The 54542-nt window shown below is 67.4% G+C and carries 58 protein-coding genes, 1 tRNA gene and 1 rRNA gene (1 of these 60 running past the window's edge); 14 read left to right on the top strand and 46 right to left on the bottom strand.

Features of this window, described 5'->3' with window-relative positions; genetic code table 11:
* The 9 genes from AC1DKV_RS14795 to AC1DKV_RS14755 form a co-directional block, all read right to left on the bottom strand.
* Positions 1–215 carry the 5' portion of a terminase gene (locus AC1DKV_RS14795; RefSeq protein ID WP_441613383.1) on the bottom strand. It extends 211 nt beyond the left edge of the window, so 215 of the gene's 426 nt are visible here — the first part of the coding sequence; it begins with the start codon at positions 213–215; its stop codon lies off the left edge, out of view.
* On the bottom strand, positions 212–418 hold the full coding sequence (locus AC1DKV_RS14790) for a LiaI-LiaF-like domain-containing protein (protein WP_441613382.1): 207 nt from the start codon (positions 416–418) through the stop codon (positions 212–214). The genes AC1DKV_RS14795 and AC1DKV_RS14790 overlap by 4 nt, the downstream gene beginning before the upstream one ends.
* A 284-nt stretch (positions 419–702) precedes the next feature.
* Positions 703–1650, bottom strand: a complete 948-nt coding sequence (locus AC1DKV_RS14785; RefSeq protein WP_441613381.1) for a CysB family HTH-type transcriptional regulator — start codon at positions 1648–1650, stop codon at positions 703–705.
* Positions 1647–2771, bottom strand: a complete 1125-nt coding sequence (locus AC1DKV_RS14780) for a sulfate/molybdate ABC transporter ATP-binding protein (protein ID WP_441613380.1) — start codon at positions 2769–2771, stop codon at positions 1647–1649. The genes AC1DKV_RS14785 and AC1DKV_RS14780 overlap by 4 nt, the downstream gene beginning before the upstream one ends.
* Positions 2768–3706 carry a sulfate ABC transporter permease subunit CysW gene (gene cysW, locus AC1DKV_RS14775; RefSeq protein WP_441613379.1) on the bottom strand — a complete coding sequence of 313 codons (939 nt, stop codon included), beginning with the start codon at positions 3704–3706 and terminating at the stop codon, positions 2768–2770. Before cysW ends, AC1DKV_RS14780 begins: the two co-directional genes overlap by 4 nt.
* Position 3707: 1 nt before the next feature.
* Positions 3708–4652, bottom strand: a complete 945-nt coding sequence (gene cysT / locus AC1DKV_RS14770) for a sulfate ABC transporter permease subunit CysT (RefSeq protein WP_441613378.1) — start codon at positions 4650–4652, stop codon at positions 3708–3710.
* A 217-nt stretch (positions 4653–4869) separates the two neighbouring features.
* Positions 4870–5556, bottom strand: coding sequence for an RBBP9/YdeN family alpha/beta hydrolase (locus AC1DKV_RS14765; RefSeq protein ID WP_441613377.1), 687 nt, complete (start codon positions 5554–5556; stop codon positions 4870–4872).
* Positions 5553–6479, bottom strand: a complete 927-nt coding sequence (locus tag AC1DKV_RS14760) for an EAL domain-containing protein (RefSeq protein WP_441613376.1) — start codon at positions 6477–6479, stop codon at positions 5553–5555. Before AC1DKV_RS14760 ends, AC1DKV_RS14765 begins: the two co-directional genes overlap by 4 nt.
* 54 nt (positions 6480–6533) lie before the next feature.
* The gene (locus AC1DKV_RS14755) at positions 6534–6749 is read right to left on the bottom strand and encodes a TOBE domain-containing protein (RefSeq protein WP_006161487.1); all 216 of its coding nucleotides are present in this window, start codon (positions 6747–6749) and stop codon (positions 6534–6536) included.
* 105 nt (positions 6750–6854) lie between these two features.
* On the opposite strand from AC1DKV_RS14755, the gene AC1DKV_RS14750 reads away from it, so the two are divergent.
* Entirely contained in the window at positions 6855–7010 is a 156-nt protein-coding gene (locus tag AC1DKV_RS14750; RefSeq protein WP_441613375.1) for a hypothetical protein, read from the top strand.
* On the opposite strand, the gene AC1DKV_RS14745 is transcribed toward AC1DKV_RS14750, so the two are convergent.
* The 10 genes from AC1DKV_RS14745 to AC1DKV_RS14700 form a co-directional block, all read right to left on the bottom strand.
* Positions 7007–7888: an ATP-binding cassette domain-containing protein gene (locus tag AC1DKV_RS14745; RefSeq protein ID WP_441613374.1), complete on the bottom strand. Its 882-nt coding sequence runs from the start codon at positions 7886–7888 to the stop codon at positions 7007–7009. The genes AC1DKV_RS14750 and AC1DKV_RS14745 overlap by 4 nt on opposite strands.
* 26 nt (positions 7889–7914) lie before the next feature.
* Positions 7915–8724: an aliphatic sulfonate ABC transporter permease SsuC gene (gene ssuC, locus AC1DKV_RS14740; RefSeq protein ID WP_441613373.1), complete on the bottom strand. Its 810-nt coding sequence runs from the start codon at positions 8722–8724 to the stop codon at positions 7915–7917.
* Between the two features lie 11 nt (positions 8725–8735).
* Positions 8736–9899, bottom strand: coding sequence for an FMNH2-dependent alkanesulfonate monooxygenase (ssuD, locus tag AC1DKV_RS14735; protein WP_441613372.1), 1164 nt, complete (start codon positions 9897–9899; stop codon positions 8736–8738).
* A 147-nt stretch (positions 9900–10046) separates the two neighbouring features.
* The gene (locus AC1DKV_RS14730; RefSeq protein ID WP_441613371.1) at positions 10047–11081 is read right to left on the bottom strand and encodes a sulfonate ABC transporter substrate-binding protein; all 1035 of its coding nucleotides are present in this window, start codon (positions 11079–11081) and stop codon (positions 10047–10049) included.
* A gap of 131 nt (positions 11082–11212) precedes the next feature.
* Positions 11213–11854 (bottom strand): NADPH-dependent FMN reductase, encoded by a 642-nt coding sequence (gene ssuE / locus AC1DKV_RS14725; RefSeq protein ID WP_441613370.1) that lies wholly within the window; start codon positions 11852–11854, stop codon positions 11213–11215.
* Between the two features lie 62 nt (positions 11855–11916).
* Positions 11917–12924 carry a sulfate ABC transporter substrate-binding protein gene (locus AC1DKV_RS14720; RefSeq protein WP_441613369.1) on the bottom strand — a complete coding sequence of 336 codons (1008 nt, stop codon included), beginning with the start codon at positions 12922–12924 and terminating at the stop codon, positions 11917–11919.
* A 686-nt stretch (positions 12925–13610) separates the two neighbouring features.
* Positions 13611–14513: a lysophospholipid acyltransferase family protein gene (locus AC1DKV_RS14715; RefSeq protein WP_441613368.1), complete on the bottom strand. Its 903-nt coding sequence runs from the start codon at positions 14511–14513 to the stop codon at positions 13611–13613.
* A 90-nt stretch (positions 14514–14603) separates the two neighbouring features.
* The gene (locus tag AC1DKV_RS14710) at positions 14604–14984 is read right to left on the bottom strand and encodes a DUF427 domain-containing protein (RefSeq protein ID WP_441613367.1); all 381 of its coding nucleotides are present in this window, start codon (positions 14982–14984) and stop codon (positions 14604–14606) included.
* Between the two features lie 147 nt (positions 14985–15131).
* Positions 15132–15902, bottom strand: coding sequence for a trans-aconitate 2-methyltransferase (tam, locus tag AC1DKV_RS14705; protein ID WP_441613366.1), 771 nt, complete (start codon positions 15900–15902; stop codon positions 15132–15134).
* A gap of 73 nt (positions 15903–15975) precedes the next feature.
* The gene (locus AC1DKV_RS14700; RefSeq protein WP_441613365.1) at positions 15976–16305 is read right to left on the bottom strand and encodes a hypothetical protein; all 330 of its coding nucleotides are present in this window, start codon (positions 16303–16305) and stop codon (positions 15976–15978) included.
* 104 nt (positions 16306–16409) lie between these two features.
* On the opposite strand from AC1DKV_RS14700, the gene AC1DKV_RS14695 reads away from it, so the two are divergent.
* The 3 genes from AC1DKV_RS14695 to AC1DKV_RS14685 all read left to right on the top strand — a co-directional run bounded on the left by AC1DKV_RS14695 (position 16410) and on the right by AC1DKV_RS14685 (position 18660).
* On the top strand, positions 16410–17369 hold the full coding sequence (locus tag AC1DKV_RS14695; protein ID WP_441613364.1) for a LysR family transcriptional regulator: 960 nt from the start codon (positions 16410–16412) through the stop codon (positions 17367–17369).
* 98 nt (positions 17370–17467) lie between these two features.
* Positions 17468–18118 (top strand): hypothetical protein, encoded by a 651-nt coding sequence (locus AC1DKV_RS14690; RefSeq protein ID WP_441613363.1) that lies wholly within the window; start codon positions 17468–17470, stop codon positions 18116–18118.
* Between the two features lie 143 nt (positions 18119–18261).
* Entirely contained in the window at positions 18262–18660 is a 399-nt protein-coding gene (locus tag AC1DKV_RS14685; RefSeq protein ID WP_441613362.1) for a hypothetical protein, read from the top strand.
* A gap of 185 nt (positions 18661–18845) precedes the next feature.
* On the opposite strand, the gene clpB is transcribed toward AC1DKV_RS14685, so the two are convergent.
* From clpB to AC1DKV_RS14630, 11 genes are all read right to left on the bottom strand, one after another.
* Positions 18846–21437, bottom strand: coding sequence for an ATP-dependent chaperone ClpB (gene clpB / locus AC1DKV_RS14680; RefSeq protein WP_441613361.1), 2592 nt, complete (start codon positions 21435–21437; stop codon positions 18846–18848).
* 208 nt (positions 21438–21645) lie between these two features.
* Positions 21646–22557: a MaoC/PaaZ C-terminal domain-containing protein gene (locus tag AC1DKV_RS14675; protein WP_441613360.1), complete on the bottom strand. Its 912-nt coding sequence runs from the start codon at positions 22555–22557 to the stop codon at positions 21646–21648.
* On the bottom strand, positions 22557–24713 hold the full coding sequence (locus AC1DKV_RS14670) for a D-(-)-3-hydroxybutyrate oligomer hydrolase (protein ID WP_441613570.1): 2157 nt from the start codon (positions 24711–24713) through the stop codon (positions 22557–22559). Before AC1DKV_RS14670 ends, AC1DKV_RS14675 begins: the two co-directional genes overlap by 1 nt.
* A 121-nt stretch (positions 24714–24834) precedes the next feature.
* Positions 24835–26394, bottom strand: coding sequence for an acyl-CoA synthetase (locus AC1DKV_RS14665; RefSeq protein WP_441613359.1), 1560 nt, complete (start codon positions 26392–26394; stop codon positions 24835–24837).
* Between the two features lie 44 nt (positions 26395–26438).
* Positions 26439–27515: a branched-chain amino acid ABC transporter permease gene (locus AC1DKV_RS14660; protein ID WP_441613358.1), complete on the bottom strand. Its 1077-nt coding sequence runs from the start codon at positions 27513–27515 to the stop codon at positions 26439–26441.
* A gap of 17 nt (positions 27516–27532) precedes the next feature.
* The gene (locus tag AC1DKV_RS14655; protein WP_441613357.1) at positions 27533–28564 is read right to left on the bottom strand and encodes a branched-chain amino acid ABC transporter permease; all 1032 of its coding nucleotides are present in this window, start codon (positions 28562–28564) and stop codon (positions 27533–27535) included.
* 155 nt (positions 28565–28719) lie between these two features.
* Positions 28720–29457 (bottom strand): ABC transporter ATP-binding protein, encoded by a 738-nt coding sequence (locus AC1DKV_RS14650; protein ID WP_441613356.1) that lies wholly within the window; start codon positions 29455–29457, stop codon positions 28720–28722.
* Positions 29450–30289, bottom strand: a complete 840-nt coding sequence (locus AC1DKV_RS14645) for an ABC transporter ATP-binding protein (RefSeq protein ID WP_441613569.1) — start codon at positions 30287–30289, stop codon at positions 29450–29452. Before AC1DKV_RS14645 ends, AC1DKV_RS14650 begins: the two co-directional genes overlap by 8 nt.
* A 14-nt stretch (positions 30290–30303) precedes the next feature.
* Entirely contained in the window at positions 30304–31488 is a 1185-nt protein-coding gene (locus AC1DKV_RS14640) for a substrate-binding domain-containing protein (protein WP_441613355.1), read from the bottom strand.
* A 167-nt stretch (positions 31489–31655) separates the two neighbouring features.
* Positions 31656–32435 carry an enoyl-CoA hydratase/isomerase family protein gene (locus tag AC1DKV_RS14635; protein ID WP_441613353.1) on the bottom strand — a complete coding sequence of 260 codons (780 nt, stop codon included), beginning with the start codon at positions 32433–32435 and terminating at the stop codon, positions 31656–31658.
* Positions 32432–33037 (bottom strand): TetR/AcrR family transcriptional regulator, encoded by a 606-nt coding sequence (locus tag AC1DKV_RS14630; protein ID WP_441613352.1) that lies wholly within the window; start codon positions 33035–33037, stop codon positions 32432–32434. Before AC1DKV_RS14630 ends, AC1DKV_RS14635 begins: the two co-directional genes overlap by 4 nt.
* Positions 33038–33188: 151 nt before the next feature.
* Between AC1DKV_RS14630 and AC1DKV_RS14625 the strand changes: the two genes are divergently transcribed.
* Positions 33189–34085, top strand: coding sequence for an alpha/beta fold hydrolase (locus AC1DKV_RS14625; RefSeq protein WP_441613351.1), 897 nt, complete (start codon positions 33189–33191; stop codon positions 34083–34085).
* A gap of 19 nt (positions 34086–34104) precedes the next feature.
* Here AC1DKV_RS14625 and crcB read toward each other — a convergent pair whose 3' ends face one another.
* The 7 genes from crcB to AC1DKV_RS14590 all read right to left on the bottom strand — a co-directional run bounded on the left by crcB (position 34105) and on the right by AC1DKV_RS14590 (position 40744).
* Positions 34105–34485 (bottom strand): fluoride efflux transporter CrcB, encoded by a 381-nt coding sequence (crcB, locus tag AC1DKV_RS14620; RefSeq protein ID WP_441613350.1) that lies wholly within the window; start codon positions 34483–34485, stop codon positions 34105–34107.
* The gene (gene moaE / locus AC1DKV_RS14615; RefSeq protein ID WP_441613349.1) at positions 34485–35012 is read right to left on the bottom strand and encodes a molybdopterin synthase catalytic subunit MoaE; all 528 of its coding nucleotides are present in this window, start codon (positions 35010–35012) and stop codon (positions 34485–34487) included. The genes crcB and moaE overlap by 1 nt, the downstream gene beginning before the upstream one ends.
* Position 35013: 1 nt before the next feature.
* A complete protein-coding gene (moaD, locus tag AC1DKV_RS14610) occupies positions 35014–35271 on the bottom strand; it encodes a molybdopterin converting factor subunit 1 (RefSeq protein WP_441613348.1) in 258 nt (85 codons plus the stop codon).
* Positions 35272–35285: 14 nt separating this feature from the next.
* A complete protein-coding gene (locus AC1DKV_RS14605; protein WP_441613347.1) occupies positions 35286–36527 on the bottom strand; it encodes a molybdopterin molybdotransferase MoeA in 1242 nt (413 codons plus the stop codon).
* A gap of 170 nt (positions 36528–36697) precedes the next feature.
* Positions 36698–38143, bottom strand: a complete 1446-nt coding sequence (thrC, locus tag AC1DKV_RS14600) for a threonine synthase (protein ID WP_441613346.1) — start codon at positions 38141–38143, stop codon at positions 36698–36700.
* Positions 38144–38150: 7 nt separating this feature from the next.
* Entirely contained in the window at positions 38151–39461 is a 1311-nt protein-coding gene (locus AC1DKV_RS14595; RefSeq protein WP_441613345.1) for a homoserine dehydrogenase, read from the bottom strand.
* Between the two features lie 50 nt (positions 39462–39511).
* On the bottom strand, positions 39512–40744 hold the full coding sequence (locus AC1DKV_RS14590; RefSeq protein WP_441613344.1) for a pyridoxal phosphate-dependent aminotransferase: 1233 nt from the start codon (positions 40742–40744) through the stop codon (positions 39512–39514).
* A 337-nt stretch (positions 40745–41081) separates the two neighbouring features.
* Between AC1DKV_RS14590 and AC1DKV_RS14585 the strand changes: the two genes are divergently transcribed.
* The 5 genes from AC1DKV_RS14585 to AC1DKV_RS14565 all read left to right on the top strand — a co-directional run bounded on the left by AC1DKV_RS14585 (position 41082) and on the right by AC1DKV_RS14565 (position 45547).
* Positions 41082–41462: an Mth938-like domain-containing protein gene (locus AC1DKV_RS14585; protein WP_441613343.1), complete on the top strand. Its 381-nt coding sequence runs from the start codon at positions 41082–41084 to the stop codon at positions 41460–41462.
* Between the two features lie 153 nt (positions 41463–41615).
* On the top strand, positions 41616–42077 hold the full coding sequence (locus tag AC1DKV_RS14580; protein WP_441613342.1) for a peroxiredoxin: 462 nt from the start codon (positions 41616–41618) through the stop codon (positions 42075–42077).
* Between the two features lie 352 nt (positions 42078–42429).
* Positions 42430–44151: a PhoH family protein gene (locus AC1DKV_RS14575; protein WP_441643512.1), complete on the top strand. Its 1722-nt coding sequence runs from the start codon at positions 42430–42432 to the stop codon at positions 44149–44151.
* A gap of 174 nt (positions 44152–44325) precedes the next feature.
* Complete coding sequence (locus AC1DKV_RS14570; protein WP_441613340.1) at positions 44326–44769, top strand: hypothetical protein; 444 nt, start codon at positions 44326–44328, stop codon at positions 44767–44769.
* Between the two features lie 88 nt (positions 44770–44857).
* Positions 44858–45547 (top strand): C40 family peptidase, encoded by a 690-nt coding sequence (locus AC1DKV_RS14565; RefSeq protein ID WP_441613339.1) that lies wholly within the window; start codon positions 44858–44860, stop codon positions 45545–45547.
* 88 nt (positions 45548–45635) lie between these two features.
* Here AC1DKV_RS14565 and AC1DKV_RS14560 read toward each other — a convergent pair whose 3' ends face one another.
* The 8 genes from AC1DKV_RS14560 to AC1DKV_RS14525 all read right to left on the bottom strand — a co-directional run bounded on the left by AC1DKV_RS14560 (position 45636) and on the right by AC1DKV_RS14525 (position 51756).
* Positions 45636–46646, bottom strand: coding sequence for an inorganic phosphate transporter (locus AC1DKV_RS14560; RefSeq protein WP_441613338.1), 1011 nt, complete (start codon positions 46644–46646; stop codon positions 45636–45638).
* Positions 46647–46659: 13 nt separating this feature from the next.
* On the bottom strand, positions 46660–47286 hold the full coding sequence (locus AC1DKV_RS14555; protein WP_441613336.1) for a DUF47 domain-containing protein: 627 nt from the start codon (positions 47284–47286) through the stop codon (positions 46660–46662).
* A 223-nt stretch (positions 47287–47509) separates the two neighbouring features.
* Positions 47510–48901, bottom strand: a complete 1392-nt coding sequence (locus AC1DKV_RS14550; RefSeq protein ID WP_441613335.1) for a replicative DNA helicase — start codon at positions 48899–48901, stop codon at positions 47510–47512.
* A gap of 219 nt (positions 48902–49120) precedes the next feature.
* On the bottom strand, positions 49121–49573 hold the full coding sequence (gene rplI, locus AC1DKV_RS14545; protein WP_441613334.1) for a 50S ribosomal protein L9: 453 nt from the start codon (positions 49571–49573) through the stop codon (positions 49121–49123).
* 31 nt (positions 49574–49604) lie between these two features.
* Positions 49605–49883 carry a 30S ribosomal protein S18 gene (gene rpsR / locus AC1DKV_RS14540; RefSeq protein ID WP_006163606.1) on the bottom strand — a complete coding sequence of 93 codons (279 nt, stop codon included), beginning with the start codon at positions 49881–49883 and terminating at the stop codon, positions 49605–49607.
* Positions 49884–49886: 3 nt separating this feature from the next.
* A complete protein-coding gene (priB, locus tag AC1DKV_RS14535) occupies positions 49887–50186 on the bottom strand; it encodes a primosomal replication protein N (protein ID WP_441613333.1) in 300 nt (99 codons plus the stop codon).
* A gap of 95 nt (positions 50187–50281) precedes the next feature.
* On the bottom strand, positions 50282–50656 hold the full coding sequence (gene rpsF, locus AC1DKV_RS14530) for a 30S ribosomal protein S6 (protein WP_441613332.1): 375 nt from the start codon (positions 50654–50656) through the stop codon (positions 50282–50284).
* Between the two features lie 101 nt (positions 50657–50757).
* Entirely contained in the window at positions 50758–51756 is a 999-nt protein-coding gene (locus AC1DKV_RS14525; protein ID WP_441613331.1) for an asparaginase, read from the bottom strand.
* A gap of 230 nt (positions 51757–51986) precedes the next feature.
* Here AC1DKV_RS14525 and lexA point away from each other — a divergent pair, with 230 nt between their 5' ends.
* From lexA to AC1DKV_RS14505, 4 genes are all read left to right on the top strand, one after another.
* Entirely contained in the window at positions 51987–52643 is a 657-nt protein-coding gene (gene lexA / locus AC1DKV_RS14520; RefSeq protein ID WP_441613330.1) for a transcriptional repressor LexA, read from the top strand.
* A 117-nt stretch (positions 52644–52760) separates the two neighbouring features.
* Positions 52761–52931 carry a hypothetical protein gene (locus AC1DKV_RS14515; RefSeq protein ID WP_441613328.1) on the top strand — a complete coding sequence of 57 codons (171 nt, stop codon included), beginning with the start codon at positions 52761–52763 and terminating at the stop codon, positions 52929–52931.
* A 136-nt stretch (positions 52932–53067) separates the two neighbouring features.
* Positions 53068–53143 (top strand) — tRNA-His (locus tag AC1DKV_RS14510).
* A 245-nt stretch (positions 53144–53388) separates the two neighbouring features.
* On the top strand, positions 53389–54315 hold the full coding sequence (locus tag AC1DKV_RS14505) for a DUF808 domain-containing protein (RefSeq protein WP_441613327.1): 927 nt from the start codon (positions 53389–53391) through the stop codon (positions 54313–54315).
* A 104-nt stretch (positions 54316–54419) separates the two neighbouring features.
* Here AC1DKV_RS14505 and rrf read toward each other — a convergent pair.
* A 5S ribosomal RNA gene (gene rrf, locus AC1DKV_RS14500) occupies positions 54420–54533 on the bottom strand.
* Between the last annotated feature and the right edge of the window lie 9 nt (positions 54534–54542).

The following is a 54542-nucleotide window of genomic DNA, read 5'->3' as shown; positions in this document are numbered from 1 at the left end:
CCCCGGCCCTGCAGCATCATCGATACGCCCATGCAGAGCACGCCCAGCCCCACCGCCGGCACGGACAGCGTCAGCACGCCGTAGACCAGCAGCACATTGCCTGCCATGAATATCGGCACGGCCACGATATGCAGCAGCAGGCTGCGCGGGTCGGTGTGATTGCGGGCGTAGCCGCGCCATTGCCAGGCCAGCAGGCCATCAGGGCGCGGGCTCATGGCCGCGGCCCCCGCTGCGTCGCACGGCGGATCGCCAGTCGGCGCACCAGCAGCACGGCGCCGAGCGCGATCAGGATGAGAGGCCAGCCCTCGCGGGTGATATACGCGGGCAGGACGCCGGCGTTGTGCGCCAGGAACAACCCGCCCAGCGCAATAAGGATGATCGGGGCCAGGAGCCCCCTGCCGCTACGGCCTTGTTTCATGTTGCGCTCTCCTCGCAGCCTTGTCGCTCCGCTCGCCATCGCCGGCACGCCGTCTGATGCGGCGCATCACGCCATGTGACGGCACCGAGGTGATCCGCCACGTACTGGACGAACTTTACGCCTGCCCCGCGCGAGACGGAAGCAGCGTGCGACGAACGGGGAGTGAGCGGCGCGAAACGCGAGGATGCGGTGCCACCGGCACCGCCGCATGGCAGCCCGCCGCCGGAATCCCGGCGGCGAATGTGCCCGGAAGAGCATGCCAGCTTGCGCTGGAACAGCGCAAATCAGGCCTCGACCACCTGCCCGCCGGCCGGCTCGGACAAGGCACTGCTGACGGTGTCGCGCGACAAATGCGGCGCGAACATATTGATGAAGGCATGCGCATAGCCGCGCAGGTAGGCACCGCGGCGCACGGCCACGCTGGTGGTATTGGCCTCGAACAGATGGTCGGCCGAGATCCTGACCAGGCCGGCATCCTTGCGCTCGTCATAGGCCATCGAGGCGATGATGCCCACGCCCAGATCCAGTTCCGCGTAGGTCTTGATCACGTCGGCGTCCATGGCGGTCAGCACGATCTCCGGCTGCAGCCCGGCGGCGGCGAACGCGCCGTCGATCTTGCGGCGGCCGGTAAAGCCCGCGTCGTAGGTGATGATCGGAAAGCCGGCGATGTCTTCCAGCGTCGGCTCGGGCAGGCGGGTCAGCGGGTGCTCCGGCGAGACCACCAGCACGTGTTGCCAGCTATAGGCCTCGAACGAAGTCAGCCCGGCCTCGCTGGCCACGGCCTCGGTGGCGATGCCGATATCCGCCTGCCCGGTCAGCAGCAGTTCCACGATATGCGCCGGCGACGCTTCCTGCAGCGCCAGCGTCACATGCGGATAGGCGCGGCGGAAGCTCTGCACTACCTTGGGCAGCGCGTAGCGTGCCTGGGTATGGGTGGTCGCCACGGTCAGGCGGCCGGTATGCCGCCCGGCGAATTCGTCACCGGCCTGGCGCAGGTTCTCGGCCTCGAGCAGCAGGCGCTCCACGATCCGCACGATCTCGCGGCCGGGCTCGGTGAGGCCCGTGAGGCGCTTGCCATAGCGCTCGAAGATCTCGACGCCAAGCTCCTCTTCGAGCTCGCGGATCTGGCGCGATACGCCGGGCTGCGAAGTGTAGAGCGCGTTGGCGACCTCGGTCAGGTTGAACTGGCGGCGCACCGCCTCGCGGATCGAACGCAGTTGCTGGAAGTTCATTGTGCGGCTCCTGCCGGCGCCGCCTTGGGCTGGGCGCGGGCTGATGAATTGGGTTGGACGAAGACGCGCAACTGACGCGGCCGCACGGCGAGCAGTTCGCCCTCGCGGAAGCCCTGGTGGCGGAAGCGCTCCAGCGGCAACGCCACCTCGATCACCTCCTGGTTGTCCTCGCGCTCGAGTTCGAGCTGGGCCACGGGACCGAGCGTGAGCGCACGGCGCAGCGTAACGGCGATGCCGTCGGCGCCCGGCGCATAGCGTTCGAGATCGAGGTCGTGCGGGCGCACGTAGGCCACCGCATCGCCGGCCGTCTCGTGGCCGTTGCCGACCACCGGCAGTATCGCCTCGCCGGTATGCAGCAGGCCGCCGAGCTCGCCGACCTCGAGCCGGCCGTGGAACAGGTTGACGTTGCCAAGAAAGCCGAACACGAACGGCGTAGCCGGATGGTTGTAGACCGCTTCCGGCGTGCCGGCTTGTTCGACGTGGCCGCGGTTCATCAGCACCACCTGGTCGGCCACTTCCAGCGCCTCTTCCTGGTCGTGCGTGACGAACACGCTGGTGACGTGCAGTTCGTCGTGCAGGCGGCGCAGCCAGCGGCGCAGCTCCTTGCGCACCTTGGCGTCGAGCGCGCCGAACGGTTCGTCGAGCAGCAGCACGCGCGGCTCCACCGCCAGCGCGCGGGCCAGCGCGATACGCTGGCGCTGCCCGCCCGAGAGCTGCGGCGGATAACGGTCGGCCAGCCAGTCGAGTTGCACCAGTTCCAGCAGCGAGCGCACCTTCTCGCGGATCTGCGCCTCGCTCGGGCGCTCCGCGCGCGGCTTCACGCGCAGGCCGAAGGCCACGTTCTCGAACACCGTCATGTGCTTGAACAGCGCATAGTGCTGGAACACGAAGCCCACCTGGCGCTGGCGCACATGCTGGTTGGACGCGTCACGGCCCTCGAGCAGGACCTGGCCCGCGTCCGCGCGCTCCAGCCCCGCGATGATGCGCAGCAGCGTGGTCTTGCCGCAGCCCGACGGCCCCAGCAGCGCCGTCAGCTGGCCTTCATCGAAATCGAGCGAGACGTCGTCGAGCGCGACGAAATTCCCGAAGCGCTTCTGCACATTCCTGACCTGGATGCTCATGATGCCTGTCCTTGCAATTTGCCTGCGCCCGGATTCTCCGGCGCAAAGTTCTCGTCGTCGGCGTGCTCGCGGCGCGCCCGGTGTTCCACCAGCGTCTTGATGCCGAGCGTCACCAGGGCCAGCAGCGTCAGCAGCGAGGCCACCGCGAAGGCCGCCGCGAAGTTGTATTCGTTGTAGAGAATCTCCACGTGCAGCGGCATGGTGTTGGTCAGCCCGCGGATATGGCCCGACACCACCGAGACCGCGCCGAACTCGCCCATGGCCCGCGCATTGCACAGGATCACGCCGTACAGCAGGCCCCAGCGGATATTGGGCAGCGTGATGCGACGGAAGGTCTGCCAGCCGGACGCGCCCAGCACGATGGCGGCTTCCTCTTCCTCGCTGCCCTGTGCCTGCATCAGCGGGATCAGCTCGCGCGCGACGAACGGAAAGGTGACGAAGATGGTGGCCAGCACGATGCCCGGCACGGCGAACATGATCTTGATGTCGTGCGCCTCGAGCCATGGTCCCAGCCAGCCCTGCGCGCCGAACAGCAGCACGTAGACCAGGCCCGAGATCACCGGCGACACCGAGAACGGCAGGTCGATCAGCGTGGTCAGCACGCTCTTGCCACGGAACTCGAACTTGGCGATGGCCCAGGCCGCCGACACGCCGAACACCACGTTGAGCGGCACCGCGATGGCGGCCACCAGCAGTGTGAGCTCGATCGCGGCCACGGCATCGGGCTCGACCAGCGAAGCGAAATATGTCTGCACGCCCTTGCGCAGCGCCTCGTAGAAAACCGAAGCCAGCGGCACGAACAGGAACAGCGCGAGGAACAGGACCGCGACCGCGATCAGCGTGTAGCGCACCCACGGCGCTTCCCCGGTGGCATCCGCGAAGCGCGCCGCGGGAGCGGCGCGGCCACCCAGGCCCTTGGTAACGATACCGGCCATCTCAGCTCTCCTTGTCCTGCGCCACGGCGGCGCGCCCTGCCGTGTGGTGGCGGCGCGTCCATGCCTGCAGCAGGTTGATCAACAGCAGCAGCGCGAAGGAGATCACCAGCATCACCACGGCCATTGCGGTGGCGCCGGCGTAATCGTATTGCTCCAGCTTCGAATAAATCATCAGCGGCGCGATCTCGGAGACCATCGGCATATTGCCGGAGATGAACACCACCGAGCCGTATTCGCCGGTGGCCCGCGCGAACGACAGCGCGAAGCCGGTCAGCAGCGCCGGCAGGATGGTCGGCAGGATCACGCGGGCAAAGGTCTGCAGGCGCGTGGCGCCCAGGCTGGCGGCGGCCTCTTCCAGTTCCTGCTCCGCATCTTCCAGCACCGGCTGCACCGTGCGCACCACGAACGGCAAGCCGATGAAGGTCAGCGCCACCACCACGCCCAGCGGCGTGAAGGCGACCTTGATGCCCATCGGCTCCAGGTAGCGGCCGAGCCAGCCATTGCCGGCGTACAACGCGGTCAGCGCGATGCCGGCCACCGCGGTGGGCAAGGCAAACGGCAGGTCCACCAGCGCATCGATCAGGCGCTTGCCGGGAAAGCGGTAGCGCACCAGCACCCACGCCACCACCAGGCCGAACACGGTATTGATGATGGCGGCGATCAGCGAGGCGCCGAAGCTCAGTTGCAGCGAGGCCACCACGCGCGGCGCGCTCACCGCACCCCAGAACGCTTCCCAGCTCATGGTGAAGGTCTTGAGGAAGGTGGCCGACAGCGGGATCAGGACGACCAGCGTCAGGTAGAACAGCGTGAAGCCCAGCGACAGGCCGAAGCCGGGGAGCACGGTAAAGCGCTGCTGGCTGGCCTTGCCTGACGCGCTTTCGCGTGCCTGGGGGGCATCCGGTCTGGCCGGGGGCGGGTTGTCCGCCAGGGAAATCGAGGGTGGCATATCGTCTCGTCAGTGCCGTCTGTGCCGCACCCGCCACCCACGCACAGAGTCCGGAAGACTGGCGGATACGGCGGCCAGGCATCCGGCTAGCGGAATCGGGGGACTACGGGGAGGGCTCTCTTTATGACGCCGGCGCATAACGCACCGGCCTACGAGACAAATTCTGCAGATACGCCCTTATAAACAGAACGAATCTTTACGCATTTTCTTAGACGTTTTAGATATAAGGGAACGTCGAGGACACTTCCACCTCGGCATCCCACGGCCCGGCACGGTCTCCAGCCAGGCCGGCACTGCCGTCGGCCTCGATGCGCTGGATCAGCGTATCGAGCAGGGCGAGGCCTGCCGGCCACTGATCCAGGCCCGAATCGGCGTTGATGTGCCCTAGCATGCCCGCGTCGTGCAGCTCGCTGCCCCACAGCGTGCCCCAGCTGAATGCCGTGCGCTGCTGCATCCAGGGATCGTTGCGGCTGGCCACGAGGATGGTCGGAAACGGCAGCCGGTGCGCGGGAAGCAATCCGGCCACGCCGAATTTGTCCGGATCGGCCGGCGCCACCAGCAAGGCACCGGCAATGCCCTCGGCATCCAGCGCGGCCTGGCGCAGCGTGGCCAGGCAGCCGAAGCTGTGCGCCACCAGGATGGCGCCGCGCGGCGCCACTCGCTGCGCCCGCATGATGCTCTCCGAGACACGCTCGGCCCACAGCGGCAGGCTCGGGCGCGACCAGTCGTGCTGCTCCACGCGCTGCCAGTCCGGGAAACGCTGCTCCCAGCGGCTCTGCCAGTGACCGGGACCGCTGCCGTGCAGGCCGGGTACCGTGAGGATCTGCAAACCCTTCGGCACTTTCAGCCACACCTCGGCGGCGGCTGGTGCGGCCATGCCCGCCGGCCTCTTCGTCCGCGTCATATCGGCTCCTTGCTGAATTCCAGCGGCGCGCGGCCCGGACCGGAACGCGCCACCCCGCCGCCATCCCGCGCGGCATCGCCGGGCGCCGCCCGGTGGTCCGGTTGCACTTCGTGCAGCCGGCGCGCGCTCACCGCCTCGCCGGTAAACACCCCCTGCCCCAGCACGATCCCGGCCGCCTGCAGCCGCTCGGCGTGCTCGGCGTTCTGCAGGCGGCGCCCGATCAGGGTCACGCCGGCGCTGTCGGCACTGGCCTGCAGGCCGGCGAGCTGGCGGTCCGTCCAGCTGCGGCGCATATCGAGCTTGAGCCAGTTGGGCAGTGCGTGCGCCATCAGCGCGCCCGCCTCTGCCGGATCCGATGCCTGCAGGCTCACCGCGAAGCCGTTGCGCCGGTAATTGCCCACCACATGGAGCAGCAGCGGCAGGTCGTCGTTGGCGCTGGCCGGCACCTGGATCACGAAACGATCGATCGGCAGGCCGAGCGATTGCAGCGCGCGCCGGAATGCCGCGCCGTGATCGTCCGCGACCGCCGCCAGCAGCCGGTTGTGCACGTTGAGCACCAGCTTGCGGTCGCCATCCGCCGCGAAATAGTTGATGGCATGCACCAGGCGCGAGAGGCGATCCAGCGATACCAGCGAGGCATCGTCGGCCGCCATCGCGAACAGCTTCCACGCCGCCAGCCCCACGCCGCCACCAGCATAGGTGCGCAGCGTGCCTTCATGCGCCACCACGTCGCGGCTCGACAGGGTGATGAGCGGCTCGAAGGCACTGGTCAGCGAACAGTTGAAGAACTGGCCCTGCACCTGGCCATGCTCGTCACGCCACAACTGGCGATCGCTGCCGGGTTGCCGCGGCAGTCCGTCCAGGTAATGCGCGAGGGCTGCCAGCCCCGCGCCTGCCCCGCCTGTTTCATGCGCGCTTGCCATGGCGAATTCCTTTGCGGACTCCTCTACGTTGTGCCTGCCGTTCCGGACCATGCATCAAAGCTTGGCCAGCGAAACCTCGGTCGCCTTCACCAGCGCAACCACTTCGCTGCCGATGGTGAGGCCGAGATCCTTGACCGAGCGGGTGGTGATGACCGAGGTGACGATGCCGGCCGGCGTCTCGACGTCGACCTCCGAGACCACCGGGCCTTCGATGATGGCGGCGACCTTGCCGCGGAACTGGTTGCGTACGTTGATGGCTTGAATGCTCATGATAGAAGCTCCCTTGCGTGAGTGAAAATGAAGATTGCGTAAAAGATGGTGAGTGGCGCTCGCGGCGGTTTGCTGCCTTCCGCGCACGCCTGGCACGGGTGTTTGATGCACGCCATGCCCTTTGCCTCGATGCCTGCCTTCGTTATTGCCTTTTGTGCTGCCTTTGTGTTGCCTTCGGTGCTGCCTTTTGTGCTGCCCTTTGCGTTGCCTTCGGTGCTGCCTTTCGTGTTCTTCGCTGCCTTGTCTGCTACATGGCGCTAGATCGCCCAGCGCACCGAGTCGGCGGTCCGCGCCACCGACCAGTCGACGGCGGGGCCGGCTTCGTGCTGGCCCTGCGCCTGCCCGTCATCCTGCGCATCGCCTGCGCGCTGCATCACCCGGCGCAGCACCGCGTCCTCCAGATGCGCGAAGGCCGCCGAGCCGCGCTGGCGCGGCCGCGGCAGCGCCACACGCTGGTCCAGCGCGATGCGCCCGTCCTCGATGAGCACCACGCGGTCGGCCAGCGCCACCGCTTCGGACACATCGTGGGTCACCAGCAGCGCGGTGAAGCCATGGCGCTGCCACAGTCCTTCGATCAGGCCTTGCATCTCGATGCGCGTCAGCGCGTCGAGCGCGCCCAGCGGCTCGTCCAGCAACAGCAGGCGCGGGTGATGGACCAGCGCGCGCGCCAGGGCCACGCGCTGGCGCTGCCCGCCCGACAACCGTGCCGGCCATTCGCCGGCGCGTTCGGCCAGGCCAACCTGCCCCAGCACACGAGCCGCATCGGCACGGCGCGCGCGCGGCAAGCCCAGCGCCACGTTGTCCAGTACCTTCTTCCAGGGCAGCAGGCGCGCGTCCTGGAACATCACCCGCACCGCGTCCTGCTGCGCGCGGCCCGGCGTGTCGCCGAGCCTCACCGCGCCGCCGTCGCTGTCCTCCAGGCCGGCAACCAGCCGCAGCAAGGTGCTCTTGCCGCAGCCGCTGCGGCCAACGATGGCCAGGAACTCGCCCGGCGCGGCGTGCAGGTCGATGCCGTGCAGCACCTCGCGCCCGCCGTAGCGCTTGACTACCTGCTGCACATGCAGCGCCAGGCCCTTGCCAGGCTCGCCGGCAGGTGGCACCTCCGCCAGCGCCGCCTGTTCGATCGGATTGCTTTGCATATCGTGTTCTCCTTGGCCGGTGGCGCTCAGTGCGCCTGGTAGCCGGGATGCCAGCGCAGCCAGAAACGCTCCAGCCCGCGCGACAGCAGGTCCGCCAGCTTGCCCAGCAAGGCGTAGAGCAGGATGCCCACCAGCACCACGTCGGTCTGCAGGAATTCGCGCGCGTTCATCGTCATGTAGCCGATGCCCGATTGCGCGGAGATGGTCTCCGCCACGATCAGGATCACCCACATCAGGCCGAGCGAGAAACGCACGCCCACCAGGATGTTGGGCAAGGCGCCCGGCAGGATCACCTCGCGGTACAGCCGCCAGCCCGACAATCCATAGCTGCGCGCCATCTCGATCAGCCCCGGGTCCACCGCGCGGATGCCGTGGTAGGTGTTGAGGTAGATCGGGAAGAACACACCCAGCGAGACCAGGAACAGCTTGGCGGTCTCGTCGATGCCGAACCACAGGATCACCAGCGGAATCAGCGCCAGCGTCGGAATGTTGCGCACCATCTGCAAGGTGCTGTCGAGCAGCGTCGCGGCCGGGCGGAAGGTGCCCGTGAGCAGGCCCAGCGCCAGCCCGAAGCCGCCGCCGATGGCAAAGCCGAGCACGGCGCGCCAGCTGCTGACCCACACATGGCGCCACAGCTCGCCCGTCACCGCCAGGCCCCACGCGGCCTTCAGCACGTCGAGCGGCGCCGGCAGGATGCGGCTCGACAGCCAGCCGCCCTGCGAGGCGATCTGCCATGCCAGCACCAGCAGCACCGGCACCACCCAGGGCGCGGCCGAGCCGGCGGCCTGGTTCAGCCACGCGGCGCGGCGCGGCGGGAGAGTCAAGGGAGCGGTCATGGCATGCCCCCTCAGCTCTGCGACGCACGCGGCACGATGCCGGTCGCCATCACTTCGCCGAACGGGCCGGACAACACCTTGCCCGGCAGCTTGTCGCGCACCGAGCGCGGCAGCAGCGGGAAGACCAGTTCGGCGAAGCGGTACGCCTCTTCCAGGTGCGGGTAGCCGGACAGCACGAAGGTGTCGATGCCCAGCTCGGCGTACTCCTGCATGCGCGCCGCCACGGTCTGCGGGTCGCCCACCAGCGCCGTGCCGGCGCCGCCGCGCACCAGTCCCACGCCAGCCCACAGGTTGGGGCTGATCTCCAGTTCCGCGCGCGAGCGCTTGCCGCCGCCGGCATGCAGCGCGGCCATGCGGCGCTGCCCTTCCGAATCCATCCGGGCGAAGTCCGCCTGCGCGCGCGCCACGGTGTCGTCGTCGAGGTGGCTGATCAGTTCGTCGGCCGCGGCCCAGGCCGCGGCGTCGGTCTCGCGCACGATCACGTGCAGGCGGATGCCGAACTTCACGGTGCGTCCGTGGCGCGCCGCGCGCTCGCGCACGTCGGCCAGCTTCTGCGCCACGTCCTGTGGCGGTTCGCCCCAGGTCAGGTAGGTGTCTACCTGCTCGCCGGCGAGCTCGTGCGCCGCGGCCGACGAGCCGCCGAAGTACACCGGCGGATGCGGCCGCTGCAGCGGCGGATACAGAACCTTGGCCCCCTTGACCTTGAGGTGCTTGCCCTCGAAATCCAGCTCGGCGCTTTCATGGCTGGCGGCCAGCACCTCGCGCCAGATGCGGATGAACTCGGCCGAGGCTTCATAACGTTCGGCATGATCGAGGAACAGGCCATCGCCTTCCAGTTCCGACGCATTGCCGCCGGTCACCAGATTCACCAGCAGCCGTCCGCCGGACAGGCGGTCGAACGTGGCCGCCATGCGCGCGGCCAGCGTCGGTGCCATCAGGCCGGGACGCACCGCCACCAGGAAGCGCAGCCTGCGCGTGACCGCGGCCAGCATGGCAGCCGCCACCCACGGGTCCTCGCACGAGCGGCCGGTAGGAATCAGCACGCCCTCGTAGCCGAGGTTGTCGGCAGCGGTGGCGATCTGCTTCAGGTAGTCGAAATTGACCTCGCGCGCCCCTTCCGAGGTTCCGAGATAGCGGCTGTCGCCGTGCGTGGGGATAAACCAGAAAACCTGCATGTCTTCACCTCTTGTGCTTGTCGTGCTTGTCGTGCTTGTCGCGCTTGTCGTGTCGCTTCTTGTCGCTTCCCGGCGGTGCTTCGCGACCAGCCGTTCGCAGCGACCGCCTCGCGGAGTCGCGTGTGCGGGCGGCGGCCGCGTTCGCGCTCAGTGCTGAGCCTGCCAGGCAGCGTCCGCTACCTTGACCGGCCTGGGAATCAGCTTGAGCGTGTAGAACACGTCGGCAATGCGCTGCTGCTCGCCCAGCACCGCCGGCGTCACGGCGCGGGCGCCGTACGAGAAGCGGGACACCGCAAGCGCCACCACGGCCGGGTCCAGACCGAGCTGCGGACCCAGCACGGCCACCGCCTCCTTCTGGTTCTTCTCGGCCCAGGCGCCCAGCGCGGCCAGTTCATCGAGGACGAGCTTGACCACGTCAGGCCTGCTTTGCGCGTACTGGCGCGACGCCAGGTAGAACTGGTGGTTGCTGACCACATCCTTGCCGTCGGCACCGCGGCCATCGGCCAGCACGCGCGCGTCGAGCTGCTTCTCGGCGGCAGCCAGGAACGGGTCCCAGATCACCCACGCATCGACCGCGCCGCGCTCGAAGGCCGCGCGCGCGTCGGCCGGGGCCAGGTAGACGGGCTGGATCTCGCTGTATTGCACCCCTGCCTTCTCCAGCAGGCGCACCAGCAGGTAGTGCACGTTCGAGCCCTTGTTCAGCGCCACGCGCTTGCCGCGCAGGTCGGCCACCGACTTGAGCGCGGAGCCCTTCGGCACCACGATGGCCTCGGCCGTCGGCGCCGGCGGCTCGTTGCCGATATAGGCCAGTTGCGCGCCGGCCGCCTGCGCGAAGATCGGCGGGGCTTCGCCCACGGTGCCGAAATCGATCGCGCCCACGTTCAGGCCTTCGAGCAGCTGCGGCCCGGCCGGGAACTCGGTCCACTTGACCGTGATGCCCTGCGGCGCGAGGCGCTTCTCCAGCGTGCCGCGCGCCTTGAGCAGGGTCAGCGTGCCGTACTTTTGGTAGCCGATGCGCAACACCTTGCTGGCGTTGTCCTGCGCCTGCGCACGGCCGGGCAGCAGCGCGTAGGCAAGCCCGGTGGCGGCGACCAGCGCGGCCAGCAGCAGGCGGCGCTTGAGCGCGGTGCCGGCAGCCGGCGTCTGGTGTTTATCGGAAAGCGTGGAGACTGGTGCGGTCATGTCGATCTTCCTGAGTGACGTTGTGTTCTGGCGTGGCGGACGTGTGCCCGCCTGCCGGCCCGTCGGCGGGCGGCATCGCGATCACGAAGCGGGCAAGTGTGCGGGGCGGCGGCGGCGCCGCCCGCTTCAACTCAGGCGGAACATCGCTCGGCCAGTGCGGGGCGCGGGGCCGGGCGCGAGAATGCCGCTGGCGCGACGGCAGCCGCGGCAGCACCGGGCAACAGGTCCAGCGGCACTTCGATGCGTGCATGGGCCAGCGCCTCGCGCAGGCGCAGCACGCCCTCGGCCAGGCGCGCCTCCAGGGCGGGATCGAGGCTCAGGCCGTGCGTCTCGGAGAAAACGATCTGCTGGTCCACGGCGAAGATGCCGGGCAGGATATGGCGCGCTCCAAGCGCGGACAGCACCGGGCGCAGCGCGTAGTCGATGGCCAGCGTATGGGCCAGGCTGCCGCCGGTGGCAATCGGCAGCACCACCTTGTCGCGCAGCCCGGATTGCGGCAGCAGGTCCAGGAAGGTCTTGAGCAAGCCACTGTAGGCAGCCTTGTAGACCGGCGTGGCGAGAATCACCACCTGGGCGTCCGCCACCGCGCGGGTAGCCGCGGCAATGTCGGGATCGTCCACCCTGGCCGCCAGCAGCGCGGCGGGCGGAAGCTCCCGCAGGGCCAGGTGGCTGGTGCGCTCGCCAGCGGCTTCGAGCACGCCGCGCAGATGCGTCAGCAGGCGTGCGGAACGCGACGGGGCGGACGGGCTGCCGGACAGGGTCAGGATGGACATCGGGCTTCCTTCTTGGCTGGTTGGCGCGGCGGACGCGGCTCGCGCCACGCCCGCGCCGCTGTTTATTTCTTGCCGGGCTGGTAGACCTGGTCGAACGAGCCACCGTCGGCGAAGTGCGCCTTCTGCGCCTTCTGCCAGCCGCCGAACGCTTCGTCGATGGTGAACAGCTTGACCTTGGGGAAGTTGGCCGCGTACTTCGCCGCAACCTTCTCGGAGATCGGGCGATAGTAGTTCTTGGCCGCGATTTCCTGGCCTTCGTCGGTGTACAGGAACTGCAGGTAAGCCTCGGCCACCTTGCGCGTGCCCTTCTTGTCCACCACCTTGTCGACCACCGCGACCGGCGGCTCGGCCAGGATCGAGACGGAGGGAGCGACGATGTCGAACTTGTCCGGCCCCAGTTCCTTGATGGCCAGGATCGCCTCGTTCTCCCACGCGATCAGCACGTCGCCCAGGCCGCGCTCGACGAAGGTCGTGGTGGCGCCGCGCGCGCCGGAATCGAGCACCGGCACGTTCTTGAGCAGCGCGCCCACGAATTCCTTCGCCTTCTGTTCATTGCCGCCCGGCTGGCGCAGCGCGTAGCCCCATGCGGCCAGGTAGTTCCAGCGCGCGCCGCCCGAGGTCTTCGGGTTGGGCGTGATCACCTGCACGCCGGGCTTGACCAGGTCGTTCCAGTCCTTGATGCCCTTGGGGTTGCCCTTGCGCACCAGGAACACGATGGTGGAGGTATAGGGCGAGGCATTGTGCGGCAGGCGTTTTTGCCAGTCCGGCTTGAGCAGGCCCTTCTCGGCGATGGCGTCGATGTCATAGCCCAGCGCCAGCGTCACCACGTCGGCATCCAGGCCGTCGATCACGGAGCGCGCCTGCTTGCCCGAGCCGCCATGCGACTGGCGGATGGTCAGCGCATCGCCACCCTTGGCCTTCCAGGCCTTGGCGAAGGCGGCATTGACGTCCACGTACAGTTCCCGCGTGGGGTCGTACGAGACATTGAGCAGATTGGTGTTGGCCCAGGCGGTCTGGGTGGAACCGATCACGGCGAGTGCCGCGAATCCGATGGCCAGCTTGCGAATCATGTGTCTTGCTCCCGTCATCTGTCGTGAAATGGCGCGCTTGCGCCTCGTTTCATGGCCCTCCTTGTGTGGGAAGGCTTGTGTCAGGGAAGAAGACTACCGACCGGTCTATCTGAAAGGAACGAATGGTTTCGCCGATCCTTGCACGTTTTCCGCATAAGATTTGGCGGAAATATGGACATGCACGGCAGGCCATGCGCGCGCTGCGATGAGCCGGGGTTGAGCGTGACGCGATGCGTGCCGCTGTCGCGCATTTCACCGAACACGGCCAGCAAGCCGCGCCGCACGGAGCGATAACCGAGGGAAACTTGCCGCCGCACGACTGGACATCGCAACAGTCCTGCGCGACATCCTGTGGCGCGCGAACGGAATCCGGGGAACCGGCGGGCCAGGCACCGGCACCACCGGAACATCCGCGGCCGGGCCCTGGATCCTTGGGCAACGCCTTCTGTCTGCGCGTCGGCGCACAGAAAAAAGCCCGCCCCACTTGCGTGGCGCGGGCCAAGTTTCCGTATTTGGAAACGGGTAGACAAGTCATGAAGAGCGCCCCCGCATCTCCATGACAGAAACCATCTTAGCGGGCCCGCATGCCGCGGCACTTGACCCATGTCAAACGCGCGACAGGAGCAGAAAATTCTGTCGTGACGGCGCCCCCGGTGCGACCGCCGCGATGGCAGCGGCGACAGCCCCTACAGCGCCTCTGGCACGCCCGGCTCGGCCTCGAGCGGCGCGGGCGGCGCACCGGGCGGTGCCTTGTAGCGGTTGTAGCTCCACAGGTATTGCTGCGGGAAGCGCCGGATCAATGCTTCCATCGCCGCATTCAGCAAGGCCGCCTGCGCCGGCGCATCGGGCGGCAGCGGTTCGGGCAGCCGCACATAGTGCATGCGCCAGCCGCGCCCGTTCGGCAGCCGCTCACCCGCCGCAAGAACGATCGGCACGCCGGTCTGCGCGGCCAGCTTGCCCGGCAGCGTCATGGTATAGGCCATGCGGCCGAAGAACGGCACCCACACCCCGTCGCCGAAGCTCGGCGCCTGGTCCGGCAGCAGCCCGACCGCATTGCCCTGGCGCAGCGCCCGCACGAAGGCGCGCACGCCCTGCGAGGTCGCCGGCACCACCTGCAGGCCCGACATGCCGCGCGCCGCGTCGAGCAGCGGCGCGAGGATGTCCTTGCGCGGCGGGCGGAACATGACGGTGAGGGGCAGCCGCTGCGCGGTATAGCGCGCGGTAATCTCGAAGCAGCCCAGGTGCGGTGTCAGGAAGAAAATGCCACGGCCGTCATCGATGGCGCCCTGCACCACGTGCCAGTCGTCCGTGACCACCTGCGCCACGCTTTGCCGGGTGCGAAACCAGACCCGCGGCAACTCCATGATCATGGCGCCCGATTCGCCGGCGGCGCGGCGCGCAAATGCGGCATCCGGGTAGCCCGCGATCGCGGCGTTGGCGCGCAGGCGCTCGCGGTACTGGCCCGGGACGGCGTAGGCAAGCCGCCCCAGCACGCGGCCGGTGCCTTGCAGCAGCGGCAGCGGCAATGCGGCAATCAGCCGGAACAAGACGGGCAGCGCACCTGCCCCATGCCGAAAATGGTCATCCATCTTTGTATCAGTTCATCGGTGCGTGGCCTGGCGCCACGCGCATTCATGCTTTGCTGCGTTGGTTCGGTTCGGGAAAACGTGCCGCGCCGCTCAGGGCGCCACGATTTCGATGCTGTCGACCCGCGCCGGATCGAACGCCATGTAGCCCGCGATCTGCGCCATGGCCGCGTAGGGGTGCTCGTAAGTCCACACAGCATTGATGCCGCGCTGGCCGGCCGCGGGAATGCTGTAGTAGCTGCATTCGCCCTTGTACGGGCAGTACGTGGCATGGTCGCTGCGCTGCAGGCGGGACAGGTCGACATCCGTGCGCGACACGTACTGCACCGCGGCGTAGGCGGCCTCGCGCAGCGTCAGCGCCGCGAGCGTATCGGCCACCACCACGCCGCCGGCCTTGACGACGACGCGCCGGGGATTTGGCTCGATCGTGATCGGGTGATCGGGGCCGGGAATCTTGATTGGCTTGGTGTTCATCCTGGCGGTCTCCGGTGTGTGGCTGGCGCAATGCCCGCAATGTTACTTCGATGCCGGAAACGGCGCAGGCCGAGGGCGCCCGGCCAGCCTCCCGGACCACGCCAGGAAACATATTCGCCACTTTTGCGGCGAGCCGGGCGCCTTGCCTCAGCGCGTCGCCACGATGAAGAAGCGCGGGAACGGCAGCAGCACGGAGCCGTCGGCCAGCGCCGGATAGGCGCGCGCCACCTCGGCCGTGTAGCGCTCGAGATAGGCGCCGCGCTCGGCCTCGTCGAGCGGGTCGATGAACGGGCGCAGCCCGGTGCCCTTGAACCATTCCACAATGGCCGCCGGGCCGCCTTCCAGCGCGTGGTGGTAAGTGGTCTGCCACACGTCGACCGTGCTGCAGTGTGCGCGCAGCAAGGCGTAGTACCAGGCCGGACGAGCCAGCGTCGTGCGTGCCTGCGCGGCGGCGGCGAGCTTGCCAGCCCACGGGCCGTCCGCGGCGACCTCGCGCATCAGCCGGTGGGCGGGGGTGTCTAGGGTATCGGGCACCTGGATCGCCAGGCTGCCGCCGGGCGCGAGCTTGGCGGCCAGCGCGGGCAGCAGGCGGTCGTGCTCGGGCAGCCACTGCAGCACGGCGTTGGCGAGGATCAGGTCGTACGGGCCCGGGTTATCCCAGGACTCGATGCCGGCGACTTCGAACTCCAGGTCCGGCAGGCGCTTGCGCGCGGCCTCGATCATGTCGGGCGAGCTGTCGAGGCCGGCCACGCTGGCGCCCGGGAAGCAGGCTGCCAGGACCTCGGTCGAATTGCCGGGGCCGCAGCCGATGTCCACCGCGCGGCGCGGCTCGCGCCCCGGCACGGCGGCCAGCAGGTCGCGTACCGGGCGGGTGCGTTCATTCTCGAATTTCACGTATTGCTTGGCTGACCAGGTCATTGCTGCTCCTTTGCAGGATCGGGGCCAGTGTCCGGTTCTGGTGTCCGGCTCTGGCGTTTTGGTGTTCGGTTGTTCAGTCCGGGCGGTCCGGGCGGTCCGGCGGGTTCGCGGCCGGCCCGCACGCCGAGGCCGGCAGGCGCGGCTCGCGCAAGGCCGCCCTGCCCCTGGCGGTCAGGTGCACGATGGCCTGCGCGCGCGGCAGGCCCGGGCGCAGGTCGAGCCCCACCAGGCCGGCCGCGGTGGCGTCTTCCCACGCGCTCAGCCGCGGACAGGATGTGCGCCAGGCGTCCATGGTGTCCTCGAAGGTGCGGGGGCCGGCCTCCACCCACGCGAGGAATTCCAGCAGATTGCCGGACCAGGCTGGCGCGACGACGCTTTCGCCCGGGTTGCTGTCTTGTTCCATCGCTGCGCTCCGCCGTCTCGCCTGACACGCCGACAGCATAGGCGCGAACTGCTATGATTTCCAATGCATCTTTAGTACAAACCCCATACCTTGAGAGTATTGCAATGATCGAACTGCGCCGGCTGCGGGCCTTCGTCGTCCTTGCCGAGGAAGGGCATGTCACCCGGGCCGCCGAGCGCCTGGGCATGCAGCAGCCGCCGCTGACACGCCTGCTGCGCGGGCTGGAGGAGGAACTGGGCGTGGTGCTGATGCGCCGCCTGCCGCGCGGCGTGCGGCCCACCGAGGCCGGGCTGGCGCTGCTGGAGGAAGCGCGCGCGGTGCTGGCACGCGCCGCGGGCGTGGCGGACGCGGTGCGCCGCGCGGCGGCCGGCGAACAGGGCCGGCTGGCGGTCGGCTTCACCAGCTCGGCCGCCCTGCATCCCTTCGTGCCCGCCGCGCTGCGCCGCTTCCGGGAGGCCGTGCCAGGCGTGGCCGTGACGCTGGAAGAAGCCGGCACCAGCGAACTGGTCGACGCGCTCCTGCATGAGCGGCTCGACGCGGCTTTCGTGCGCTCGCCGGTCGGCAGTACCGCCGGCCTGCTGCTCGACGCGGTGCTGGAGGAGCCGATGCTGGCCGCACTGCCCGCGGCGCATCCGCTCGCGGCGGATGCCACGCCGCTCCCGCTTGCGGCCCTCGCGCACGAGCCTTTCATCCTCTATCGCCGTCCGGCCGGACCCGGCTTGTACGACGCCATCCTGGGCGCATGCCGCGAAGCCGGCTTCAGCCCGCTGGTAGCGCAGGAAGCGCCGCGCCTGCCGGCCACGCTGAGCCTGGTCGCGGCGGGCCTCGGCGTGTCGGTGGTGCCGGCGTCGATGCGGCGGCTGGGCGGCGAGGACATTGTCTATCGCGCGCTGGCGGATCACCCGCCGCTGAGCGCGCCCCTGCACCTGGCCATGCGTGACGACGGCCTCTGCGCCGCGGCCGCGCGATTCCGCGCACTGGTGCGCGACATCGCCGGCGCGCAATGCGGCGACGACCCCAGGCCGCTCCCCCGCGCGGCGCCCAAACCCGGCATAATCGGCTGAAACTCCAGCGCGGGCCGACGCGATCATGAACCACCGGGTCATTCTCATCTGCGTCATCGGCGCGGCCGCCGCGGCCGCCCTGGTTGCCAGCGCCGCTCGTGCCGCGGATCCGCCCGCACCTGCCGGCACAATCGCCACTGCGCCCGGCTGACACGCCGGCGAGCGGGCCGCGCAGGCCTGAAGCGGAACAGCCGGCCCTGGTCATCGAGCAGCGCCCGCTGCCGCCGCAGCAACTGTTCCCGCCCACCTACGAAGAAGCCATGACCGCGCTCGTGCGCGCGCTCGACATCGATGCGCTGCTGGCTTCCGGGCTGAAACTGGCCTTTGCAAAGCTCCCCGCGAAGATCGGCCCGATACCGAAGGAGCGCTACGTGGAATGCACGCGCACCAAGCTTTCCGCGCAGATCATCGAGACCGCCGTCAGGCCCGCGCTCGATGCGGAGATCGGCGATGCCGACCTGGCGACCAGCCTGGCACGCCTGCTCAACTCGCCGGTCGGGCAGAAGACCAGGCAGGCCGCACTGGCGGGCCTGGCACTGCGCGACGCGGGCATCACGGGTGCGGACGCGCTCGAATTCAATCGGTATATGGAGAACGCCGCCCTGAAAGCCTTCCTGGAAAACGGCGGGCTGCGCCGCGTGAAGAATGCCGTTTCCCGGACGCTGGATGCGGAGGGCAAGCGCGCGGCCAACGCTTGCGCCAGGGAACTGGTGCCCTTGTACCGGCTGCGCAACGAGCGCTCGGCGTGAATGGTCGCGGCGGCCGAATGTCGCGGCGGGCAGAGGCACGCGCCGGCGGGCGGCCTCGTGAAATACCGTTACAGTTGTATCCCCCCCTGGGCTCGCGGCAGGACTAAAGTCAGGTCACGGCTATTGCATGACGAGGACAAAAAATGAAGCAAGGTTTCTGCTACGCGCTGGGTATCGGAGCGCTGGCCTGGGCGGTCTCCCAGCCTGCGCTGGCACGTGTCGATGTCGACCTGAACATCGGCGTGCCCGCGCCGGTGGTCGTGGCGCCGGCACCGGTCTATGTCCCGGCGCCGGTCTATGCGCCGCCCCCGGCCCCGGTCTACGGGCCGCCTCCGGGCTACGGGCCGCCGCCCGGCTATGGTCCGCCTCCGGCCGTGGCCTACCCGGCGCCGCCGGTGGTCTATGGACCGGCACCCGTGGTGGTCGCGCCGGGGCCCGCGATCGTGATCGGCTGGCACGGCGACAGGTACTGGGACGGTGGCCGCTGGTGGGCGCGCCGCGACTGGTACGCGTATCACCATCAGCACGGGTACCATCGCTGAGCGGGCCGCGCTGCTGTTGCGCTGTTGCGCTGTCACGACATCGGCACCTGGCCCAGGCAGCAAATCGTTAGTTCTTATTACAAAGAAAAACCGCCCCATGCAGGGCGGTTTTTCTGTTTGGGCAACACCTTGCCTCAAGGGATGCGGCCGCCAGGCGGCCGGCACCCTTGCCGGCATCCCGGACCTCACTCCACCTTGGCGGCGCCGAGGGTGAACTCACCATCGCGGTAGTCCACCGGCACCACGTCCTTGGCGGCAAACCGGCCTTCCAGGATGGCGCGCGCCACCGGATTCTCGATCTGCTGCTGGATCGCGCGCTTGAGCGGACGCGCGCCGAACACCGGGTCGTAGCCTGCGCTGGCGATCTTGGCGACCGCCGCCTCGCTGACTTCGAGCGCCATGTCCATGCGTGCCAGCCGTGCCCGCAGCCGTTCGAGCTGGATGCGTGCGATCGACTCGATATGCTGCTGGTCGAGCGAGTGGAACACCACCACCTCGTCGATCCGGTTGAGGAACTCGGGGCGGAAATGGGTCTTCACTTCCTGCCATACCGCGCCCTTGACCGCCTCGTGCGGCTCGCCGGACATCGCCTGGATGATCTGCGAACCGAGGTTCGAGGTCATCACGATCACGGTGTTCTTGAAGTCCACCGTGCGGCCCTGCCCGTCGGTCAGGCGGCCGTCGTCCAGCACCTGCAGCAGCACGTTGAAGACGTCCGGGTGGGCCTTCTCGACTTCGTCGAGCAGCACCACGCTGTACGGCTTGCGGCGCACCGCCTCGGTCAGGTAGCCGCCCTCTTCGTAGCCCACGTATCCCGGCGGCGCGCCGATCAGCCGGCTCACGCTGTGCTTCTCCATGAATTCGCTCATGTCGATGCGGATCAGGTGGTCCTGCGAATCGAACAGGAACTCCGCCAGCGCCTTGCACAGCTCGGTCTTGCCCACGCCGGTGGGGCCGAGGAACAGGAACGAGCCATAGGGCTTGTTCTCGTCGGCCAGGCCGGCACGCGAGCGGCGGATGGCGTCGGACACCAGGCGCACGGCCTCGTCCTGCCCCACCACGCGGCGGTGCAGGTAGTCCTCCATCTTGATCAGCTTCTCGCGCTCGCCCTGCATCATGCGCGAGACCGGGATGCCGGTCGCGCGGCTGACCACCTCGGCGATTTCCTCGGCGCCGACCTGCGTGCGCAGCAGCTTGTTGGGCTGCTTCTGCTCGCTGGCTTCGGCCACCGTGGCGGCCTTGAGCTTGCCTTCGAGCTCGGGCAGCTTGCCGTACTGCAGCTCGGCCACCTTGTCGAGCTTGCCTTCGCGCTGCAGGCGCGTGATCTCCAGGCGGATCTTGTCGATCTCTTCCTTGAGCGCGGCCGCGCCCTGGGCGGCACCCTTCTCGGCCTTCCAGATTTCCTCGAGATCGGCGTACTCCTTCTCCAGGCGCGTGATTTCCTGCTCGATCAGCTCGAGCCGCTTCTTCGAGGCCTCGTCGGTCTCCCGCTTGACGGCCTCGCGCTCGATCTTGAGCTGGATGGTGCGGCGCTCGAGCTTGTCCATCACCTCGGGCTTGGAGTCGATCTCCATCTTGATGCGCGCGCCGGCCTCGTCGATCAGGTCGATGGCCTTGTCCGGCAGGAAGCGGTCGGTGATGTAGCGGTGCGACAGCTCCGCCGCGGCGACGATGGCCGGGTCGGTGATCTCCACGCCGTGGTGCAGTTCGTACTTCTCCTGCAGCCCGCGCAGGATGGCGATGGTGGCCTCCACGCTCGGCTCGTCGACCAGCACCTTCTGGAAGCGGCGCTCCAGCGCGGCGTCCTTTTCGATGTACTTGCGATACTCGTCCAGCGTGGTGGCGCCGATGCAGTGCAGCTCGCCGCGCGCCAGCGCGGGCTTGAGCATATTGCCGGCGTCGATGGCGCCCTCGGCCTTGCCCGCGCCCACCATGGTATGGATCTCATCGATGAAGACGATGGTCTGGCCTTCGTCCTTGGCGATGTCCGACAGCACGGCCTTGAGGCGTTCCTCGAACTCGCCGCGGTACTTGGCGCCGGCCAGCAGGCCGGCCATGTCGAGCACCAGCACGCGCTTGTTCTTCAGGCTCTCGGGCACTTCGCCGTTGACGATGCGCTGGGCCAGGCCTTCCACGATGGCGGTCTTGCCCACGCCCGGCTCGCCGATCAGCACGGGATTGTTCTTGGTGCGGCGCTGCAGGATCTGGATGGCGCGGCGGATCTCGTCGTCGCGGCCGATGACCGGGTCGAGCTTGCCGATGCGGGCACGCTCGGTGAGGTCCACGGTGTACTTCTTGAGCGCTTCGCGCTGGGTTTCCGCATCGGCGCTGTTGACGGCATCGCCGCCGCGCACGGTCTCGATGGCGGATTCCAGCGACTTGCGCGACAGGCCGTTCTCGCGCGCGACGCGGCCGGCCTCGCCCTTGTCGTCGGCCACGGCGAGCAGGAACAGTTCGCTGGCGATGAACTGGTCGCCGCGCTTGATGGCTTCCTTCTCGGTCGCATTGAACAGCGCGTTGAGTTCGCGCCCAACCTGGACTTCGCTGTTGCCCTGGATCTGCGGCAGGCGCTTGATGGCGGCGTCGAGCGCGGTGGTCAGGCCATTCACGTTGACCCCGGCGCGCGCCAGCAGGCCGCGCGCGGCACCGTCATTCTGCGCCAGCAGGGCGCGCAAGACGTGCAGCGGATCGATGTATTGGTTGTCGTTGCCGATGGCCAGGCTTTGCGCATCTGCCAGCGCTTCCTGGAATCGGGTAGTCAGTTTGTCTAGTCGCATTTAGGATGCCCTCTTTCTCGGATGCGTGTCCTGATGCGGGAGGCGGGGCGGATGCGCCCCGGCCTGCCGATCCCCCTGGGGTCCGGACACTGGATGTCTTTCCGAAAGATAAGGCTCAGCGCCGACTTTTCAAGGGCCGGCGGCCCGTTTTTGGGGCACCGGGGTGTGGCGCGGGAGATACTCCGTCGCGCGTGCCCGGAGGGCCTCCTCAGGCTGCGACCGGCGCCCGCTTGTCCTCCAGGTTGCGCACCAGCACCAGCGCTTCGCCGGCCAGCACCACGCGACCGTCGTCGCCCGAGATCACAGTGGCCAGGTTGACCAGATCCTTGTCGCCGCGCAGGCGCACGATGCGCACCGAGGCGGTCAGCTGCTCGCCCAGCCGCGCCGGCGAGCGCAGCCGCAGCGACTGCTTCATCCAGCCGGTGCCCCGGCCCGGCAGGCGGGTGCCAAGCAGGTCGGAGAACATCCCGGCCAGCAATGGCAGCGGCACGATGGCGCCGCCGAAGCCCCGGCTGCGGGCAAACACCGGATCGGTGTAGAAGCGATTGCCGTCGTCGGTCAGGGATACGTACTCGTCGATATCCGCGGCACTGAAGGTACGTATCGCCGACGCCTCCTGGCCCATGCTGAGATGGTAGAGCGTGCCGTCGCCGGCGACGGCGGACTGTACGGCATCGTCCCCATCATGGCGCTGGGCCTCGGCCAGCGCGGCGGCCGTGGCGTCGACCAGCAGGACGGCGTCGCCCTGTGCCGTAACCTGCTCATCGGACTCGGGCGTGCGCGCACGCCCGCGCTGCACGCAGCGGATCTCGGTATCCAGGGCAATCCGGTCGCGCCCCGGCGTGTCGTCGAGCACCAGCACGGCCGCCACGCCGTCGCCGACGAAGGTGGGCCGCGGGAACATCAGCGTCTGCCCGATCGGCAGCACGGGACGCGGGTTGCTGCGCCGCATCTGGGCGCACAGCAACGAGAACAGCAGCATGCCGTGCGCCACCGTGGCGCCGAAATGCGTGGTGCTGGCGAACGCCGGGTCGCAGTGGATGGGATTGTCGTCGCGCGAGAGCCGGGCGAAGCGATCGAAGTCCTCCTGCGTCAGGATGCGCGGGCTGGATGCCTTCATCAGTTGGGTACCTCTACGGTGCCGCCGGTGACCGTGATCCGGTCGGCATTGGCCGGGACGGCGGCGAACGGCGGCAGATTGGTGGGCAGGATGGTGGGCGCGGGAGAGAGGGTGCCGCCACGCGCGACGGTGCGCACGACCTGCGACGGCGGCAGCGCAGTGCCGGCGGTGAGGTTGGCGTACACCGCATCCAGCGCACGGTTCAGGTAGACGTGCAGCGGGATGAAGCGGTTGTCATAGCCGGCCACCGCGCCGATGAAGCTATCGAAGTGCTGGCCGTTGGTCACCTCGATATAGGACAGCTTGCTGGCGCCGCCCTCCTGCAGGTTGTTGTAGCCAAGGTAGGGCCGCGAGGTGTGGTTGACCGGCAGCAAGGCGTCACTGCGGCCATGCACGATGATGGCCGGCTTGCCGTGCAGGTTGCCCGAGCGCAGCGTCTGCGCCAGGCCCGCCTGCAGCGCCTGGGACTGGGCATCGGCGCCGCTGAGCAGCCCGCGCAGGCAGCGCGCGCCGTCGAGGTTGGCGTCGGCCACGCCGTTGCCGGGCGACTTGGAATAGATGTCGCGCAGCGGGCCGCCCGGGTTGTTGTCGTTGATCAGTTGCACGCCGGCCGCGGGTGGCACGCCGTTGCCGGTCGCGTACAGGATATTGAGCACCTCGGGCGCGATGACCGCCGGCGTCAGCACCGCCGTGCCGGTGGCGGCGAAGCTCAAGCCGCACAGGCGGTCCGTCACGCTGGCCCGCGCAAGCGCATTGGCGAAGGTCACCGAAACCGCATTGGCCACTTCGAACAGGGCCAGCGAGGGATGGAGCACGTCCGACTCGGCCTCCCAGCCCGCGTCGTGCAGCGCCTGCAGCGCGTTGGCGGCCTGGGTGGCGGTGTCGGGGCCGGTGATGATGCCTGCGCTGACCAGCGACTGGCAGCGGTTGAGCGCCGGCTGGGCCAGCGCCACGGCAGGCAGGCCGTACAGGCTCACGGCCGGCGCGTTCACCAGTGCCACCGCCTGCGACGTGCACAGCTGCAGCAGGTTGGCCGTGGTGGTGTAGTCGTAGAGCGTGCGGCCCGACGCAAGGACCGGCGCGCCGCCGCGCGTGACGGTCACGCCAGTGACGGCGGGCAGGTTGAGGTTGGGCTCGCCCACGGCCACGCCGTCGATCAGGCCCTGGGTGTCCTGCTCGGCCGCCGCAATGGCTGCGCCGCCGCCGTTGGAGACGCTCGACGCGATCACCACCACCGTCTCAGGGGCGAACGAGCGCTCGCGCGTGCCGTCGGAGGCCACCGTGCCGAAGCGGTCGTTGAGCGCCCACAGGGCAAACTGCGCGGCCTGCAACGTGAAGGCGCCCCAGTCCTTTTCGGGATTGCGCTGCGAATGCGCATGCTTGAACGCCAGGCGGTGCGGCGCGAGCGCGTTGAACGCGGCCAGGGTGGTGGTCGGGAACGGCGCGGCGAACTGCGCATTGGCGCCGGCGGTGCTGCGCGGTGCGCGCGTGCCGTCGATCAGCGGCACGGTATCGGTATCCAGGTCGTGCGGTGCAGCACCGGTGCCTTTGTCGGTGTAGGCCACCGCGCAACCGCGCTTGAGCGCCCATTCGCCGGTGGAGATGGCGCCATAGACGCCGCGCGAGCCGGACGAGGTGGCGGTGATCAGGCAGGGCTTGGCGACGTTGAAGCTGTCGGGGATCTGCACCAGCATCGTGACGTTCTGCTTGCCGCTGCCGTCGTCCGAGAACGCCAGGTACTCGCGCCCCGCCACCTTGCCCTGGCTGGCGGTGACGTTGCCCTGGGCGTCCACGTTGGGGCCGTACAGCGAGCCGAAGCCGCCGCCCGTGGTGGTATCCACCAGCGCGCGGTAGTTGGTGTAGATGGCATAGCGGCGCAGTTCGACCGCAGTGGGCGCCGCCGGGTTCAGCGGCAACGGCGCGGTGGCCGATGCCAGGCCGTCCTTGCCGAGGCCGGCGGTCAGCAGGTCGTCGGTGTTGCCGTCGTAGCTCTTGATGGTCACCGTGCCGATATTGACCGGCTTGATATTGGGATTGCCGTTGCCGCTGTTGTTATTGTTGCCGCCACCGCACGCGGCCAGCAGAAGGCCGGCCGCGCCGGCCAGCGCGAGCCGCGCCCGCGTTGCGCTCCAGACTGGCCGAACGGTACCACCGATACTCACTGCAAACTCGCGCCACATATCGTGCCCCTTTTTGCATGCTTGCTTGATCGGATAACGCATTACGCCAACTGCTTTCCCAATACTGCAACCCCTTGCCGCGCGAGCCCCTGGCCGCTCAGGACGGCGCGAAGCGCGCGCGCAGCTTGTGCTTCTCCACCTTGCCGGACGGGGTGCGCGGCAGCGCCTCGATCAAGCGCACGTGCCGCGGCACCTTGTATCCGGCCAGCGTGGCGCGGCAATGCGCGAGCAGCGCCTCGGCATCGAGCGCCTGGCCGGGCCGGGCCACTACCAGCGCCATGCCGACCTCGCCCCAGCGCGCGTCCGGCACGCCGATGACAGCGGCCTCGGCCACCGCGGCGAGCTGGAACAGCGCGTTCTCCACTTCGGCAGGATAGACGTTCTCCCCGCCGGAGATAAACATGTCCTTGGCGCGGTCGATGATGTAGTAGTCGCCCTCTTCATCCATATAGGCGATGTCGCCCGAGTACAGCCAGCCGTCGCGGATGGCGGCAGCCGTGGCCTGCGGCAGGTTCCAGTAGCCGGGTGTGACGCCGGGGCCCTTGATCAGCAGCTCGCCGCGTTCGCCGGGCGCCACGTCGTAGCCGAGCGGGTCCACCACGCGCGTGAGCATCGAGCCTACCGGCTTGCCGATGGTGCCGATCTTGCGGCGCGCGGTGGCCTCGTCGCAGACGAATACGGTGGGCCCGGTCTCGGTCATGCCGAAGCCGAAGCAGATCGTCACGCCCTTGGCGAGGTAGGCCTCCAGCAGCGGGCGCGGCACCGGCGAGCCGCCGGCGGACATATTGCGCACGCGCGAGAAATCCGCCGCGGCGAAGCCCGCGTGCTGGCTCAGGAAGAGGTAGACCGCGGGCACCGCGAAGAACATCGTGATGCCCGCCCCCGCGTGCGTGCCGGCGGCCGCATCGAGCTTGCGCAGGGTCACCGCGGCATCGAACTGCCGCATGATGTGCACGGTGCCGCCGGCATGCAGCACCGGGTTGGCGTAGAGGTTGAGCCCGCCGGTGTGGAAGAACGGCAGCACGTTCAGGAACACGTCGTCGCGCGTGATCTTGTTGGCCAGCATGGCGTTCACGGCATTGAAGAAAACCATGCCGTAGGTCTGGATCACGCCCTTGGGCCGGCCGGTGGTGCCGGAGGTGTAGAGCAGGTGCCAGATTTCGTGTTCGTCGCGGCAGGGCATCTCGATGACGCGGCCGGACGCGCGCGCCAGCACCGTCTCGTACTCGGTCCAACCGCCGGGCACGTCCGCGCTTTCGTCGTCGGCCATATGCAGCACGGCGCGCAGCGGCATGGCGCGGCTCAGGGCGATGGCGGTGGCGAGAAAGCCGTCGCCGGCGACCAGCACCTCGGGCGAACAATCCTCCAGGATGGGCAGCAGCTCGGCCTCGGGCAGGCGCCAGTTCAGGCAGACCATCACCATGCCCGCCTTGGCGCAGCCATACAGCATTTCGAGGTAATCCGAGCTGTTGTGCGCCAGCACCGCCACGCGGGCGCCGGGCGCCAGCCGCAGATGCTCGCCGAGATACTCGGCAAAGCGGCTGGCGCGCTCGTCGAACCGGCGGTACGTCACCGTGCGGCCGCTCTGCACGTCGACCAGCGCGATCTTGTCCGGGGTGTGCCGGGCGTTCTTGTGCAGCCAGTCGACGACGTACATGTGCAGGGTCTCCCGTTGTCTTTTATCTTGCGCGCAGTACCAGTCTAGGAGGCTACCTCGTGTTCGGCCCGGTCGCCGCGCAGGCGGCCGACGATGCCCTGCGGGAAGTAATACACGCTGAGGATGAACAGCAGCCCCAGCCACAGCAGCCAGCGATCCGGGTGCAACAGGCCGGACAGCAGCGGGATCGCCGCGGTGCCGTCGCTGGCCAGCTTCATCACGTCCTGCAGGTAGGTCTGCGCCACCAGGAACAGCGTGGTGCCGATGATAGCGCCGTACAGCGTGCCCATGCCACCGATCACCACGATCAGCAGGATATCCACCATGATCTCGAACGACAGCGAGGTGTCCGGACCGTTGTAGCGCAGCCAGAGCGCCATCAGCACGCCGGCCAGCGTGGCGAAGGCGGCCGACAGCACGGTGGATACGGTGCGGTAGACCACGGTGCGGTAGCCGATCGCCTCGGCCCGGAAGTCGTTTTCGCGGATGGCCTGCAGCACGCGCCCGAACGGCGAGTTCACCACGCGCAGCAGCAACAGGAACAAGGCCAGCGCGCCGGCGAACACGAAGTAGTAGGAGAACAGCTTGCCGTTGAGCGGCACGCCGAACCACTCGGCGTCTCCCAGCGTGAAGCCCGGCGTGAAGATCTCGGGCACCTTGAAGGTGATGCCGTCCTCGCCGCCGGTCCACTCGGACAGCTGCGATACCAGCGTGGCAAAGGCGGTGGCCACGGCCAGCGTGATCATGGCGAAGAAGATCGCCCTCACCCGCAGCGAGAACAGCCCGATCAGGAAAGCCAGCGCCATCGACACCAGCAGCGCGCCCACGGTGCCGAGCGCCAGCGCGCCCCAGCCCGGCTCGAGCCGCGACATGGCGATCGCCACGCCGTAGCCGCCGATGCCGAAGAACATGGTGTGGGCGAAGGAGACGATGCCGGTATAGCCGAGCAGCAGGTCGTAGCTGGCCACCAGCACCACGAAGACACAGATCTTGGCCGCCATGTTGAGCGCGCGCGCGCCGGGGAACAGGAACGGCGCGCAGGCCAGCGCTAGCAGCATCGCCACCAGGATGACGGTCAGCACGCGGCTGCGCGGCAGGTCGCCGGAAAGGAGTCGGGTCATCGCATTTTCCTCGGGGCTCAGCGCCTGGCTACCGGATACAGTCCCTGCGGACGCCACAGCAGGATCATCACCATCAGCAGGATGTTGGAGAACAGCGCCAGCTTGGGGAACAGAAAACCAGTGTAGTTGGCCATCAGCCCCACCAGCAATGCGCCGACGAAACAGCCGGTGGTCGAGCCGAGCCCGCCGATGATGATGACGATGAAGATCAGCACGTTGACCTGCGCGCCGATCGACGCCGTGATGTTCTGCTGGTACAGCCCCCACAGCACGCCGCCCATGCCGGCCAGGCCGGCACCGACCACGAACACGCCGATGAACAGCAGGCGGATGCGGTAGCCGAGCGACTCCACCATCTCGCGGTTCTCCACGCCCGCGCGGATCAGCAGGCCGATGCGCGTGCGGTTGAGCACCAGCAGCATGGCGATGAAGACCGCCAGGCCGAGCACCACTGCGATCAGGCGATATTTCTCGATGGCGGCGTCGCCCAGCAGCACCGCGCCGCGGAAGGTGGTGGGCACCTGCAGCGCGATGGTCTCCGCGCCCCAGATGGCCTTGATCAGCTGCTCGGCCACGATCATGCCGCCCATGGTGATCAGGATCTGCTTGAGATGCTGCCCGTACACCGGACGCACTACCACGCGCTCGAACAGGAAGCCGACAATGCCCGCCGCGACCATCGCCGCCACGATGGCCAGGCCGAACACCGCAAGATTGAGCGCCAGGCTGTCGGCCTCGACCCAGCCGCCCAGCGGCAGCAACACCGATGCCGCCACATAGGCGCCGAGCGCGATGAAGGCGCCGTGGCCGAAGTTGAGCACGTCCATCAGGCCGAACACCAGCGTCAGGCCGGACGACACCACGAACACGATCATGCCCATGGCCAGGCCGGCGATGGTCAGCGTCAGCCAGGTCGAGCCGCTGCCCACCAGGGGATAGGCCAGCAGCATCAGCAGCGGCGCCAGCGCCAGCGGGGTCCAGTCGAGGCGGACCTTGGGCAGGTCCGCCGGCGCGGCCGGCGTGGTGGGTAAGGTGCTTGTACTCGCCATTGTCTCGGTCCCGATCTCTACGTTCTGGCATGAAGCCGGCAATGGGCCGCCGCCTCTCACGCTGCTATTGTCCGCGCCCCGCTTGAAGTGCCCCGCTTGACACGGTTGCTCTCCCCTGCCCCGCTCCCGCAGGCGGGAGCGCGGACAGGAAAAGCCTACTGATGCGCCGCCAGCGACAAGCCCAGCAGGCGTTGCTGCAGCGCATCGTCATCCGCCAGCGCCGCCATGCTGCCGGTGTGCACCACGCGGCCGTCGTCCATCACCGCCACCGTATCGCCCACCGACTTGGCCATGTGGAAGTTCTGCTCCACCAGCAGGATCGAGACGTCGGTCTGCTTGAGCTCGCGGAACACCGTGATCATGTTCTGGATGATGGCCGGCGCCAGGCCCTTGGTGGGCTCGTCGACGATCAGCAGCTTGCGCGGCTCGATGATCGCGCGCGCCACCGACAGCATCTGCTTCTGGCCGCCGGAGAGCACGCCGGCGCGCTGGTGCCAGAAGATCTTCAGCGCCGGAAACATGCGGAACACCCATTCCAGGCGTTGCGTGTCGATGGCGCCGCTGCGCGCGGCCAGGCGCATGTTTTCCGCCACGGTCAGTTCGGCGAACACGCTCATGTTTTCCGGCACGTAGGCAATGCCGGCCTGCGCCACGCGCGGGGTGCCCCGGCGCGTGATGTCGGCGCCGTCGAAATCGATGCGCCCCTCGCCGGCCTGCCACAGGTTCATGATGGTGCGCAGCGTGGTGGTCTTGCCGGCGCCGTTGCGTCCCAGCAGCATGGTCACGCCGCCGCGCGGCACCGCGAAGCTCACGCCGTGCAGGATGTGGTACGGGCCGATATGCGTGTGTACGCCATCCAGGCTCAGGATGGGAGATGCCGCCTGCTCAGCCATGGCTGCCCTCCTGCGCGGGTGCCATCTCGTCGCCCTGCGCGCCGGCGATGCCGAGATAGGCCTGCTGCACGATCGGCGAGGCGATCACCTCGGCAGGGTCGCCGTCGGCCATCAGGTTGCCGTTGTGCAGCACGATGATGCGGTCGGCCAGCGAACGCACCACGTCCATCTTGTGTTCCACCAGCAGCACGGTCTTGCTCCTGTCGCGCCGGATCTCCTGGATCAGGTCGAGGATCACCGGCACCTCGTCCACGCTCATGCCGGCGGTGGGTTCGTCGAACATGAAGATGCGCGGCTGCAATGCCAGCAGGATGCCCACTTCGAGCTTGCGCTGGTCGCCGTGCGGCAGCGAGGCCACCGGCACATGGCGCTTGTCGGCCATGGCCACGCGCTCCAGGCAGGACTCGGCCTCTGCACGCACGGCGCGGTTGCCGCTCCACACCGACCACAGGTCCAGCCCCACGCGCTGGCGCGCCTGTACCGCCAGCCGCACGTTCTCGAACACCGACAGGTTCGGGAACAGGCTGGTCAGCTGGAAGGCGCGGCCGATGCCGCGCCGTGCCTTGTGCGGCACCGGCAGGCGGGTCACGTCCTCGCCACCCAGCAGGATCTGGCCGGCGCTGGGCGGCAGTTGCCCGGAGATCAGGTTGAAGTACGTGGTCTTGCCCGCGCCATTGGGACCGACGATGCAGGTCAGCTCGCCGGGGCGGAATGCGCATGACACCGCATTCACGGCCACATGGCCGCCAAAGCGGATGGTGAGGTCGCGCGTCTCCAGCGCGGGCGGCCCTGCCGCCGCGCGCTGCAGCGCTGCCGAAGTGCCGGCGGAAATGGCGCCCACCGTCATCACCGCTTGTTGCGGACCGGCACGCTCATCTCCTCGGGCTTGATCTCGCGGACCAGCTCGGGCACGCCCCACGCGAACGCCGGATCGACCTTGATCTTGAAGTGATACATGGACTGCAGGGCCTGGTGGTCCTCCTTGCGGAAGGTCATCTTCCCCTTGGGCGTCTCGAACGACATTCCCTCCATCGCACCGATCAGCTTTTCCGTACCGGTGTCGCCGTTGGTCTTCTTGAGCGCCTCGACCAGCGCGATGCCGGCCGCCATGCCGCCTGCGGTGAAGAAGTCGGGCGGGGTCTTGAACTTGCTGTAGTGGTTGGAGACCAGCCACTCGTTGGCCTTGTTCTTGGGAATGCCGAAGTAGTAGTAGGTCGCGCCTTCCATGCCCGGGAAGTTCTTGTAGCTGGTCATGGCCGGCAGGATGTTGCCGCCGGTGGCGATCTCGATGCCGTAGCGCTTGGGATCGAGGTCGGCGATCTTGAACGGGTTGCCGGCACCGGCCCAGATGATGAAGATGACCTTGCGGCCCGGCTTGTCCTTGAGCGAGTCGAACAGGCGCTGCGCGCCGGCGGTGAAGTCCGTGGTGTTGGTGGGCAGGTATTCCTCGTGGACGATCTTGGCGTTCTTGAGCGCGCCCTTGAAGGCCTTCACGCCGTCGCGGCCGAAGGCGTAGTCCTGTGCCAGCGTGGCGATCTGCACGCCGGGCTTGTCCAGCGCCACCGCGTTGGAGATGGCGTCCTGCGAGGAATTGCGGCCGGTGCGGAAGATATAGCGGTTCCACTTCTCGCCGGTGATCGAATCCGCCACGGCGGGCTCGACCAGCAGGATCTTCTTGTACTCCTCGGCCACCGGCAGCATCGCCAGCGCCGTGCCCGAGGAGGTCGGGCCGACGGCGATGTCGGCGCGGTCGTCGCTATAGGCGGCGGCCAGCTGCGCCTTGGCCACGTCGGGCTTGCCCTGGGTGTCCTTCTCCAGCACCACCAGCTTGTTGCCATTGACCGCCATGGTGCCGTTGGTGGCGTACTCCAGGCCCATCATCAGCCCGGTCTGGGTCTGCTTGGCATAAGCTTCGAGCGCGCCGGTCTTGTCGTAGACGTGGGCGATGCGGATGTCCTTGGCCTGGACGCCGACGGCGGCCAGCAGGCCGGCCAGGGCGAGCGCGCCGGCGGCTTGGTGCTTGCGTTGCATTCCTGTCTCCTCTTTGGATGTTTCTTCTTGTTGCTGGTGCGGATCGGGCTGCCGACCGACGATCGGCGACGGTATTGCCTGACGTTACAGCTTGTTCTTCTGCTTCTTGCCTTGCGGTGCTTTCAGCTTGTTGCTTGCTGCTTGCTGCATTCCTGCGCGCGTGCCGCTCAGCACGGGGTCGTGGCACCGAGGAAGCGGCGCATGCCGGCCGCGGCCTCGGCGCTGGCGATCTGCGCCACGAAGGCCGCGCGCTCGCGCTCCAGGCCGTGCGCCAGCGCCTCCGGGTCCCAGCGCAGCAGCGCGCGCGTGTGCGCCACGCTGCCGGCGACCTTGTCCTTCAGTGCGGCCGCCAGCGACAGCGCGCAGGCCTCGGCCTGGCCACCAGGCGCCAGGTGCGTCGCGATGCCGAGCGCCGCGGCCTGGCTGGCGGTCAGCGTGGTGTTCTCGAGCTGGATCGCACGCGCCCGGGCGTGGCCGATCATCTGCGGCAGCATCGCCGTCCAGCCGCCGTCGGGACTGAAGCCCACCACGGTGTAGTACGGCGCGATGCGCGCGCCCTCGCCGAGCACCGTCATGTCGCAGGCCAGCGCCAGGCCCAGCGCGCCGCCGGTGAGCCAGCCCTCCACTGCCGCGATGACCGGGCAGCGCAACGCCGCCAGGCGCAGGATGCACGTATTGAGCAAACCCAGCAGGCGCTGGGCGTAGGCCTCGAGCGCCGTGCGCTGCGCCGCATGGGCGGCGAAGGCGGCCACGTCGCCGCCCGTGGAAAACGAGCGGCCGGCATGCCCCAGCACCACCGCGCGGACATCGGCATCGGCCTCCACGCGCTCAAGCGCGGCCAGCAATTGCTCCAGCAACTCCGGCACCAGGCTGTTGTGGCGGACGGCGCGGTTGAGCCGCACCACGGCCGTGCCGCCGACGCGCTCGACCAGCACCAGCGCGCTCATCGCGCCTCCAGGCCGTGGGAAATCATGTCGAAGGCGGTATCGACCACCTTGTCCATCGACGCCGGACGTTTCCACAGCGCGTAGCGCATGCCGAGGAAGTTGCTGATGCCGATCAGGCACCAGGCGCGCACCTCGGCATCGCCCGGCGAGATCTGGCCCTGCTCTTCGGCCTTGCCCAGGCGCCGGCTGTAGACGTCGGCGAAAACCTGGAAATAGCTGCTGTAGATGGTTTCGTCCACCGAATAGGAATCCAGCACGATGCGGTACAGGTTCTTGTGGCGCGAGACGAAGGAGAGAAAGGCCTTGAGGCCGAGCCGCTCGGCTTCGATCTGCGTCTGCGCCGGCCCGACGTGCTTGCGCAGGTGGGCGCGCACCAGTTCCAGCATGTGCTGCACTAGCGCCCGGAAGATGTCTTCCTTGTCCTTGAAGTAGAGGTAGAAGGTGCCCATCGCCACCTCGGCCTCCTGCGTGATCTCGGAGATCGACGCCACGTAGTAGCCCTTCTCCCCGAACACCTTCTCGGCGGCGCGCAGCAGCGCCTCGCGGGTCTTCTGGCCGCGCGCGGTCTTGGGCTGGCTTGCGCCGGATTCGGTCAGGGACATCAGAGCTCCGGGATCATGAAACATGATAGCTGATTCATGTTTCATGATATAAACGTGGCAATCCGAATGTCAATACATCGCTTTCCCGAAGCCAGAGCCTGCCACGGCCGCGGGTTCGAGACAAGCCAGCTCAACGACCGGGAACTCGCCCTTGGATGATTCGCGCACGGCGTTGCTCGCCCATCCTGCCGCATCGGCCCCGCCCGACTTCGACGTCCATCCGGCCCGCGGCGGCCTGCCGGGCTGGCGGGAGGCGGGCAACGGCCCGGCGCTGCTGCTGCTGCACGGCTGGTCGCTGTCGGGCGAAGCCTTCGACGGCCAGCGCGCGCTGGCGCAGGCGGGCCTGCGGGTGATCGCGCCGGACCACGCCGGACATGGCCTGTCTGCTGCGCTGCCGCAAGCAGCCCGGGCCACGGTGGCGCGGCTGGCGGCGGACGTGGCGGCGCTGGTCCGCCACCTGGGCCTGCGCGAGGTGACGGTGGCGGGATGGTCGATGGGTGCGATGGCGGCGTGGGAGTTGCTGCGCAGCCATGCCGCGCTGCCGCTGGCGGCGGTCGGCGCCATCGATATGACGCCGTGCCTGGTAACGGGCCCGGACTGGCAGCACGGCCTGCACGGGCGCTACGACACGACCCTGGCCGCGCAGATGGCCGCGCGCGTGCGGCAGGACTGGCCCGCGACGGCCGCTTTGGTGCGAGATGGACTGTGGGCAGCGGGCAGCCAGCCCGATCTGGCGCGGGCCACCTGGCTGGAGGCCGTCATGGGGCAATGCGCACCGCAAGCGCTGGCCTCATTGTGGGAGGACATGGCCCGCAGGGACTACCGGCAGACCCTGGCGCAGACCGGCGTGCCGCTGTTCCACCTGTATGGAGAGCGCAGCCGCCTCTATGCGCCGGCCGTCGGCCAGGCCACGCAGGCCCTGCAACCGGCCGCGCGGCTGGCCATCGTGCCGGGGACGGGCCATGCGCCGCATATGGAGCGGCCGGAAGCATTCAACACGGCCCTGCTGGCGATGCTGTCCGGCGCGGCCGCAGGCTGGCGCCCGTGACGATGCGCCGGCAGGACGCTCAGGCCAGCAGGCGGTAGGTCCACAGGCCAAGCACGGTCAGCGCCAGCGAGCCGCCGAGGTGCAGCAGCAGATGTACCACGGCCCAGCCATAGTCGCCGGCCATCAGGTTGGCCACGACCTCGCTGGAGAAGGTGGAGAAGGTGGTCAGTCCGCCGAGAAAACCGGTCACTGCCAGCAGCCGCCATTCGGCCGGCAGTCCGGCATGCGAATCGAAAAATCCCACGGCAAGGCCGATCAGGTAGCCGCCCACCAGGTTGGCGGCCAGCGTGCCGTAGGGCAGCGCGGGGTTGACCGCATTCCACATGACCGAGAACAGCCAGCGCAGCCACGCGCCCGCCGCGGCGCCGACACCCACCGCGACAAATCCGAGCGGGCCCATCAGTTCCCGGCTTCCTGATCTTGCCGCTGCGCGTCGGGCGCGCCGGTGGCCGCCTCCCCGCTGGCATTGAGCGAGCGAATGCCCCAGCGCTGCAATGCAGCCTCGTCGGTGACCCGCGCGTCGACCCAGCGCGCGCCCTCCGGGGTCTGCTCCTTCTTCCAGAACGGCGCCTCGGACTTGAGGTAGTCCATGATGAATTCGCAGGCGGCGAAGGCGTTGCCGCGGTGCGCCGAGGCCACCGCCACCAGCACGATCTGGTCCAGCGGCAGTAAGGGCCCGACCCGGTGCACGATGGTGACGCCGAGCAGCGCCCAGCGCTCCCGGGCCACCGCCTCGATGCGGGCCAGCGCCTTCTCGGTCATGCCCGGATAGTGCTCCAGCTCCATCGCGCTGACCGCAGCGCCGTCGCTGACATCGCGCACCGTGCCGATGAAGCTGGCCACCGCGCCCACGCCCGGCTGGTCCTGGCGCAATGCCGCCACCTCGGCGCCCAGGTCGAAATCCTCGCGCTGTACCTTGACGCTCATCTCAGCCTCCCGTGACCGGCGGAAAGAAGGCCACTTCGCAGCCTTCGGCCAGCACGCTGCCAGGACTCGCCACGTCGTGGTCAACCGCCATGCGCAGCGCACGGCCTTCCGCCAGCACCTCGGCCCAGGCGCCGCCGCGCTGGCCGAGCCATTGGCGCAACTCGCCCACGGTGGCCACCGTGGCTGGTACTTCGACACGTTCCTGCCCCAGGCCCAGTTGCTCGCGCACGCTGGCAAAGAAGCGCAGTTCGATCTTCATGGCAGCCGCTCTCCTCAACCCACCAGTCCATCGAAGGCGATGTACTGCACGGTGTCGCCGCGCGCGATCGACTGGCCCGGCGGGTTGTCGACCAGGCCGTCGCCCCACACGGTGGAGGTCAGCACGCCCGAACTCTGGTTGGCGAACATCTCCAGCCCGCCGGCCTGGTTGATGCGCACGCGCAGGAATTCGTTGCGGCGGTCGCCCTTGGGCAGGTCGAAATCCGCGCGCAGCAGCAGGCGGCGCGGCATCACGTCCTGCACGCCCTGCAAGCGCAGGATGAAGGGACGCACGAACAGCAGGAAGGTCACGAAGCTGGACACCGGGTTGCCCGGCAGGCCCAGGAAGTAGACCGGGGCCTGCCCGTCGCGCGCGACCTCGCCAAAGGCCAGCGGCTTGCCCGGCTTGATGGCGATCTGCCACAGGTTGAGGCGCCCTTCGGCTTCCACCGCCGGCTTGATATGGTCTTCCTCGCCCACCGAGACGCCGCCCGACGTGATGATCAGGTCATGCCCGGCTGCGGCGCGCCGCAGCGTGTCGCGCGTGGCGGCCAGGGTGTCGGGCACGATGCCGAAATCGCTGACCTCGCAGCCGAGTTTTTCCAGCAGGCCGCGCAGCGTGAAACGGTTGGAGTTATAGATGGCGCCCGGCTTGAGCGGCTCGCCGGGCATGGCGAGCTCGTCGCCGGTGAAGAAGACGGCGACCTTGACGCGCCGCACCACGTCGAGTTCGGCCTGCCCCACCGAGGCCGCCAGGCCCAGCGCCTGCGGCGTCAGCCGCGTGCCGGCCGGCAGGATCACGCTGCCCGAGCGGATATCCTCGCCGGCGCGGCGTATCCATTCGCCGGGTTGCGGCGCATGGTTGACGATCACCTCGTCGCCCTCCGCCACGCATTGCTCCTGCATGACCACGGCGTCGGCACCCGGCGGGATCAGGCCGCCGGTGAAGATGCGCGCGGCGGTTCCGGCAGCCAGCGCCGTGCCGACATGGCCCGCGGGAATGCGCTGCGCCACGCGCAGGCGCGCCCCGGGCGCCGCCACGTCGGCGCTGCGCACGGCGTAGCCGTCCATCGAGGTGTTGTCCGCCGGGGGCACGTCCAGCGAGCTCGCCACGGGCGTGGCCAGCACGCGGCCATTGGCGTCCAGCGTGGCGATACGCTCGGCTTGCGCGAGCGGCGTGGCGCCGGCCAGCAGGGCTTCGAGGGCCTGGGCCATGGTCAGCATGGGGGGACGGGCTTGCGCGGCGGCTTGGGTCATGACGAAAGCGGTTAGGTGGGACGGCAACCCCACGGTCGCCCATGGGAAACGGCCCGCGTACCGCCCCCGGTACATGCGGGGCGATGCGCGGGCCGTGCGGTTCAGCTCGGCAGATCCGATTGTAGCGAGTTGCCGCCGCCCCGGCCAACGGGCCGGCGGCGGCATGGTCTTTACAAGCCGGTATGGCCGGCGATGAAGGCCTTGATCTTGCCGGCGTCGGCCGGCATGACCTCGAAACGCTGGGGCAGCTTTTCGATGCCGTCGAAGCTGGCCGGCCGCTCCGGCTCGTGGCCGAGCGCCTCGCGGATGGTGTCGGCGAACTTGGCCGGCAGCGCGGTTTCCAGCACGACCATCGGCACGCCGGGGGTGAGGTGCTCGCGCGCGACCTTGACGCCGTCGGCGGTGTGCGTATCGATGGTGATGCCGTAGCGTCCGGACAGGTCGCGGATGGTGGCGACGCGGTCCTCGTGGGTGCTGCGGCCCGAGACGAAGCCGAAGGCGCGGATGCGGTCGAATTCCGGCGTGCCGGCCAGGTCGAAGCCGCCCCTGGTGTCCACATCGCGGAACATCTCGGCCAGCTTGCCGGCATCGCGGCCGAGCAGGTCGAACACGAAGCGCTCGAAGTTCGAGGCCTTCGAGATGTCCATGCTCGGGCTGGAGGTGTGATACGTCTCGGCCGACTTGCGCACGCGGTAGGTGCCGGTGCGGAAGAACTCGTCGAGCACGTCGTTCTCGTTGGTGGCCACCACCAGCTTGTCGATCGGCAGGCCCATCATGCGCGCGATATGGCCGGCGCAGACATTGCCGAAATTGCCCGATGGCACGCAGAAGGAGACCTTCTGGCCCGGGCCGTCGGTGGCCAGCAGCCAGCCCTTGAAGTAGTACACCACCTGGGCCACCACGCGCGCCCAGTTGATCGAGTTGACCGTGCCGATCTTCTGGCGGGCCTTGTAGTCCAGGTCGTTCGACACGGCCTTGACGATGTCCTGGCAATCGTCGAACACGCCTTCGACCGCCAGGTTGAAGATGTTCGGGTCCTGCAGGCTGAACATCTGCGCGGTCTGGAACGCGCTCATCTTGCGGTGCGGGCTGAGCATGAACACCCGGATGCCTTGCTTGCCGCGCATCGCGTACTCGGCGGCGCTGCCGGTATCGCCGGAGGTGGCGCCGAGGATGTTCAGCTCCTGCCCGGCACGCGCAAGCGCGTACTCGAACAGGTTGCCGAGCAGCTGCATGGCCATGTCCTTGAAGGCCAGCGTGGGGCCGTTGGACAGGCCCAGCAGCTGCAGGGGAGTACCGCCCTCCTCACCCAGCGTGCGCAGCGGGGTGATGTCCGCGGTGTTGTCGCCGGGGCGGGCATTGCAGTACACCTCGGCGGTGTAGGTCTTGCGCGTGAGTGCGCGCAGGTCCTCGGCCGGGATGTCGTCGCAGAACTTCGACAGGACTTCGAAGGCGAGATCGGCGTACGACAGCTTGCGCCAGGCTTCGAGCTCGTCGGTGGTGACCTGCGGGTATTCCTGCGGCAGGTACAGGCCGCCGTCCGGCGCCAGGCCGCCCAGCAGGATCTCGGAGAAGGTTTGCGGCATCTCGTGGCCGCGCGTCGACTGGTATTTCATCGCTCGCTCAGTTCAGTTCTTCCATGCGCAGGCGCGTGACCGCGGACAGCACGGTGGGGAGTGCCTCGATCTTGGCGATGGCGGCATTGACCTGCTTCTCGCGCGTGAGGTGCGACAGCATGATGATGTCGGTCTGCGGCTCGCCCTCGCGCGATTCCTTCTGCAGCATGGCATCGATGGAGATGCCGGCGTCGGCCAGGATGCGGGTGATGTCGGCCAGCACGCCGGTCTCGTCCGCCACGCGCATGCGCAGGTAGTACGAGCTGGTGACTTCCTCGATCGGCAGCACCGGCACGCTGGAGAGTTCGTCCGGCTGGAACGCCAGGTGCGGCACGCGGTGCTCGGGGTCGGCGGTGTGCAGGCGGGTCACGTCGACCAGGTCGGCGATCACGGCCGAAGCGGTCGGCTCGGCGCCGGCGCCCTTGCCGTAGTACAGCGTGGCGCCGACGGCGTCGCCCTGCACCAGCACGGCGTTCATGGCGCCTTCCACATTGGCGATCAGGCGCTTGGTCGGCACCAGGGTCGGGTGCACGCGCAGCTCGATGCCGTTTTCGCGGCGGCGCGTCAGGCCCAGCAGCTTGATGCGGTAGCCCAGCTCTTCGGCATAGCGGATATCCACGGCCGACAGCTTGGTGATGCCTTCCACATAGGCCTTGTCGAACTGCACCGGCATGCCGAAGGCGATCGAGCTCATCAGCGTGATCTTGTGGGCGGCGTCGATGCCTTCGATGTCGAAGGTGGGATCGGCCTCGGCATAGCCCAGCGCCTGGGCTTGCTTGAGCACGGTGTCGAAGTCCAGGCCCTTGTCGCGCATCTCCGACAGGATGAAGTTGGTGGTGCCGTTGATGATGCCGGCGATCCACTCGATGCGGTTGGCGGTCAGGCCTTCGCGCAGCGCCTTGATGATGGGGATGCCGCCGGCCACCGCGGCTTCGAAGGCCACGATCACGCCCTTCTTGCGCGCGGCCTCGAAGATCTCGTTGCCGTGCACGGCCAGCAGCGCCTTGTTGGCGGTGACCACGTGCTTGCCGTTCTCGATGGCCTTGAGCACCAGCTCGCGCGCGATGCCGTAGCCGCCGATCAGTTCGATGACGATGTCGATCTCGGGACGGGTGACGACCTGGTGCGCGTCGGCCACCACCTCGACCTGCCCACCGGTCAGCTCGCGGGCGCGTTCGGTGTTGAGGTCGGCGACCATGGCGATCTCGATGCCGCGTCCTGCGCGGCGGCGGATTTCTTCCTGGTTGCGCTGCAACACGTTGAACGTGCCGCTACCGACGGTACCGATGCCAAGCAGGCCTACTTTGATGGGATTCATGGACGATCTGACTCAGAGTTGCGGAAAAATGAATTGCGCCGCGCGCCGGCTCAGGCCGCGAGGCCGTGGCGCTTGCGGTATGCCTCCAGGAAGCGGCCTACGCGGCCGATGGCCTCGCGCAGGTCTTCCTCGTGCGGCAGGAAAACGATCCGGAAGTGGTCCGGCTTGTCCCAGTTGAAGCCCGTGCCCTGTACCAGCAGCACCTTGGATTCCTGCAGCAGTTCGTAGATGAACTCCTGGTCGTCCTGGATCGGATACATCGACAGGTCGAGCTTCGGGAACAGGTATAGCGCGGCCTTGGGCTTGACGCAGGTGACACCCGGGATCTGCGTGATCAGCTCGTGCGCCAGGTCGCGCTGGCGGCGCAGGCGGCCGCCTTCGGCCACCAGGTCGTTGATGCTCTGGTAGCCGCCCAGCGCGGTCTGGATGGCCCACTGGCCGGGCACGTTGGCGCACAGGCGCATCGAGGACAGCATGTTGAGCCCCTCGATATAGTCCAGCGCCGGACGCTTGTCGCCCGACACGATCATCCAGCCGGCACGGTAGCCGCAGGAGCGGTAGTTCTTGGACAGGCCGTTGAAGGTCACCGTCAGCACGTCGGTCGACAAGGCGGCGATCGACGTGTGGGTGTGCCCGTCGTAGAGTACCTTGTCGTAGATCTCGTCGGCGAAGATGATCAGGCCGTGCTCGCGCGCGATCGTCACGATGCTCTTGAGCAGTTCGTCCGAATACAGCGCCCCGGTGGGGTTGTTCGGGTTGATGACGACAATGGCCTTGGTATTGGGCGTGATCTTGGCGCGGATGTCGTCGAGGTCGGGCATCCACTCGTTGGCCTCGTCGCATACGTAGTGGACCGGGGTACCGCCCGAGAGGCTCACCGCGGCGGTCCACAGCGGATAATCCGGCGCCGGCACCAGCACTTCGTCGCCGCTGTTGAGCAGCGCGTTCATCGACATCACGATCAGCTCCGAGGCGCCGTTGCCCACGTAGATGTCGTCCAGCCCCACGCCTTCGATGTTCTTCTGCTGCGTGTAGTGCATGATCGCCTTGCGCGCGGCGAAGATGCCCTTGGAATCCGAATAGCCCGCCGAATTGGGCAGGTTGCGCATCATGTCCTGCTGGATCTCTTCCGGCGCGTCGAAACCGAACACGGCCAGGTTGCCGATGTTCAGCTTGATGATCTTGTGTCCTTCCTCTTCCATCTGCTTGGCCTTCTCCAGCACCGGGCCGCGGATGTCGTAGCAAACATTGTTGAGCTTGTTGGATTTCTGGATCGGTTTCACGGCGATGTCGGCAGGAGGCAAGGGCCGCCGGGTGAACGGCGGCTGGCTAGAGAATCTGGGTGGGAAGGAGCGGTCCGCGAGCGCCTGTCCGCTGCAATGCAACGCAAAACGTGGCAGGCAGGGAGGCAAAAGCTATAATTTATCGGATTATGACAGACTTCGGCAGGGATTCTTGCATTGCAGCGTATGCCGCCGGCAGCCGCCGCGCGCGGCGCGGCCTGCCCTGCCGGCCGGCCTGCAGTACCCGCCCGCTGCCACCGACACTGCCCTCAACCCGCCCCGCGCGGCCCGGCCCCGCCGCCGCGCCCGCGCCGGCGCCGCCCCGAAAGGTTTCCCCTTGAAACTCCACGCTGACCAGCCCAATGCCCTCAATACGGTGACCGCCTACGGGCCCGGCTATATCGAAATCAACATGGTGCGCTACACGGACTCCGTGCTGGTCATGCCCGAAGGCGAGGTCCGGCCATGGCCGGTACGGCACTTCGAAGACCTCGAGCCGGCCCATTTCGAGGGGCTGCTCGAGCACGCACCCGAAGTGGTGCTGCTCGGCACCGGCAGCCGCCTGCGCTTCCCGCACCCGCGCCTGACCGCCTCGCTGGCGCGCCGGCATGTAGGGGTCGACGCCATGGACCTGCAGGCCGCATGCCGTACCTACAACATCCTGATGGCGGAAGGCCGCAAGGTGGCGGCCGTGCTGCTGCTCGAAGACCCGGCCTGAGGCCGGCCCGGCGCCATGCGCCCGCCCAGGGACGAAACGACAAGTTACGCGGGCGCCACGCTTGAAGTTTGCCGGGCAGCCCCCATCTGCCGCCACCATGGTGGCAGCACTCATGCAGCCGCCCCCTTCCTGCCCCTCCCAGGAGCCATAAGAATGACAGTCAGTCTCGACCAGGCCGTATCCGACTTCAGCGCGCCCGCCACCGGCGGCGCTTTCCGCCTTGCCGGGCAGCGCGGCAAGACCGTGGTGCTGTATTTCTACCCCAAGGACAATACGCCGGGTTGCACCACCGAAGCCATGAACTTCCGCGACCAACACGACGACTTCGTCAAGGCCGGCGCGGCGGTGTACGGCATCTCGCGCGACAGCATGAAGTCGCACGACAACTTCAAGGCCAAGCTGGAGCTCCCCTTCGAGCTGATCTCGGACGGCGACGAAGCCGTCTGCAATCAGTTCGATGTCATCAAGATGAAAAAGATGTATGGCAAGGAAGTGCGCGGCATCGAGCGCAGCACCTTCATCATCGACGGCAAGGGCATCCTGCGCCACGCCATGCGCGGCATCAAGGTGCCCAACCATGTGGACGAGGTCCTGCAGATCGTGCGGGATCTCTGAGCGCAAACGCCCTTCGGGGCGGCGGCTGGATCGCCGCAGCAACACCTTGGCCCCCGGGTCCTGCCAGCGATTGCAAAACAGAAATCGTTCGGATACATTGATCCGTAATGAGTTCAGAATCCGGATGCCACGCTGTTTCATCGTCCCGGCCCAGGCGCCTCGAGCCCCGGGCCGGTAGCGGACCTGCCGTGTCTCCGGTCCGCAAGAAAGCCGTCAAACCTGCTGCACAGGTCTGGCGGCTTTTTTGTTTGTACGCACAGGACACGATCGGCAACTTCGCGGCCCAGCGCGGCCGCACTCGTGCCCTGCGCCGTTTTCCAGCCGTCTTCTCCCCCTGAAAGGAAAGCCAAGCATGCCGCTGCCGACCATGCCCGCCAAGCCTGCTCAATTGCTTGACCCGAGTGAATTCGCCCCGGTGACCAAGCTGCCCAAGGCCAGATCAGCGACACAGGCCAAGAAACCTGTGCCGGCGCTGGAGCGCGTGGCCTTGCTGGAAACCGGAAACAGCACGGCGCAAGACGCCTCGGGCGTCGAGACCCGCATCGGCGGCACCACGCGAGCGCGCAACAAGGACGCGCCGACGCCGCTGACGCCCGTGCCGACCCTGGCCTCGGTGCCGAAGACCCCGGCCAAGACCGCCGCCGGCACCACCAGCCGCCGCGCACCCAAACACACTGGCCCGGCCAAGCTGTTCGTGCTGGACACCAACGTGCTGATGCACGACCCGACCTCGCTGTTCCGCTTCGAAGAGCATGACGTCTATCTGCCGATGATGACGCTCGAGGAGCTGGACAACCACAAGAAGGGCATGAGCGAAGTCGCGCGCAACGCGCGCACCGTCAGCCGTACCCTCGACGCGCTGGTGGGGGGCACCGACGGCGTGCTCGACGACGGCATGCCGCTGGCCAAGCTCGGCAACCGCGATGCGCAGGGCAAGCTGTTCCTGCAGACCAAGCTCAACGAGATCAAGCTGCCCGACGGCCTGCCGCAAGGCAAGGCCGACAACCAGATCCTGGGCGTGGTCAGCGCGCTGCAGCAGCAGTTTCCGGACCGCCAGGTCGTGCTGGTGTCGAAAGACATCAATATGCGCATCAAGGCCCGCGCCCTGGGGCTGCCCGCCGAGGACTACTTCAACGACCAGGTCCTCGAGGACAAGGACCTGCTCTACTCGGGCGTGATGATCCTGCCCAACGACTTCTGGGCCAAGCACGGCAAGGGCGTGGAGAGCTGGCAGGATCCGAAGTCCGGCGCGATGTTCTATCGCCTGACCGGACCGCTGGTGCCCTCGTTCCTGGTCAACCAGTTCGTCTACCTGGAGCCCAGCGACGGCAGCCTGCCGCTGTACGCCCAGGTCAAGGAGATCAACGGCAAGACCGCGCTGCTGCAGACGCTCAAGGACTACACGCACCACAAGAACAATGTGTGGAGCGTGACCGCGCGCAACCGCGAGCAGAACTTCGCGCTCAACCTGCTGATGCATCCGGAGATCGACTTCGTCACGCTGCTGGGCCAGGCCGGCACCGGCAAGACCCTGCTGGCGCTGGCGGCGGGCCTGGAGCAGGTGCTGGACCAGAAGCTCTACAACGAGATCATCGTCACCCGCGCCACCGTGCCGGTCGGCGAGGATATCGGCTTCCTGCCCGGCACCGAGGAAGAGAAGATGCAGCCCTGGATGGGCGCATTCGACGATAACCTCGAGGTGCTGCAGAAGAGCGACGACAGCGCCGGCGAATGGGGCCGCGCCGCCACCCAGGAACTGATCCGTTCGCGCATCAAGGTCAAGAGCATGAACTTCATGCGCGGCCGTACCTTCGTCAACAAGTTCGTCATCATCGACGAGGCGCAGAACCTGACGCCGAAGCAGATGAAGACGCTGGTGACGCGTGCGGGCCCGGGCACCAAGATCATCTGCCTGGGCAATATCGCGCAGATCGATACGCCCTACCTCACCGAAGGATCGTCCGGGCTCACCTACGTCGTCGACCGCTTCAAGGGATGGAGCCATAGCGGCCACGTCACGCTGGCGCGCGGCGAGCGCTCGCGCCTGGCGGACCATGCCGCGGATGTCCTGTAGGCGTTGCACCAAGCCGGCAAGCCCGCTTCCCGTGTAGGACCGCGCCCGGCAGCATTGTCTGCCGGCGTGGCCTAGCATCAAGGTAACCGGAGCGCCCGCCAAGTTCGGCACCCTGCGTGCCGGCGCCTGGCGGGCGCTTTTTCATCTTGGCTCTGGATCGACGGAGGCACTTGAATGGATACCCAGCATCCTCGCCTGGCGCATGCCAGGAACAAGGTCAGGGCGCGGCTTGCCCTGGCCGGCGGCCTTGCCCTTGCGGCACTTTCCCTGCCATGCGGCTCCGCCCTCGCCGCGGACGAAATGGTGATCCGCACCATGGGGCCGGTCAGCTATGTGTGCGGCGGCATTGCCGCGGACGAGCAGCAGCAGCTCGCCGCGCAGCAGAAGAATTTCAATATGGGCGTGCTCTTCACCCAGGGCGAACGCGGCGAATTCCTGGCCGACGTGGCCGTGCGCATGATGCGCGAAGGCCACGAAGTTGCCAGCTTCACGGCGGCCGGGCCGAAGTGCCTGATCAAGGCCCCGCAAGGCAGCTACAATATCGAAGCGACTTATAAGGGTCAGGCCAAGTCGGTCAATGTGAGCACCGGCACGTACAACGCGCAGTTGCGCTGGTAAGCGGTGCCACCGGACGGCTGCTTTCGCGGCTGTTGCGCGGCTGTCTGCGCGGTGCTTGGCGCCCGGCCCGCAATCGATCAGAACAAGAATGCCAACGCGCCAGACAGGCCAGACAGCCAAGTCACCCGAACCCGGGCCCGTATCATTACCGGCGCGCGTTGCCTGCCGGGCCCGCCTGCCCTTGCTGTGCGCAGCCGCGCTTGTGCTGGCCGCCTGCGCCTCCGCGCCGCCGACCCGCAACGCCGGCCAGACCCGCCCTGGCGGCACCCCCATGGTGGACCCCAGCGCCGGGCTCGAGGAAGTCTCCATCCAGGCCATGTCCCTGGTCGGCACGCCCTACCGCTATGGCGGCAACACGCCCGACTCCGGCTTCGACTGCAGCGGCCTGGTGCGCTACGTGGTGCTGCGCGCCGCCAACGTCAGCCTGCCGCGCACCACCGAGGCAATGGGCGAGCGCGGCGTGGCGCTGGATCGCGGCCAGGTAGCCTCGGGCGACCTGGTGTTCTTCAACACCACCGGCCGCGCCAACTCGCACGTCGGCATCTACGTCGGCCAGAACCGCTTCGTGCACGCGCCGTCCACCGGCGGCACCGTGCGCCTGGAGGACATGGGCAAATCCTATTGGGCGTCGCGCTACAACGGCGCCCGGCGCGTGGCCAGCGCGGCCGTCCCGCCACCGATGCCCGCGCGGCCTCAGCCGCAATTGCCGACGCCGGAGGCTCCTGCCGCCCCGCCGGCCGGGGACGACGACCCCATCGCCGCCTTCGCCAATCGCTAGGTTCGGCGTGCCGGGCATCCCGCGCCCAACAAAAAACCAGGCATGACGCCTGGTTTTTTTGGGGCAGTGCCGACAGCGGGATGTCGCCTCAGAGCACGTGCAAGCCGATCCACCATGCAATCGCCGCCATGAAGGCAGACGCAGGAATGGTCAGCACCCAGGCCCAGACGATATTGCCGGCCACGCCCCAGCGCACGGCCGAAGCCTTCTGCACCGAACCTACGCCGACGATGGCGCCGGTGATGGTGTGGGTGGTGGAGACCGGCACGCCCAGCGCCGAAGCGATGAACAGCGTGATCGCCCCGCCGGTCTCGGCGCAGAAGCCGCCCACCGGCTTGAGCTTGGTGATCTTCTGGCCCATGGTGCGCACGATGCGCCAGCCACCGAACATGGTGCCCATGCCGATCGCCACGTAGCAACTGACGATGACCCACACCGGCGGTTCGCCGCCGCCCTGCGCCACATGGCCGCTGGCGATCAGCAGCATCCAGATGATGCCGATGGTTTTCTGCGCATCGTTGCCGCCGTGGCCCAGGCTATAGAGCGAGGCCGAGATCAGCTGCAGCCGGCGGAACCAGCGGTCCACGCGGGACGGCGGCGTGCGGAAGAAAGTCCAGGCCACGATCACCATCATCAGCGAACCGAGCACGAAGCCCAGCAGCGGGGAGATCACGATGAACGCAACGGTCTTCGCCAGGCCACCGCCCACCAGCGCGCTGGTGCCGCCCTTGGCCACCGCGGCGCCCACCAGCCCGCCGATCAGCGCGTGCGACGACGACGAGGGAATGCCGTAGTACCAGGTGATCAGGTTCCAGGCGATGGCGCCGACCAATGCGCCGAAGATGACGTGGTGGTCGACGATATGGACGTCGATGGTGCCCGTTCCCACCGTGGCCGCCACCTTGAGGTGGAAGATGAAGATGGCCACCACATTGCACATGGCGGCCATGGCCACGGCGTGGTGCGGCTTGAGCACGCCCGTCGATACCACCGTGGCGATCGAGTTGGCGGCATCGTGGAAGCCGTTCATGAAGTCGAACAGCAAGGCGAGGCCCACCAGCAAGGCGATCACCCACAAGCTCATTTGTATGGTCTGCATGCCGATTCGTGCCTCAGGCGTTTTCCAGGACGATGCCTTCGATGATGTTGGCGACGTCCTCGCACTTGTCGGTGATGGTTTCCAGTTGCTCGTAGATGGCCTTGAGCTTGATCAGCCGTTTCACGTCGGTCTCGTCGCGGAACAGCTTCGACATGGCCGAGCGCATCACGCGGTCCGCCTCGGACTCGAGCTGGTCGATCTGCTGCGCCGTCTTGAGGATGGCGCTGGCATTGCTCATGTCTTCGAGCAGCCCGACCGCGATCTTGACCTGGTCGCAGCACTGCACGCAGATCGAGGCCAGCTTGCGCGCTTCGTCGGTCAGGCTGGTCACGTCGTACAGCGAGATGGTCTCCGCCACGTCTTCCATCAGGTCGAGGATGTCGTCCATGGTGGTGATGAGCTTGTGGATCTCATCGCGGTCCAGCGGCGTGATGAAGGTCTTGTGCAGCAGGTCGATGGTGTCGTGCGTGATGCGGTCGGCCTTCTTTTCGGTGGCCTGGACGCGGCGCGCGTGTGCCTCGGCATTGGGCAGGTCGTTGACCAGCACTTCCAGCTCGCGGGCGGCGGTCACCGCGCAATCGGCATGCTGGTTGAAGTATTCGAAGAACTTGCCCTCCGTGGGCATGAATCGGCCGAACATGGGTTGTTCCTTGTCACGACGCGTTAGCGCCGCTGGTTGTTGCTGAGTGGGTTGCTGGATCAGCCAGTCGTGCATTGAATGACAGCCGCCTCGCGGCGGCTGTCATCAAAACGCAATATTTTACAGGCATGTGGGGCGAAGCCGCGCCTCTTTGATGTGCGGCGCCGGCGATCCGCCTTCCCGGCGGCGCCGGCTGCCCGGCAAGCCGCGCCGGGCCTGGGCTTCAGTTGTCGTTGTCGAAGAAGGCGGGGCCGCCGCTGAAGTTGTCGAACTTCGTGAACTGGCCCAGGAATGTCAGCCGCACGGTCCCGATCGGGCCGTTACGCTGCTTGCCGATGATGATTTCCGACGTGCCCTTGTCCTGCGAGTCCGGGTTGTAGACCTCGTCGCGGTAGATGAACAGGATCACGTCGGCATCCTGTTCGATAGCGCCGGATTCGCGCAAGTCGGACATCACCGGCCGCTTGTTGGGGCGCTGTTCCAGGCTTCGGTTCAACTGCGACAGCGCAATCACGGGGCAGTTGAGCTCCTTGGCCAGGCCCTTGAGCGAACGCGAGATTTCCGAGATCTCGGTGGCGCGGTTTTCACCGCCGCCCGAGCCCGACATCAGCTGCAGGTAGTCGATGATGATCAGGCCGAGCTGGCCGCACTGGCGCGCCAGCCGGCGTGACCGGGCGCGCAGCTCCATCGAGCTCAGCGCCGGGGTTTCGTCGATGAACAGCTGGGCATCGTTCATGCGCTGGATGGCATGCGTCAGGCGCGGCCAGTCTTCGTCGAGCAGGCGGCCGGTACGCAGGCGGTGCTGGTCCAGCCGGCCCACCGAGCCGAGCATACGCATGGCCAGCTGCGTGCCCGCCATTTCCATGGAGAACACCGCCACCGGCAGGCCCTGCTCCACCGCCACATGCTCGCCGATGTTCAGCGAGAACGCGGTCTTGCCCATCGAGGGCCGGCCCGCAACGATGATCAGGTCGCCGGCCTGCATGCCGCTGGTCATGCGGTCCAGGTCGATAAAGCCGGTCGGTACGCCGGTCACATCGGTGCTGGAATCCCGGTGGTACAGCTCGTCGATGCGCTCCACCACCTGGGTCAGCAGCGGCTGGATCTCCTGGAAGCCCTTCTGCCCGCGCGAGCCTTCCTCGGCGATGGCGAAGACCTTGGATTCGGCCTCATCGAGCAGTTCCCGCACTTCGCGCCCCTTGGGCGCGAACGCGGCGGTGGCGATGTCGTCGGCCACGGTGACCAGCTTGCGCAGCACAGAGCGCTCGCGCACGATCTCCGCATAGCGGCGGATATTGGCTGCGCTGGGCGTGTTCTGCGCCAGCGAATTCAGGTAGGCCAGTCCGCCCACCTCCTCCGCCTTGCCGGCTCCCTGCAACACCTCGTAGACGGTGATGACGTCGGCAGGCTTGGTAGCAGCGATCAGCCGGGAGATGCTCTGGAAGATCATCCGGTGATCGAAGCGATAGAAGTCCGCTTCGGACAGGAAATCGGCGATACGGTCCCAGGCGGCGTTGTCCAGCAACAGGCCACCGAGTACCGATTGCTCGGCCTCGATGGAGTGTGGTGGAACCTTGAGATTATCTAGTTGGGGGTCTGCGACGGGCGCGTTCATGGGGAGGGATTATAACGGTGGCCGGGCCCCCGTCGCAGGAGAAATCGCGGCTGTCAGCCATCGTCCGCGATGAAGTGACGGCGGGACGACCAGCCTGTCGCAATTAAGCCCAAAGCAAAAAAGGCAGGAGCGCTTGGCCCCTGCCTTTTTTGTTGTTGCCAGCAATCGATGCCCGCCGCCAGCCCCTGAGCGGGGCCCGCGGTGGCATCGAATCCGGTCTTAGACGTGCTCGCCCAGGACGGCGATGGTCACATCGACCAGCACGTCCGTGTGCAGCGAAACGCTGACCGGATGATCGCCAACGACCTTCAGCGGGCCGTTCGGCAGGCGCACTTGCGCCTTCTCGATCTTGAAGCCTTGGCCTTCCAGGGCTTCGGCGATGTCGGCGTTGGTGACCGAACCGAACAGGCGGCCGTCCACACCCGACTTCTGGGTGATCTGCACGGTCAGGCCGTTCAGCTTTTCGCCTTCGGCTTGCGCAGCGGCCAGCTTCTCGGCGGCGGCCTTTTCCAGCTCGGCGCGCTTGACTTCGAACTCGCTGATGGCGGTCTGGGTCGCACGGCGGGCCTTCTTGTTCGGGATCAGGAAGTTACGGGCGTAGCCGTCCTTCACGCGAACGATGTCACCCAGGTTGCCCAGGTTGATGACTTTTTCCAGCAGAATGATTTGCATCGTGTTTTCTCCTTGACGGACCTAGGGCCGATCAGTTCTTGTGCAGGTCGGTGTAGGGCATCAGCGCGAGGAAACGCGCGCGCTTGATGGCCGTATCGAGCTGACGCTGATAGTGAGCCTTGGTACCGGTCAGGCGGGCCGGCGTGATCTTGCCGTTGTCGCCGATGAAATCCTTCAGGGTGTCCAGATCCTTGTAGTCGATCTGTTCCACGCCAGCCACGGTGAAGCGGCAGAAGCGCTTGCGCTTGAACAGCGGGTTCTGCTGTTGGAAGCGCTTCTTGTTCTTGTTGTCACGTTTGACGAATGCCATGATTCAATCCTTTTCGAATGCTTTACATCCAGTGATGTGAAAGACGAGAGCCTTGCTGTTGCGGTGCTTGCGAGCGAGGAATCCTTCGCAGTCGAGCATCGCGCCGAGCGGGGTACGCTCGAGCCGTTGCCCAACCTGGCCGATTCCCATGGCGGCGATGGCAAATTCCACCTGCCTGGGCGTTTGCGCCTCGACGGTCTGGCCCGCGTACTGCAAGATGCAGTTGACGACGGGGACGCCTGCCGGGGTGTAGCGCAAGGCATCGCGTTCGGCGAGGGTTGCGCAGAGCCTTAACTGGTTCAACGCTGCCTCCCTTCCCGATGCCTGTACCCATGCCCGCCCGCGCCGCCGCGACGCCTCACGTACTCAGCGTCTGCGGCAACCGCAACGGTCCGCACTTACGCGGCCGGGGCTTCGCTGGTCTGTTGCGCGGCCTTGCGGGCTTCTTCGCGCTGCACTTCCTTCATCATCGGGGACGGTGCGGTTTCGGCCTTCTTGGTCTGAACGATGAGGTGGCGCAGCACCGCGTCGTTGAACTTGAACGCGTGTTCGAGTTCAGCCAGGGTTTCCTTGCCGCATTCGATGTTCAGGCAAACGTAGTGAGCCTTGGCCAGCTTCTGGATCATGTAGGCCATCTGACGGCGGCCCCAGTCTTCCACGCGGTGGATCTGGCCTTCCTGCGACGTGACCAGCGTCTTGTAACGCTCGATCATGGCCGGAACTTGTTCACTCTGGTCCGGATGGACGATAAATACGATTTCGTAATGACGCATTGACGCTCCTTTTGGATAAGCCACCCGGGCGCCATGTCCGGTGCGGCAAGGTTGGATAGCCTTAAAGTATAGCGCGCTTTCGCCTTACTCGGCAAGTCGCTTCAACTCCCCGCGAACAGCGCCTGCAGCGCGACCGGATCGGACGCCAGCGCGGGAGTCCCCGCCAGGGCAAACAGCAGGAGCACGCGTGCCTTATAAGGATTCAGGTTGCCGGCCGCAACGAAAACACCGGACGCCGGCCGCGGCGCCACCGGAATCGCCACATGACCCGCACCGGTGCGCGAACTGCGCACGACCGCCACGCCGGCCGCGGCCGCCTCGGCCAATGCCTCGGCCAGCGACTGGTGGATCGAGCCGTTGCCCGCGGCCGCCACGACAAGACCGTTCACGCCCGCCCCGACCAGCGCGTCGACGACCACCCGGCCCGGCTCCGCATAGCTGGCGAGAATCTCCACCTTGGGCCAGGCCTGCGGCATCGGCATGGCCGCGGCCGGCAACCGCGCCGGGGCGCGCGTGAAGCCCACGAAGTCATCCTGCACATAACCGACCGGCCCGCCCGCTGGCGAAGCGAAGGCGTTCACTGCCGACGTGTGCGCCTTCACAACGTCGCGCGCGGCGTGGATCTCCTGGTTGATGACCAGCAGCACGCCCTTCCCCACCGCCTGCGCGTGGCTGGCCACACGCACGGCGTCGAGCAGGTTCAGCGGCCCGTCGGCCGACAACGAGGTCGAAGGCCGCATGGCCGCGGTCAGCACGATGGGCAGCCCGACGGGACAAGCGAGGTGCAACACCATCGCCGTCTCTTCGAGCGTGTCGGTGCCGTGCGTCACGACAATGCCGGCAACGTCGGGTTGCGCGGACCAGAAGCGGATGCGCTCGACCAGCCTCGACCAGAGCGCGAACGACATGTCCTTGCTATCTACCTGGGCGACCTGCTCGGCCTCGATGCGGGCCACACTGCCGAGCGCCGGCACCGCGCCAAGCAAGGACGCCACCGGCACCGTGGCCGCCTGGTATTTGGCGCTACTGGCCGGATTGGAGGAGGAACCTGCGATGGTGCCGCCGGTGGCGAGCACGACGACGCGACGCAATAGGGACATGGCGGGGGACGTGTTGGAATCCGGATTCAAAAGACACGAAATCAGCGATTTGCGTGCCGCGGATTGTAACTCGCTTACCGCCCCACACTTGCGACCAGCACAACCCGCCTGGCGTGCGACAAAGCGCCTGTCGATGAGCAGCCTCCCAAAATTCCGCTTGCACTTCACTCGATACTGTATAAAATCACAGCATACTGTTTAAACATACAGTGCTTTCACATACGGCGACCATGGCGACCCTGACACCGCGACAGCAGCAGATTTTCGACCTGATTCGCAGCACCCTCCAGCACACCGGCTTCCCGCCCACCCGTGCCGAGATCGCCGCCAAGTTCGGCTTCTCCTCGCCCAACGCCGCAGAAGAACATCTGCGCGCCCTGGCACGAAAAGGCGTGATCGAACTCACGCCTGGCGCGTCGCGCGGCATTCGCCTCAAGGTATGGCGCAGCGACTCGGAACTGCCCGACCAGTTCTCCCTCCCCATGGCCGGCGTGATGCAACTGACGCTGCCGCTGGTCGGGCGTGTCGCCGCAGGTAGCCCAATCCTTGCGGCCGAGCATATCGACCGCCAGTATCAGGTCGATGCCTCGGTATTCGAAGTCCAGCCCGACTACCTCCTTCGCGTCCGCGGCCTGAGCATGCGCGACGCCGGCATCCTCGACGGCGACCTACTCGCCGTCAAACGCGCCAGCGAAGCCGCCAACGGCAAGATCGTCGTAGCCCGCCTCGGCGACGACGTCACTGTCAAACGCCTCAACCGACGGGGCGACACCATCGAACTGATCGCAGAGAACCCCGACTTCGCCAGCATCATCGTTGAGCCCGGCCGCGAAGAGTTCTCGCTCGAAGGCATTGCCGTCGGCCTGATTCGTACCGGCGCCTTCTGACGATTCAACAAGTGCGGCTGGAGCGGGCCTGCCCCGCATCAAGCTGCACCCGTTTGTGCCAACGCCACCCGCGCCGCGGGTGCCGCCAACTGTTGTTGCAAATTACCAGGTGTAGCCATGCTGCCAGCCAACCGCTTCTCCGCCCGCCGCCCCGTCAAGCCCGTCCCGTTCCGCCAGTCCAAGGGCGTGCGTATCTATCAGGGCGCGCAACGCCGCACCATGGTCGGCAGCATGGCAGCCATCTGCCGCATGCTCGAACTGGAAGATCTCCCCAAGCTCTCCGCGTGAAATCGCGTTGCGTATCCCTCGATTCAACGGCGCCCTGGCATCACGAAAAAATTTGAGCGAAGTACTAGCCATCCGCGAATGAAGTTTGTATAATCTTGTTTTTCGTCGATCAGCACTCAGCTGAAAGACTACGACGGTGGCTGTAGCTCAGTTGGTAGAGTCCAGGATTGTGATTCCTGTCGTCGTGGGTTCGAGTCCCATCAGCCACCCCAGAATTGCATTGCAAAAACAGCGAGCTGCGAAGCTCGCTGTTTTTGTTTGTGGGTCTGTTATTTGTCTCAGGCCCGATCGCAAGCCGATTCCGGCGCCCTCTCCCCTCCCCATTTCGTCTACGCACTCGCGTTATTTGCCTGGCTCAACGAGGCAATAGCGGTATTCTGACGACGCCGTATGCTCCATGCGCGCGGCAAATGCGCGACGTATCTGCTTTCTCGCTACCCACCCGGGAGATCTGGATATGGCTGGCTCGAGCCTGCTTCTGCTGATCGACGACATCACTACCATGCTTGACGACGTGGCGGCCTTGAGCAAATTGGCCGCCAAGAAGACCGCGGGCGTGCTCGGCGACGATCTCGCCCTCAATGCCCAGCAGGTCAGCGGTGTCAACGCTGAACGCGAGTTGCCGGTGGTTTGGGCTGTTGCGAAGGGATCCCTGCGCAACAAGGCCATCTTGGTACCATCCGCGCTGGCCATCAGTGCCGTCATCCCGTGGGCGATCGTGCCGCTGCTGATGGCCGGCGGCGCCTTCCTCTGCTACGAGGGTTTCGAAAAGATTGCGCACGGCTTCATGCATCAGGACGGGCAGGAGACAGCAGCAAGCCCGGCGCCGGAGACGGCGGACCCCACCGCTCTCGAAAGGTCGAAGATCCGCGGCGCAGTGCGTACGGATTTCATCTTGTCGGCTGAAATCATCGTCATTTCCCTCGGCACCGTTTCGAGCGCCGCGTTCGGGACGCAGGTTGCCGTGTTGACGGCGATTGCCCTGATCATGACGGTAGGTGTCTATGGCCTGGTGGCCGGCATCGTCAAACTGGACGACGCCGGACTCTATCTGCACCAGCGCTCATCGGCCGCGGCGCGCGCTGCGGGCCGCGGCATCCTGCGCATGGCGCCCTGGCTGATGCGGGCGCTCTCGGTGGCGGGTACCGTGGCGATGTTCCTGGTTGGCGGCGGGATCCTGGTCCACGGATTCCCCGGCGCGCATCATTTGACGGATCTCGTGACCGGCGTTCTGGCGGATGTACCAAGCGTGGGAAGCAGCCTGGAAATGCTCGGACCGCTGCTGCTCAACGCGGTAGCCGGCATGCTGGCCGGTGCGCTGGTCACTGCCACGGTTGCCGTGGCCAGGTTCGGGATGCGGATGTTTCGGCCCTCCTCCGACTGATCACTCCGAGCCGCGGACCGGTCGCTGCGGATCGGTCACTACGAATCGGCCGCCCAAAAAGCAAAACCCCCCAGTACGTGCGTACTGAGGGGTTTCAAGGGAGAGCCTGGCGATTACCTACTTTCACACGGGTAATCCGCACTATCATCGGCGTGGAGTCGTTTCACGGTCCTGTTCGGGATGGGAAGGGGTGGTTCCAACTCGCTATGGTCACCAGGCATAAACGG

This window comes from Cupriavidus sp. 05T41, assembly GCF_056396525.1.
The sequence above is the reverse complement of the archived record's forward strand: the minus strand, read 5'-3'. Positions and strand labels throughout refer to the sequence as shown.

Coding starts and splice junctions, on each gene's coding strand:
- AC1DKV_RS14560 (WP_441613338.1), bottom strand. CDS start 46,646: ATGCAGACCATACAAATGAGCTTGTGGGTGATCGCCTTGCTGGTGGGC.
- AC1DKV_RS14715 (WP_441613368.1), bottom strand. CDS start 14,513: ATGGATGACCATTTTCGGCATGGGGCAGGTGCGCTGCCCGTCTTGTTC.
- AC1DKV_RS14685 (WP_441613362.1), top strand. CDS start 18,262: ATGAAGCAAGGTTTCTGCTACGCGCTGGGTATCGGAGCGCTGGCCTGG.
- crcB (WP_441613350.1), bottom strand. CDS start 34,485: ATGGGCCCGCTCGGATTTGTCGCGGTGGGTGTCGGCGCCGCGGCGGGC.
- AC1DKV_RS14525 (WP_441613331.1), bottom strand. CDS start 51,756: ATGTCCCTATTGCGTCGCGTCGTCGTGCTCGCCACCGGCGGCACCATC.
- AC1DKV_RS14720 (WP_441613369.1), bottom strand. CDS start 12,924: ATGATTCGCAAGCTGGCCATCGGATTCGCGGCACTCGCCGTGATCGGT.
- AC1DKV_RS14700 (WP_441613365.1), bottom strand. CDS start 16,305: ATGGAACAAGACAGCAACCCGGGCGAAAGCGTCGTCGCGCCAGCCTGG.
- rpsR (WP_006163606.1), bottom strand. CDS start 49,883: ATGGCATTCGTCAAACGTGACAACAAGAACAAGAAGCGCTTCCAACAG.
- AC1DKV_RS14660 (WP_441613358.1), bottom strand. CDS start 27,515: ATGACCCGACTCCTTTCCGGCGACCTGCCGCGCAGCCGCGTGCTGACC.
- AC1DKV_RS14785 (WP_441613381.1), bottom strand. CDS start 1,650: ATGAACTTCCAGCAACTGCGTTCGATCCGCGAGGCGGTGCGCCGCCAG.
- AC1DKV_RS14515 (WP_441613328.1), top strand. CDS start 52,761: ATGCTGCCAGCCAACCGCTTCTCCGCCCGCCGCCCCGTCAAGCCCGTC.
- AC1DKV_RS14730 (WP_441613371.1), bottom strand. CDS start 11,081: ATGACCGCACCAGTCTCCACGCTTTCCGATAAACACCAGACGCCGGCT.
- clpB (WP_441613361.1), bottom strand. CDS start 21,437: ATGCGACTAGACAAACTGACTACCCGATTCCAGGAAGCGCTGGCAGAT.
- AC1DKV_RS14570 (WP_441613340.1), top strand. CDS start 44,326: ATGGATACCCAGCATCCTCGCCTGGCGCATGCCAGGAACAAGGTCAGG.
- AC1DKV_RS14575 (WP_441643512.1), top strand. CDS start 42,430: ATGCCGCTGCCGACCATGCCCGCCAAGCCTGCTCAATTGCTTGACCCG.
- AC1DKV_RS14665 (WP_441613359.1), bottom strand. CDS start 26,394: ATGTACGTCGTCGACTGGCTGCACAAGAACGCCCGGCACACCCCGGAC.
- AC1DKV_RS14580 (WP_441613342.1), top strand. CDS start 41,616: ATGACAGTCAGTCTCGACCAGGCCGTATCCGACTTCAGCGCGCCCGCC.
- AC1DKV_RS14655 (WP_441613357.1), bottom strand. CDS start 28,564: ATGGCGAGTACAAGCACCTTACCCACCACGCCGGCCGCGCCGGCGGAC.
- lexA (WP_441613330.1), top strand. CDS start 51,987: ATGGCGACCCTGACACCGCGACAGCAGCAGATTTTCGACCTGATTCGC.
- AC1DKV_RS14550 (WP_441613335.1), bottom strand. CDS start 48,901: ATGAACGCGCCCGTCGCAGACCCCCAACTAGATAATCTCAAGGTTCCA.
- AC1DKV_RS14650 (WP_441613356.1), bottom strand. CDS start 29,457: ATGGCTGAGCAGGCGGCATCTCCCATCCTGAGCCTGGATGGCGTACAC.
- rpsF (WP_441613332.1), bottom strand. CDS start 50,656: ATGCGTCATTACGAAATCGTATTTATCGTCCATCCGGACCAGAGTGAA.
- AC1DKV_RS14595 (WP_441613345.1), bottom strand. CDS start 39,461: ATGAATCCCATCAAAGTAGGCCTGCTTGGCATCGGTACCGTCGGTAGC.
- rplI (WP_441613334.1), bottom strand. CDS start 49,573: ATGCAAATCATTCTGCTGGAAAAAGTCATCAACCTGGGCAACCTGGGT.
- ssuC (WP_441613373.1), bottom strand. CDS start 8,724: ATGACCGCTCCCTTGACTCTCCCGCCGCGCCGCGCCGCGTGGCTGAAC.
- ssuD (WP_441613372.1), bottom strand. CDS start 9,899: ATGCAGGTTTTCTGGTTTATCCCCACGCACGGCGACAGCCGCTATCTC.
- AC1DKV_RS14745 (WP_441613374.1), bottom strand. CDS start 7,888: ATGCAAAGCAATCCGATCGAACAGGCGGCGCTGGCGGAGGTGCCACCT.
- moaE (WP_441613349.1), bottom strand. CDS start 35,012: ATGAGCGTCAAGGTACAGCGCGAGGATTTCGACCTGGGCGCCGAGGTG.
- AC1DKV_RS14755 (WP_006161487.1), bottom strand. CDS start 6,749: ATGAGCATTCAAGCCATCAACGTACGCAACCAGTTCCGCGGCAAGGTC.
- AC1DKV_RS14505 (WP_441613327.1), top strand. CDS start 53,389: ATGGCTGGCTCGAGCCTGCTTCTGCTGATCGACGACATCACTACCATG.
- AC1DKV_RS14780 (WP_441613380.1), bottom strand. CDS start 2,771: ATGAGCATCCAGGTCAGGAATGTGCAGAAGCGCTTCGGGAATTTCGTC.
- AC1DKV_RS14750 (WP_441613375.1), top strand. CDS start 6,855: ATGCACGCCATGCCCTTTGCCTCGATGCCTGCCTTCGTTATTGCCTTT.
- moaD (WP_441613348.1), bottom strand. CDS start 35,271: ATGAAGATCGAACTGCGCTTCTTTGCCAGCGTGCGCGAGCAACTGGGC.
- AC1DKV_RS14555 (WP_441613336.1), bottom strand. CDS start 47,286: ATGTTCGGCCGATTCATGCCCACGGAGGGCAAGTTCTTCGAATACTTC.
- AC1DKV_RS14630 (WP_441613352.1), bottom strand. CDS start 33,037: ATGTCCCTGACCGAATCCGGCGCAAGCCAGCCCAAGACCGCGCGCGGC.
- ssuE (WP_441613370.1), bottom strand. CDS start 11,854: ATGTCCATCCTGACCCTGTCCGGCAGCCCGTCCGCCCCGTCGCGTTCC.
- AC1DKV_RS14640 (WP_441613355.1), bottom strand. CDS start 31,488: ATGCAACGCAAGCACCAAGCCGCCGGCGCGCTCGCCCTGGCCGGCCTG.
- AC1DKV_RS14790 (WP_441613382.1), bottom strand. CDS start 418: ATGAAACAAGGCCGTAGCGGCAGGGGGCTCCTGGCCCCGATCATCCTT.
- AC1DKV_RS14695 (WP_441613364.1), top strand. CDS start 16,410: ATGATCGAACTGCGCCGGCTGCGGGCCTTCGTCGTCCTTGCCGAGGAA.
- AC1DKV_RS14565 (WP_441613339.1), top strand. CDS start 44,858: ATGCCAACGCGCCAGACAGGCCAGACAGCCAAGTCACCCGAACCCGGG.
- AC1DKV_RS14760 (WP_441613376.1), bottom strand. CDS start 6,479: ATGGCAAGCGCGCATGAAACAGGCGGGGCAGGCGCGGGGCTGGCAGCC.
- AC1DKV_RS14675 (WP_441613360.1), bottom strand. CDS start 22,557: ATGAAGGCATCCAGCCCGCGCATCCTGACGCAGGAGGACTTCGATCGC.
- cysT (WP_441613378.1), bottom strand. CDS start 4,652: ATGCCACCCTCGATTTCCCTGGCGGACAACCCGCCCCCGGCCAGACCG.
- AC1DKV_RS14605 (WP_441613347.1), bottom strand. CDS start 36,527: ATGACCCAAGCCGCCGCGCAAGCCCGTCCCCCCATGCTGACCATGGCC.
- cysW (WP_441613379.1), bottom strand. CDS start 3,706: ATGGCCGGTATCGTTACCAAGGGCCTGGGTGGCCGCGCCGCTCCCGCG.
- thrC (WP_441613346.1), bottom strand. CDS start 38,143: ATGAAATACCAGTCGACGCGCGGCCACGAGATGCCGCAAACCTTCTCC.
- tam (WP_441613366.1), bottom strand. CDS start 15,902: ATGACCTGGTCAGCCAAGCAATACGTGAAATTCGAGAATGAACGCACC.
- AC1DKV_RS14765 (WP_441613377.1), bottom strand. CDS start 5,556: ATGACGCGGACGAAGAGGCCGGCGGGCATGGCCGCACCAGCCGCCGCC.
- AC1DKV_RS14710 (WP_441613367.1), bottom strand. CDS start 14,984: ATGAACACCAAGCCAATCAAGATTCCCGGCCCCGATCACCCGATCACG.
- AC1DKV_RS14635 (WP_441613353.1), bottom strand. CDS start 32,435: ATGAGCGCGCTGGTGCTGGTCGAGCGCGTCGGCGGCACGGCCGTGGTG.